Origin of the sequence: Bradyrhizobium sp. I1.14.4, from assembly GCF_050435825.1 — a bacterium.
Classification (GTDB): domain Bacteria; phylum Pseudomonadota; class Alphaproteobacteria; order Rhizobiales; family Xanthobacteraceae; genus Bradyrhizobium.
Map to the genome: position 1 here is coordinate 1 of NZ_JBNDLA010000026.1, position 56,156 is coordinate 56,156.

Below are 56,156 nucleotides of genomic sequence, written 5' to 3' on the forward strand. Positions count from 1 at the left end.
GCCGGACATATGGATGCAAGCGATCCGATCTACTCAAAAAGCTCTTGTGCCACGGGGGCCGTCCACATATGGGTCCCTGCTTTCGCAGGGACGACCCGTTGAGGGAGTTGAGACTAATCCCTATTCGACGGCGTCTGAATAAAGCCGCGGTTGTGCGTCGGGCTGATCAGGATCTCGTTCATGCAGACGCGCGACGGCATGCCGGCGACGAAGGCGATGGTGCGGCCGCAATCCTCGGGCTGCAGCATCTTGGCCTGCTCGGCTTCGCTCGGCACCACCGGCCGCTGCTTCAGGATCGGCGTTGCGACCTCGCCCGGCGACAGGCAGCAGGCGCGCAGGCCGTTGACGCATTCGTCCATGTTGAAGGAATGGGTCAGCGCCAGCACCGCGTGCTTGGTCGTGGTGTAGGCCGGGCCCGGCATCTTCGAGACGTGCCGGCCCGCCCAGGACGCGACATTGATGATACAGCCGTCCTGCTGCTTGCGCATCGTCGGCAGCACCGCGCGCATGCAGTAGAGCACGCCGTTGAGGTTGATTTCGACCAGTCTGTCCCAGCCTTCCAGCTCCATGTCGGCCCAGCTCCGCTTCGGCACATTGATGCCGGCGCTGTTGACCAGCAGGTCGATGCGGCCGTGCCTGGCGACGATCGCCTCGGCAGCCTTGCTGACATCGGCCTTGTTGCTGACGTCGAGCGGGATCGCCTCGGCCTTGCCGCCCTTTTTCGTGATGTTGGCCACCACGCGGTCGAGCTCTTCCTTGCGGCGGCCCGAGACCACCACCGTCCAGCCGTCCGCAGCCAGGAATTCCGCCCCGGATTCGCCAATTCCGGTGCCGCCGCCGGTGACCCAGGCCACGCGTTTCCCATTATTTGTCATGCAAACTGTCTCCGTTGCTTTCCGAAGGGCGTTTTTGCTAATCCAGCCGGAGTTTTCCGGCTCTTTCGCCCCTCACGGGATGTTTGCATGAACACGACCGCCAACGCCAACCTGTTTTCCCGCCTGTTCGACGGCCTCGACGACCCCAATCGGCTCGCGATCGAGCAGCTCGACGGCAGCCGCATCTCCTACGGCGACCTGATCGCGCGCGCCGGCCAGATGGCGAACGTGCTGGTTGAGCGCGGCGTCAAGCCGGGTGACCGCGTCGCGGCGCAGACCGAGAAATCGGTTTCGGCCCTCGTGCTCTATCTTGCGACCGTGCGCGCCGGCGGCGTCTATCTGCCGCTCAACACCGCCTATACGCTGAACGAGCTCGAATACTTCATCACCGACGCCGAGCCGTCGCTCGTGATCTGCGATCCCTCCAGGCTGGAAGGCATCAAGGCGATCGCCGCCAAGGTGGGCGCGAAGGTCGAGACGCTCGATGCCAGCGGCAAGGGCTCGCTGACCGAGGCCGCCGACAAGGCGGCGAAGGAATTCGTCACCGTGCCGCGCGGCAATGACGACCTCGCCGCGATCCTCTACACGTCGGGCACCACCGGCCGCTCCAAGGGCGCGATGCTGTCGCACGACAATCTGGCGTCGAACTCGTACTCGCTGGTCGACTACTGGCGCTTCACCGACAAGGACGTGCTGATCCACGCGCTGCCGATCTATCACACCCACGGCCTGTTCGTGGCGAGCAACGTGACGCTGTTTGCGCGCGCCTCGATGATCTTCCTGCCGAAGTTCGATCCGGACGCGATCCTGAAGCTGATGGCCCGCGCCACCGTGATGATGGGCGTGCCGACCTTCTACACCCGCCTGTTGCAGAATCCCGGCCTGAACAAGGACGCGACAAAACACATGCGGTTGTTCATTTCGGGCTCCGCGCCGCTGCTCGCCGACACCCATCGTGAATGGTCTGATCGCACCGGGCACGCCGTGCTCGAGCGCTACGGCATGACCGAGACCAACATGAACACCTCCAACCCCTATGACGGCCAGCGCGTGCCCGGCGCGGTCGGCTTCGCGCTGCCCGGCGTCTCGGTGCGGGTCACCGATCCCGAGACCGGCAAGGAACTCGCGCGCGGGACCATCGGCATGATCGAGGTCAAGGGCCCGAACGTGTTTAGGGGTTACTGGCGGATGCCGGAGAAGACCAAGGCCGAATTCCGCGCCGACGGTTTCTTCATCACCGGCGACCTCGGCAAGATCGACGACAAGGGTTACGTCCACATCCTCGGCCGCGGCAAGGACCTCGTGATCTCCGGCGGCTTCAACGTCTACCCGAAGGAGATCGAGAGCGAGATCGACGCCATGCCCGGCGTGATCGAATCCGCCGTGATCGGCGTGCCGCATGCCGATTTCGGCGAAGGCGTCACAGCCGTTTTGGTCTGCAGCAAAGGCTCCGATGTCAGCGAGGGCTCGGTGCTGAAGGCGCTCGACGGGCGGCTCGCCAAGTTCAAGATGCCCAAGCGCGTCTTCGTCGTCGACGAACTGCCGCGCAATGCGATGGGCAAGGTGCAGAAGAACATTCTGCGGGATATGTATAGGGATATTTACAAGGCGCGGTGACGAGACCCGGAATGAATCGAGAGCAGGCGGCAGAATTGAAGAAGCGCCTACTGAACGTGGGCGGAGCACTCGATCGTACGGTGATGGCCATGGGGCAAATCGACAAGGTCGAGCGCGACACCTTGTGGGAGCATCTCAACGAACTCTACGAAATCGTCTACCGAAGGCTGTTGGCGGGCATCTATGCCCAGCATCCTGATCTAGAGCCTCCGCCCAAGCCCCCGCATCTGTTCAGCGAACTGACATGGAGCGAGGTGACTCTTCCGTCGTCAGTGACCGAAGATCAACTGGACGAAGTTATTTTCTCGCTTTTGAAGTCTCGCTGGCGGAAAGTTACGGCATTCGTGACCGATGCAGAACAACGCTTCAAGGAGCTCGGCTGGGCTATCAGTCATGAGGCGACGGCGGCCCGACTACAGACTCTCTCTGATTTGGATAGTATCGAGAGCGCAGGCGATCTGCGATACTGGGGTAACAGCGAAGTCCGGTTGAAGGATTGACTGCGGCTAGTGTCCGCCGACGAGGCTGATCACGAACCGCCCGCCGACGATGAAGAGATAGGCCCCGAACGCCACCTCGAGCGCCCGCTTCGAAAGCGCGTGCGCGACCCTCACGCCGAGCGGCGCGGTGACGAGCGTGGTCGGCATCACCAGCAACGCGCCGATCAGCGAGACGTAGCCCAGCGCGAACGGCAGTTGCAGCGCGGCGACGTCGGGAAAGCGCGCGGCGGCGGGCCAGCCGGCATAGACATAGCCGAGCGCGCCGGGAATCGAGATCAGCACCGCAAGCGCCGACGAGGTCGCGACCGCCTGATGTATCGGCCGGCCGTAGAAGGTCATCAAGAGGTTGGCGAACAGGCCGCCGCCGATGCCCATCAGCGTCGACAGCAGGCCGACGAAGAAACCATAGACGCGCATCAGGAAGCCTTTCGGCACGTCGTCGCCGAACTTCCAGGTCTCGCGCGCCAGCAGCAGCCGCGCCGCCGCCGACCAGGCCACCATCACGAACACGATCTTGAACAGCCGCTCCGGGGCAAAGCGCGCGGTGACGCTGCCGGCGACGACGCCGATCACGATCGGCAGCCACCAGCGCTTCAGGATCTCCATGTCGACCGCGCCGCGGCGATAATGGGCGCGAAACGAGCTCAGCGAAGTCGGGATGATGATCGCGAGCGAGGTGCCGATGCACAGCGGCATCCGCACCTCGAGCGGGACGCCGGCGAGGCGAAAGCATTCGTAGAACACCGGCACCAGGATGGCGCCGCCGCCGATGCCGAACAGGCCGGCGAGAAAACCGGACAGCGCGCCGACCGCGATCAGCAGCAGCGCAAGCTCGAGCAACTCCTTGGGATCGAGGCCGGCCATCATGTCCTTCGCATCTTCAGGAGCGGCCCGCCTCGGTGCGGTCGGCCAACCACAACGCGACCAACGCCGCCACCGGAGCAGCGACCGCGATCAAGGCCAAGCGGAGTGGGGTGGAGTGCGCTACGCCCTGCATCAGCAACGCCAGCACGTCGACTAGCAGTCCGGCGCAGGAGAAAACAAGCAGGATGGCCGGATCGTCGGCATTGGCGCGGCCGGCGGTTCGGCGCCATTCGAGCGGATCGGGTTGGATGGAAGTTGAGGCCATGTCGAGCTCCTCAAATCGTGGAGCCGACAGGCTAGACCCTTCTGAAAGACGGGGGTATTGCTGCAAATAGGCAGGCTCTCTTGCAAAATGTGGAAGGATCGAGCTTGGACCAGCTTGCGGCGATGGCGGCCTTTGTCCGCGCGGTGGAGACCGGCAGCCTGTCGGCGGCGGCGCGCTCGCTGCCGAGCTCGCTGACCTCGGTGAGCCGCCAGATCAGTGCCCTCGAGGAGCATTTCGGCGCCCGCCTGCTGCTGCGCACCACTCGTCAGCTCGCGCTGACCGATGACGGCCGCGTTCTCTACGAGCGCGCGAAATCGATTCTCGGCGAGGTCAGGGAAATCGAGGCGGCGCTGTCGCGCGACCCGCACCAACCGTCAGGGCGAATTCGCGTGAGCTCTCCGAGCCTGATCGGGCGGCTCGTCATCGCGCCCTTGCTGGTCGAATTTCTGCGCCGCTATCCGGCGCTGTCCGTCGATCTGCTGTTGATCGACCGCGCCGTCGACATGGTCGAAGAGGATATCCATCTGGCGATTCGGATCGGCCGGCTGCGCGACTCGCAGCTGATCGCGCGCAAGCTCACCGACCTTCAGATGATTGTATGCGCATCGCCAGATTATCTTACCCGGCGCGGCGAGCCGCAGACACCGGACGAGCTTTCGGCGCATGACTGCCTGGTGTTCTCCGATTCGCCTGGCGGCGCGGCGTGGCGGTTTGCCGACGGTTCGAAGACGGGTCGCAAATTCCGCATATCCGGTCGGCTCTGGATGAATAGCCTCGACGCGCTGGTCAACGCGGCGAGGGACGGCGCGGGCATCGTCCGCGTGCCGGCCTGGCAGGTGCAGTCCGATCTCGCGAGCGGCCGCCTACAGCGCCTGCTGATCGACCACGAACCGGCGCCGACGCCGCTGCATCTGATGCTCCAGCCGTCCCGCCTCGCAGCGCCTAAGATCAGGGCATTTGTCGATTATCTGGTGGAACAGTGGGGCAAAATGGACGCCTTCCGCAACCCGATCGCGCCCCGCTAAGCGCGTCAACCAAGTTGGGTGGATTGATATTCACTTCTTGGTTCACTCGACCTTGCATCTGGTATACCACACTGCGGATCAATCAGAATTCGGCAAGTCTAACAATGAACTTCGGTTCGAGCGAAGGCTATTTGACCGTTGCGCGGGCTGATCCGACTCCGTAAATAGAACTCCTCTACCGCGTTCCCCGATGGGCCGGCCGCGGTCCCTCAAAACACAAAGCCCGCCGATGACCGCCAGGATCGAACGACCGCTTTCACCCCATTTGCAGACCTACCGGTGGACGCTGACGATGGCGCTGTCCATCGTCCACCGTGCCACAGGCGTGGCACTCTATTTCGGCACCCTCCTGCTCGCCTGGTGGCTGATTGCGGCCGCCTCCGGCCCCACCGCCTATGCCAGCGTCCAGGCCTTCACCGGCAGCGCGATCGGCAAGCTGATCGTGTTCGGCTACACATGGTCGCTGATGCACCATTTGTGCAGCGGCATCCGGCACTTCGTCTGGGATCTCGGCTACGGCTTCAAGGCCAATGAGCGCGAAGCGCTGACCTGGGGCGCGCTGGTCGCCGGCATCGCGCTGACCGTGCTGCTCTGGATCATTGCCTACGCCGTCGGAGGTGGACGATGAGCGGCCGCTCTTCGATGCGCACGCCGCTGGAGCGCGTCCGCGGCCTCGGCTCCGCGCATACCGGCACGGGCGATTTCTGGCGCCAGCGCCTCACCGCGGTTGCGATGACGCTCCTGATCGTTCCCGTCATCGTCGTGGTAATCATGCTGATCGGCCGCAATCATGCCGGCGCGGCACAGATCCTCGGCTCGATCCCGATCGCCATCATCCTGCTGCTCTTCATCGTCGCCAGCACCTGGCACATGAAGATCGGCATGCAGGTCGTGATCGAAGACTACATCCACAATGAGAAGCTGAAGATCGCCAGCGTGATGGCGAACAACTTCTTCTGCGTCGCGGTCGCATTGGCCTCGATCTACGCAATCCTCAAATTGTCGTCGGGAGTTTAACCCATGGCCGGTGAAGGAAACGGCAAGGCCACCAACGGCAGTGGCCCGGCTACCAACGGCAAGGCCTACCCGATCCAGGACCACACCTACGATGTCGTCGTGGTCGGCGCCGGCGGCGCCGGCCTGCGCGCCGTGGTGGGCTGCTCGGAAGCGGGGCTGCGCACCGCCTGCATCACCAAGGTGTTCCCGACCCGCTCGCACACGGTTGCGGCGCAGGGCGGCATCTCGGCCTCGCTCGGCAACATGCATCCCGACGACTGGCGCTGGCACATGTACGACACCGTGAAGGGGTCGGACTGGCTCGGCGACCAGGACGCGATCGAATACATGGTGCGCAACGCGCCCGACGCGGTCTACGAGCTGGAGCATTGGGGCGTGCCGTTCTCGCGCACCGAAGACGGTAAGATCTATCAGCGCCCGTTCGGCGGCATGACCCTGGACTACGGCAAGGGCCAGGCGCAACGCACCTGCGCCGCCGCCGACCGCACCGGCCACGCCATGCTGCACACGATGTATGGCCAGTCGCTGCGCCATGCGGCCGAGTTCTTCATCGAGTTCTTCGCCATCGACCTGATCATGGACGACCAGGGCGTCTGCCGCGGCGTGATCGCGCTCAAGCTCGATGACGGCACGCTGCATCGCTTCCGGGCCCAGAGCACGATTCTGGCGACCGGCGGCTATGGCCGCGCCTATGCTTCCTGCACCTCGGCCCACACCTGCACCGGCGACGGCGGCGGCATGGTGCTGCGCGCCGGCCTGCCGCTGCAGGACATGGAGTTCGTCCAGTTCCACCCGACCGGCATATACGGTTCGGGCTGTCTCGTCACCGAGGGCGCCCGCGGCGAAGGCGGCTATCTCGTCAACTCCGAGGGCGAACGCTTCATGGAGCGCTACGCGCCGTCGGCTAAGGATCTCGCCTCGCGCGATGTCGTCTCGCGCGCGATGACGATCGAGATCCGCGAAGGCCGCGGCGTAGGCAAGAAGAAGGACCACATCTTCCTGCATCTCGATCACCTCGATCCGAAGGTGCTGCATGAGCGGCTGCCGGGCATCTCCGAATCGGCGAAGATCTTCGCCAATGTCGACGTCACGCGCGAGCCGATCCCGATCGTGCCGACCGTGCACTACAACATGGGCGGCATCGCCACGAACTATCATGCCGAGGTGCTGACCAAGCGCAACGGCGACGACAATTCGGTGGTGCCGGGCCTGATGGCGATCGGCGAGGCGGCCTGCGTCTCGGTGCATGGCGCCAACCGCCTCGGCTCCAACTCGCTGATCGACCTCGTGGTGTTCGGCCGCGCCGCGGCGCTGCGCCTTGCCGACAAGCTGTCCGCGAACGCCAAGCAGCCGGAGCTGCCGAAGGATTCAGCCGACCTCGCGCTCGGCCGGCTCGATCACTTCCGTCACGCCTCCGGCGGCACGCCGACCGCGAAGCTGCGCGACAGCATGCAGCATGTGATGCAGAACAATTGCGCGGTGTTCCGCACCGGCGACGTGCTGCACGAAGGCCAGAACCTGATCCACAAGGTCTATGGCGGCATCAGCGACATCTCGGTCTCCGACCGCTCGCTGGTGTGGAATTCCGACCTGGTCGAGACGCTCGAATTCGACAATCTGATCGTGCAGGCGGTCGTGACGATGGATTCGGCGGCCAACCGCACCGAAAGTCGCGGCGCGCATGCGCGCGAGGATTTCCCGGACCGTGACGACAAGAACTGGATGAAGCACACGCTGACCTGGATCGATCCGGCCGGCAAGACCGCGATCGAATACCGTCCGGTGCACAGCTACACGATGACCAATGACGTGCAGTACATCCCGCCGAAGGCGCGGGTCTACTGAGAACGAAGGCGAGCAAGCATGGTTGAATTCGCACTTCCGAAGAATTCGAAGATCTCCGGCGGCAAGACCTGGCCGAAGCCGGCGGGTGCCACCGAGACGCGCGAATTTCGGGTGTATCGCTGGAACCCGGACGACGGCAAGAATCCGAGCGTCGACACCTACTATGTCGACACCCACGATTGCGGTCCGATGGTGCTGGACGGCCTGATCTGGATCAAGAATCACATCGATCCGACGTTGACCTTCCGCCGCTCCTGCCGCGAAGGCGTCTGCGGCTCCTGCGCGATGAACATCGACGGCCAGAACACGCTCGCCTGCACCAAGTCGATGCACGACGTCGGCGCGGGCGGTGCGGTGAAGGTCAATCCGCTGCCGCACCAGCCGGTCGTCAAGGATCTCGTGCCCGACCTCACCAATTTCTATGCCCAGTATGCCTCGATCGAGCCGTGGCTGAAGACCACGACGCCGACGCCGCAGAAGGAGTGGAGGCAGAGCCACGAGGACCGCGAGAAGCTCGACGGTCTCTACGAGTGCATCCTGTGCGCCTGCTGCTCGACCTCCTGCCCGAGCTACTGGTGGAACAGCGAACGCTTTCTCGGCCCCGCTGCACTGCTGCAGGCGACGCGCTGGGTCACCGACTCCCGCGACGAGGCGACCGGCGAGCGACTCGACAATCTCGAGGATCCGTTCCGCCTCTATCGCTGCCACACCATCATGAACTGCGCCAAGGCGTGCCCGAAGGGCCTCAATCCCTCCGAAGCGATCGCCGAGCTCAAGTTCAAGCTGGTCGAACGCCAGATCTGATCCGCCGCGCCGGAGCCTGGGCTATCGATCGACCAGGCTCCGCTCGATAGTCGGCGTTCCACGCCTTCTCCGGCTGGAGCAGGTTACGTCAGCCGGCAGAACGTCGTTTGACCCGACGCAGCGGTTTCCCGGCGGAGGCAAGAATTGCGGCTGAAGCCGTCGAAGAGCCGATCGATCATCTGCTACAGAAGCGCGAACGGATTGACGTACTGGCGCGGCACGGAGCGCCCGACGTGAACGGGAACTGTAGCTTCGGTCATTCATTCTCTCCTGACTGAACCCAATTCATGGACCATGTCCTTAAGGCGAGGTCCAATATCTCTGCCTTGACCGAGATCAAGGCTCGCGACGATCGCCTGCTCACACTGCGTCCATTACGATTCCGGATGGGTTGCCATGTATGCGATGGTGCTTGCGGCGCGCGGTGCGCCTCTCGTCCTTACGGAGCGTCCTGACCCGGTTCCGGGCGCTGGCGAGGTTCGCGTCAAGGTCAGTGCCTGCGGCGTCTGCCGCACCGATCTCCATCTCGTCGATGGCGAGCTACCCGATTTGTCCTACCCGATCGTCCCCGGCCACGAGGTGGTCGGCCGGATCGATGCGCTAGGAGATGGTGTCACCGAACTCGCGATCGGCATCCGCGTCGGCGTGCCCTGGCTCGGCCGCACATGCGGCGTCTGTCCCTATTGCCGCACGGGTCGGGAAAATCTTTGCGATTGTCCGCAGTTCACCGGCTACACCCGCGACGGCGGCTTCGCCAGCCACCTTGTTGCCGACGCTCGCTATTGCTTCCCGCTCGGAGAGCATGGCGACGACGTGGCGCTTGCCCCGCTCCTTTGTGCCGGATTGATCGGTTGGCGATCGCTGGTGATGGCCGGCGACGGCAGCAACATCGGCATCTATGGCTTCGGCGCGGCTGGACACATCGTGGCGCAGGTCGCGCGGTTGCAAGGCAGGTCAATCTATGCCTTCACCCGCAAGGGCGATGAGGACGCGCGGTCTCTCGCAATCTCCTTGGGAGCGGAATGGGCCGGAGCGTCCGAGGACAAGCCTCCGGTCGAGCTCGACGCTGCAATCATATATGCGCCCGTCGGAGCGTTGGTGCCGGAGGCACTTCGCGCGGTGCGCAAGGGCGGGCGCGTGGTATGCGCCGGAATCCACATGTCCGACATTCCGTCGTTCCCCTACGATATTCTCTGGGGCGAGCGGCAGATCGTCTCCGTCGCCAATCTGACACGGCAGGACGGCATTGATTTTCTCGGCACCTGGGCCGGCGCCGGTATTCGAACGCACACCACGGTTTTTTCGCTCGACCAAGCGAACGCAGCGCTGGCGCAGTTGCGCGACGGCAGGCTGGTGGGCGCGGCAGTGCTGCGACCATGACGAGGCGAAGCCGCACAAACAGCCGCGAGGACAGCCAGCAAGCAGTGCTTGCCTTCATGGACGAGCGCGTTCGTAGCGGCGCGGCGAAACGGGTCGACACCCATATCTCCGCGGTGTTCCTCGAGCCGGATCGGGTCCTGAAGATCAAGCGGGCCGTTCGCCTGTCGTTCCTGGATTATTCGACCCTGGAGAAGCGGAAGCACGCCTGCGAGGCGGAGCTTGCCGTCAACAGACGCTATACTCCTGAGCTTTACCGGCAGGTCATCCCGATCACCAAGGGAATAAGCGGCCCCGAAATCGGCGGTGCCGGACCCGTGCTCGAGTGGGCCGTCGAGATGGCGCGGTTCGACGAACGCTGCACACTCGATCATCTGGCTGCCGCCGGCGAGATCAGGCCGGAGATCGGCGACGCGCTGGCCGATACGATCCAGCGATCTCATGAGAAGGCAGAGATTTCCGGTGGCGCCGCGTGGCTTGCCTCCATTGCCACCATTATCGACCGCAACACGGATAGCCTCCGCAGCCAGCCCTCACTTGAAGGTCGCGCCGTCGAACGGTTGCATGAACGGAGCCATAGCTGTTTGGCAAGCTGCCGGCCCCTGCTCGAGCGGCGGGCCTCAGCAGGATGCGTCCGACGTTGTCATGGCGACGCTCACCTCGGCAATATCGTCCTCGTCAACCAGAAGCCGGTGTTGTTCGACGCCATCGAATTCGATCCCGCAATGGCCACGACGGACGTTCTTTACGACCTTGCCTTCCCGCTGATGGATCTCATTCATTTTCGCTCGCTGCGCGCAGCAAGCCGGCTGTTCAATCGTTACCTCGAGCCAACCTGGCGCGACAACGGCGCCGCGCTGCAATCGCTTTCGCTGCTTCTTTCCATGCGGGCGGCGATTCGCAGCCAGGTGCTCTTCACCAAATGCGAACAATCAGGCGACGTTGCGGGGATGACCGAGGCGAAATCCTATTTCGAGCTGGCGCTGCGGCTGATCACCCCGACAAGACCATCACTGATTGCGATCGGCGGGATGTCCGGAACGGGCAAGAGCGTGCTGGCGCGCGACGCCGCCGGCCTGTTGCAGCCGCCGCCTGGCGCGATCATCCTGCGTTCTGATGTGATCCGCAAGGAGCTGTTCGACGTTGATCCGCTCACGGCGTTGCCGGAGAGCGCCTATGGCGCCGAAGTGAGCGAACGCGTCTATGAGGCGATGTTCGAGCGTGCCGCGCAGATCACAGCGCAGGGATTCTCAGCGATCCTTGATGCAGCCTTCCTGCGCGAGAGCGAGCGGACCGCGATCGAGCAGGAAGCGCGCAAGATAGCGGCCGACTTCCGGCCGATCTTCCTGTACGCGGATTTGTCCACCCGCCTCGACCGCATCGCATCGCGGGATAAAGACGCTTCCGACGCCACGCGCGAAGTTGCCGCGCGACAAGAGCAATACAGCATCGGCCAACTCGACTGGCCTCGGATCGATGCATCCGGCGCGCCTGAAGAAACCCTCAGACGAAGCTCTTCAGCTCTGTTGAAAGCCCCGTAAGCGGCCTCGCGTTGATCAATCACCGTCCTTGCCGCCGCGGCGAATATGCCTTCATCCGCGAGACGGACGGCACATCCCTATCGGGACCATGCCGTCGCACCGCTTTGATCCGAGCCGGACCGAATCAGAATATCCGCCCCGACAGCATCGACGGCCGATCGATCGAGGTCGAGCACGACGTCGACGATGCTGTGATCCTCCAGATCCATCGTGACAGTGAAGCCGAGATCGCGGCACATCCCGATCATCGTGGTGTTCTCGGTTAGCACCTGGCCGGACAGGCGCTTCAATCCCTCCGAGCGCGCATAGTGGATCAGGAGCTGCATCAGCGCCCAGCCAAGTCCTTTGCCCTTGAGATCGGACTGCAGCAGGATCGCATATTCGGCGTTCGCGTACAGCGAGTCCGAGTGCAGCCGGACCGCTCCCATCATCTCGCCCGTCTTGGGATCGAGCGCCACAAACGCCATCGCCCGCGCATAGTCGAGCTGGGTCAGGCGCGCGATGAAGGCGTGCGAGAACTCCTTCATCGCATGGAAGAAGCGCAGCCTGAGGTCTTCGGCGGTGACGCGCCGGAAGAAGGCCTCAACCATCGGCTCATCCTCCGGCCGCATCGGGCGCACCGTGACGCGCGAGCCGTCGCGTAACGCAAGCTCGCCCTCCCATTGCGACGGATAGGGCCTGACGGCGAGCCTGGTGTGACCGGCGAACAGCCGAGTGGGTTTGCGGATCGCCACCCGCGCATCGAGCGCGAGCACGCCGGTCTCGTCCGCCAGCATCGGATTGATGTCGAGCTCGGCGACCTCGGGAATGTCGGCCGCCATCTGCGCCAGCTTGACGAGGGTGAGCGGCACCAATTCGGCCGGGACGGCCGGCACATCGCCATAGCCGCCGAGCAGCCGCGAGACGCGGGTGCGCCCAACCAGTTCTCGCGCGAGATTCATGTCAAGCGGCGGCAGCGCCAGCGCCTTGTCGTTGATCACCTCGACCGCCGGACCGCCGCGCCCGAACACGATCACCGGACCGAAGGTCGGATCGTCGGCGATGCCGAGGATCAGTTCGCGCGCCGCACGCCGCACGATCATCGGCTGGATCGTCACGCCCCGCAGGGTGGCGTCGGGCCGCGCGCTTCGGGCGCGCTCCATGACCGTCCTGGCGGCCTCGATGACACTGTCTTTTGTGCGCAGGTCGAGGATCACCCCGCCGACATCGGACGCGTGCCTGATGTCGCGCGAGAACACCCTGACCACGACCGCATGTCCCGCGGCGAGGAACGGCGCCGCCTTCTCGGCAGCGTCCTTGGCACTGTCCGCGACAACTGTGGTGACGATCGGAATCGCGTAGGCCTCGAACAGCGCGACAATCTCGGCCGGATCGAGCCAGGCGCGTCCCTCAGACAACGCTTTCACGACGACATGCCGCGCCGCTGCCGTCTCCGGCGTGAACACCGATGCGACGCCGGGCGGGGTGGCGGCGAGCGCGGTGGAGGCCTCGCGATAGCGCACCAGATACATGAAGGCGCGGACCGCATCGTCTTCGGTCGGGAAATGCGGAATCCGCGCCGCCTCGAAGATGGCGCCGGTGCGCTCGTCGGCGCCGACCCAGGCCGCGAGCACTAGTGCGGCGACCGCACTCCGCTTCGTCCTGCGATCGCGCACGCATTGCGCCACCGCCTCGGCAATTCCCTCGGCCGGTGCCACTGCCGTCTCGACATTTGCGACCAGGACAGCGTCGCTGTTCGCGTCATCGAGCAGCGCGTTGAGCGCGACCACGTAGCGGGCGGCATCGGCGTCGCCCGCGATGTCGACGGGATTGGCACATGACCAGCCCGGCGGCAGCACCTTGTCGAGCCGCGCGATCGTCTCGTCGGTCAATGTCGCGGGAACGCCACCGAGCTCGGCCAGCCGATCGGTCGCGAGGATGCCGAGCCCGCCGCCATTGGTCAGGATCGCCAGCCGGTTGCCGCGCGGGACAAAGCCGCGGCCAAGCAGCTCTGCGCAATCGAATAGCTGGCGCAGGTCGTAGACGCGCAGCATACCGGCGCGGCGGAACGCAGCATCATAGACCGCATCGGAGCCGGCCAGCGCGCCGGTGTGGGTCGCGGCGGCCTTTGCACCCTGCGCCATCCGTCCCGACCTGACGACGATGACCGGCTTCATACGCGCCGCGGCGCGCGCCGCCGACATGAACTTTCGCGCGTCGTTGATCGCCTCGAGGTAGATCAGTATCGCGCTGGTATGATCGTCCAGCGCGAAGTAATCCAGCAGGTCGGCGACGTCGACATCGAGCTGGTCGCCGATCGATGCGATGCCGGAGAAGCCGAGCCGCCGTTCGGCCGCCCATTCGATCATCGCCGCCGCGACCGCGCCGGACTGCGAGATCAGGGCGACATGTCCGTCGGACGGCTGATGCGCGGCGAAGCTCGCATTGAGCTTCGCCCGCGGCACCATGACGCCGAGGCAGTTCGGCCCGATCAGGCGCATGCCGTATCGGCGCGCCGTCTGTCCGGCGGTTTCCGCGAGCGAGCCCGCGCCGTGGCCGAGACCGGCCGACAGGATCGCCGCACCGGCAACGCCGGCGAGGCCGGCCTCCGCCACGATCTCCGGGACCGCAGCCGCCGGTGCGCTGATGACGACAAGGTCGGGAACGAACGGAAGCGACTTCAGGTCCGGAACGGTCGGCGCGCCGTCGACCACGGCATAGTGCCGATTGACGACGCCCAGCTTTCCGGTGAAGCCGCTCGCCTTGACGTTTCGGAGCACCGCCGCGCCGAGCGACGACGGACGCGGGCTGCCGCCGACCACCGCGATGCTTCGAGGCGAAAATATCCGCTCCAGGCCGTAGATCGACATTGCATGGTCTCGCAGGGGACACGCGGAGGCGCCTGCCGCTTCACGCGCCCTCGATCAACTCTACTGCTTCGTTCGCCTGCCTGCACCCATCGCGGTTTCGGGTCGGGATGACGGAACTCGGCTGCCCAATCAATGCAGGCCCAGCGCCTGCGCCAGGTTGAAGGTCAGCAAGCTCGCGACATAGGCCAGCGCGAGCATGTAGATGAACGTCACCACCATCCACTTCGCGCCGCCGGTTTCGCGGCGGATCACCGCGAGCGTTGAGGCGCATTGCGGGGCGAAGATGTACCAGACCAGCAGCGACAGCGCGGTCGCCAGCGTCCATTTCTGCGCCAGCACCTGGCCGATCTGGTCCGCCGCCTCCTTGCCGCCTTCGATCGAATAGACGGTGCCGAGCGCCGCGACCGCGACTTCGCGCGCCGCCATGCCCGGGATCAGCGCTACCGCGATCTGCCAGTTGAAGCCGATCGGCCGCAGCAGCGGCTCGAGCGCATGGCCAATCATCGCCGCAAAGCTGTAGTTGATTGCCGGCCCCTCGGCGCCGGCGGGCGCGGTCGGGAACGAGGCCAGGAACCAGATCAGCACCATCATCGAGAGAATCGTGGTGCCGGCGCGATACAGGAACATCTTGGCGCGGGTGAACACGCCGATCGCGATGCTGCGCAGCCGCGGCACCTTGTAGTCGGGCAATTCCAGCATGAACGGCGCCGGCGCATGGTCGCGCCACAGGAAGAATTTTGCGATCGCCGAGACCGTCAGCGCGCTGGTGATGCCGGCGGCATAGAGGCCGAACATCACGAGCCCCTGCAGATTGACGAAGCCCCACAGCGTGGTCGCCGGAACGAAGGCCGAGATGATCAGCGTGTAGACCGGAATGCGCGCCGAACAGGTCATCAGCGGCGCGATCAGGATCGTGGTCAGGCGGTCGCGGCGATTGTCGATCACCCGCGTCGCCATGATGCCGGGAATCGCGCAGGCGAAGCTCGACAGCAGCGGAATGAAGGCGCGGCCATGCAGCCCGGCGCCGCCCATGATGCGGTCCATCAGGAACGCCGCGCGCGCCATGTAGCCGAAATCTTCCAGCAGCAGGATGAACAGGAAGATGATGATGATCTGCGGCAGGAACACGATGACGCTGCCGACGCCGGAGATCACGCCGTTCTGCAGGAAGCTTTGCAACAGGCTCCAGCTTTCGGGCAGCAAATCGTGGATCAGCTGCCCAAGCGCCGAGAAGCCGTCCGAGAGCAATTCCATCACCGGCTGCGCCCAGGTGAACACCGCCTGGAACATCACGAACAGGATCGCGGCCAGGATCACGAGACCCCAGACCGGATGCAGCACGACGGAATCGATCCGGTTGGTCAGCGTGTCGGGCTTGGTCGGCAGCGTCACGGCCGCGGCGATGATACGGTCCGCCTCGCGCTGCGCCGCCTTGAGATCTGCAATCGTCGGCGTCGTCCACTCGCTGGCTGCCGCCTCATGCGACTTCGCCAGGAATTCGTCGGTCCGCTTCAAGAGGTCGTCGACGCCGCCCTTGCGGACTGCGACCGAGGTCACGATCGGCAGGCCGAGCTCCTGCGACATGCGATCGAGATCGATCGTGACGCCGCGGCGCCTGGCGATATCGATCATGTTGAGCACGAGCATCATCGGCCGGCCGACACGCTTCAGCTCGAGAACGAGGCGCAGGGTCAGCCGCAGATTGGTGGCATCCGCGACGCAGAGCATGAGATCGGGCACCGCCTCGCCGTCGAAGCGGCCTAGCACGATGTCGCGGGTGATTTCCTCGTCCGGGCTGCGGCCGCGCAGCGAATAGGTGCCGGGCAGGTCCAGCACGGTCACGCTGCGGCCCTCCGGCGTGACGAAGGCGCCGGATTTGCGCTCGACGGTGACGCCGGGGTAATTGGCGACCTTCTGGCGGCTGCCGGTCAGGCTGTTGAACAGCGACGTCTTGCCGGTGTTCGGCGCGCCCACCAGCGCCAGGCGCAGGGATGCAGTTGTCATTCGACGATCACGGCCATGGCTTCGCTCCGGCGCAGCGCGATCGTGATGTTGTCGACGCGCACCGCGATCGGGTCTCGTCGGATCGTGCCCTCATGCAGGATTTCCACGCGCGCGCCTTCGACAAATCCCATCTCGACCAGGCGCTGCTCAAGCTCCTGCGGAGAGAGCGATGAACCCGTCATGAGCGCATCGAGCCTGACGATCTTTCCGACAAAACCGCGATCCGCATGTCCGAGCCGGATGTCCTGCATAATATCCTGGGTGGTGTTTGGATCGCCTGTCATGCGGCCTGTTTTTCAGCAGGTAGTCACAGGGTCAAGCATTTGCCCGTGGGAGGTTTTAGAACTCCTAAAAACAGCACCCGGAAGCGTCATCCGGGTCGATTTTCTGCTTGACTGCCGGCGAGGCGCTAACGAGGCCGTGATGACATCGAGCAACATCCGCCCCGCGCCGGCCCGGACGTGAGCCGGCTCCCAATTGATCGATCCGGGTTGGCTTCCGGTAACCTTGACCGGCCGCAGGATGACGAAGCAGCCCCGCGCCGCACGCCGGGGCGGGGTTTCGCTTTCTCCGGCGCAACGGTTTGCGTTAAGGTCCGCAAGGAGCCGGAGCGCCCGTGCAGACCGCACACCGCAATTCGCTGAGACTGCTGCAATGGATGATGGCCGCCTCGCTGGCCCTTCCGCTGGCACTGTTCATCTTTGCCTCCGCAATGTCCTGGGTTTCGACCAGCGACGCCGCCGACCAGGAGATCCAGCGGACGCTTGACGTCGCCCATGAGCACGCGCTCAAGGTGTTCGAGACCATCGACCGCAGCCTGGCCGAGGTCACCGAGGTCATCCGCGGCATGAGCGACGCCGACATCGTCGCGCGCGAGAAGGATCTGCACCAGCGGCTGCGCCAGGTCGCCGTGGCGCTGCCCCAGGTGAAATCGATCTGGGTGTTTGATGCCAACGGCCGAGCCCTGGTCAACAGCCTGGTGCAGCCGGCCCCCGACGTCGATTTCTCGGATCGGGAATACTTCCGGATCCACGCCGAGGGCGACATCGGCACCTATATCGGCGAGGTACTGACGCCGCGGCCGCCCTATCTTGGCTCGCGGTTCTTCAGCGCCGGCCGGCGCCGCAACAACGAAGACGGCAGTTTTGCCGGCGTGATCCAGGCCTCCGTGCTTCCGGAATATTTCGAGTATTTCTACGCCAAGATCGGTCGCGAGCCCGGCAGCTTCCTGGCGCTGATCCGGGCCGATGGCGCGGTGCTGGCGCACTTCCCTGTCGTCGACCACGACGTCAGGTTCGAGCCGAGCGGGCCGCTCGGGCGTCAGATCGTCGCCAATCCGCAGGCCGGCGCCATGACGATCCAATCCCCGGCCGACGGCATCGAACGGCGCATGCGCTATCAGCGGCTGGCCGAATACCCGATCTATGTCAGCGCCGGCCTCGAAACCTCGGCGATCCGCTCGCGCTGGATCTCGACCATGGCCCAGCACCTGATCTTCGGCGTACCGGCGACCGCGCTGCTGTTCGGCCTGCTCGCGCTCGCCTTCCGGCGGACCCAGCACCTGCAGGAGGAGGCCAGCCGGCGCATCGAAGCCGAGGAGGCGTTGCGGCATGGCCAGCGGCTGGAGGCACTCGGACAACTCACCGGCGGCGTCGCGCACGACTTCAACAATCTGCTCACCGTGATCCGCGCCTCGGTCGACATGTTGCGGCGGCCGGACCTGCCGGAGCCGCGGCGGCAGCGCTACATCGATGCGATCTCCAACACCGTGAACCGCGCCGCCAAGCTGACCAACCAGTTGCTTGCGTTCGCGCGCCGGCAAACCCTCAAGCCCGAGCTGTTCGACGCCTGCCAGAACGTCCGCACCCTGAGCGAGATGATCGCGACCCTGATCGGCTCGCGCATCGAGATCACAGCGCAGGTCCCGGACGAGAGCTGTCTCGTCAACGCCGATGCCGGCCAGTTCGAGACCGCCATCATCAACATGGCGGTGAATGCGCGCGACGCCATGGACGGCGTCGGCCGGCTCACGATCGCGGTCCGTGCCGTGGACAGCCTGCCGCCCGCGGCGATCACTCCACCGAGCCCGCACGGCCATGTCGCGGTGTCGGTGGCCGACACCGGCGTCGGAATTCCGCAGGAGCTGTTCGGCCGCATCTTCGAGCCGTTCTACACCACCAAGGAGGTCGGCCACGGCACCGGCCTCGGCCTGTCGCAGGTGTTCGGCTTCGCCAAACAGTCCGGCGGCGAGGTGACCGTCACCAGCGAAGTCGGCAAGGGTGCGACATTCACACTTTATCTGCCGCGCGTCGTCGGCGAGCACGGCCCGCAATCGCGGCTCACCGAGGATGCACCTTCGGTCGACCGGACCAGCGCATCGGTCCTGATCGTCGAGGACAATGCGGAGGTCGGGAAGTTCGCCGCCGACACGCTGACCCAGCTCGGCTGCACCTGCGTGCTGGTCGAGAACGCCACCCACGCGCTGGAGGAATTGGCCGTCAACCCTGACAGGTTCGACCTGGTGTTCACCGACGTCGTGATGCCCGGCATCAGCGGCATCGAGCTCGCGGAGGAGATCCGCCGCCAGGGGCTCGATCTGCCGATCGTGCTCGCCTCCGGCTACAGCCAGGTGCTGTCGCAGCAGGGCAGCGGTGGCTTCGAGCTGCTGCAGAAGCCCTATTCGGCCGAACAGCTCGCGCGCGTGCTGCACAAGGCCACGCGCTCGCGCAGGCTGAAGCGCGATCAGGCGCCGGCGTCGTCGTGACAATGGAATGCGAGTTTTCGTCGACGCTATCACGCCACCACTGTCGTCGTCCCGGCCTAGTGCGCAATTGCGCACGGGAGCGCGCGCCTCGGTCCGCCGATGGATCAGCTCCGCCTTCAGGACGGAACCGTTTGATTTGCCTGACGTTGTCGTGGCATGGGCAAAGCCGCGGCAAAATCCGGAGCTTCGAGCAAGCAACCTTCCGCCAAGGCGACTTCGTCTCGGCAAACCAACGCAAAGCGAAGTGGCCCTGAAGGCAAGGAGCACGCGGAGACCGAAGCGGACCACGCCAAGTCGGAATTTGTCGAAGTGGTTGCCGAAGGCGGCGATCATCTCGAGCCGCCGCCACCGGACATTCTCGAACCCGATCCCGAATTGTCGCCCGAAGAGACCGAGCAGGCGCGCAAGGACTATTTGCTGACGCGGTTCTGGATCAGCGCGCGCGGCTATTGGGGTCGGAGCGGCGACCGGCTGGCGTGGTTGTTCACGATCGGCCTGCTGCTGCTGATCGTCGCCAATGTCGCCGTCCAGTACGGCATCAATGTCTGGAATCGCGCGATCTTCGATGCGATCGAAAAGCGCGACTCGGTCAGCGTCTTCCACCTGACCGCCATCTTCTTTCCGCTCGCGATCGGCAGCGTGCTGCTGGGCGTCGCCCAGGTATTTGGCCGCATGGGCATCCAGCGGCGCTGGCGCGCCTGGCTGACCAACGCCGTGGTGTCGCGCTGGCTGACGAACGGGCGCTACTACCAACTCAACCTCGTCGACGGCGATCACAAGAATCCGGAATACCGCCTCGCGGAGGATCTGCGGATCGCGACCGACTCCCCGGTCGACTTCATCGCCGGCGTGACGTCGGCGCTGCTCTCCGCCGTCACATTCATCGTCGTGCTCTGGACGATCGGCGGCGCGCTGACGCTGACGCTGGGCGGCTCGTCCATCATCGTCCCGGGCTTTCTGGTCATTGCTGCGATCATCTATGCCGCGATCGCGTCAGGCTCGATCATGGCGATCGGCCGTCGCTTCGCGCAGATTTCCGAGGACAAGAACCAGGCGGAGGCGGAATTCCGCTACGTCCTGACCCGCGTGCGCGAGAACGGCGAAAGCATCGCACTGCTCGGCGGCGAGACCGAGGAGCGCGACGGCATCGACAGGACGTTCTCGAACGTGCTGCGACAATGGGCGCGGCTCGCCGGACAGCACATGCGCACGACGCTGGTGTCGCAGGGATCGAGCTTGATTGCGCCGGTGATCCCGCTGCTGCTATGCGCGCCAAAATTCCTCGACGGCAGCATGACGCTCGGCCAGGTGATGCAGGCGGCGTCGGCCTTCACCATCGTGCAGGCCGCGTTCGGCTGGCTGGTCGACAATTATCCGAGGCTCGCCGACTGGAACGCATGCGCACGCCGCATCGCGTCGCTGATGATGTCGCTCGACGGACTCGAACGCGCCGAGACCGGCGACGGCTTCGGCCGCATCAAGCGCGGCGAGACCAGGGGCGAAGCCATGCTGAGCCTCAACGACCTCTCCGTCACGCTCGACGACGGCACCGCCGTTGTCGGCGAAACCGAGGTCGTGATCGAGCCGGGGGAACGGCTGCTGGTCGCCGGCGAATCCGGGACCGGCAAGAGCACGCTGGTCCGCGCCATTGCCGGACTATGGCCGTGGGGCGGCGGCAGTGTCGGCCTGCACGCCGACCGCCGCCTGTTCATGCTGCCACAGAAGCCCTACGTGCCGTCGGGTACGCTGCGCCGCGCGGTGGCCTATCCCGGAGCGGCGGAGGACTGGAACGTCGATGAGATCGGCGACGCCTTGCACAAGGTCGGCCTCGACCATCTCAAGGACAAGATCGAAGAGGACGCACCGTGGGACCAGACGCTGTCCGGCGGCGAGAAGCAGCGGCTCGCCTTTGCCCGCCTGCTGCTGCACAGTCCCGACATCGTCGTGCTCGACGAAGCGACGTCTGCGCTCGACGAGAAGAGCCAGGACAAGATGATGGAGATGGTGACGACGGAATTGGCGAAGGCGACCATCGTCAGCGTCGCCCATCGCGCCGAGCTGGAAGCATTCCACAGCCGCAAGATCGTGCTGGAGCGACGCAAGGGCGGCGCCAAGCTGGTCAGCGACGTCGACCTGATCCCGCGCAAGGGCAAGCAGAGGCTGCTCGGCCGCTTCCTGCGCCAGCGGCAGGCATCGAGCAAGGCGGCCTAACGGCCGTTGGCGCCCCCGTCAAAACCGGCTATGCATGCGCCGCTTTCGATGAGGCTATGCGTGATCCCCAGCAACGACATATCGCCGGCGCCGTTCGGCGCCTTCGCGCCCAATGCGGCCCAGGCCGCCATCATCCGGCTTGCGCATGGCAGCGGATTGAAGCGCGGCGCGTTCCGGCCCTGGCTGTCGCGGCTGGTCAATCTGTTCGGCTCGGGGCCGCTCGACGTGACCTATCAGGGCGCATCGTTCCGCTTCTATCACCAACAGAGCGCGACCGAGCGCGGCGCGCTGTTCAATCCCGATTACAATCTTGAAGAACTCACCTTCCTGCGCCGTCATGTCGGCGCCGATGGCACCTTCGTCGATCTGGGCGCCAATGTCGGCACCTATGCGCTGGCGCTGGCGCGCGATGTCGGGCCTAATGGCAAGGTGATCGCGATCGAGCCGCATCCGGTGACGCATGCGCGGCTTAAATTCAACACGCAGGCCTCCGGCTATCCGCAGGTGCGCCTGGTCGCGGCGGCCGCCGGCCCTGCCGACGGCGAGCTGATGATCGAGACCGACGGCGACAATCTCGGCGCCAGCCACATCGTCACCGGCACGCCCACGGGCAAGGCATTCAAGGTGCCGTCGCTGCGGCTGCAACGCATACTCGACGAGGCCGGCGTGACCAGCGTCGATGCGTTCAAGATCGACGTCGAAGGTTTTGAGGACCGCGTGCTCACCGGCTTCTTCCGCGACGCGCCGGAACAACTGTGGCCCCGCGCAGTGGTGATCGAGCATCTGTCGAAGGACGAATGGACCGACGACTGCATTGCGGACATGCATGCACGCGGTTACGTCGAGCAGGGCCGGACACGGAGCAACACGCTGCTGGTGCGGGGTTGAAGAGTAGCCACATGCGAGCTTGACTTCCTCTCCCGCTTGCGGGGGAGGGCCGGGGCGGGGGTATGTCCACGAGTCGTATTGTGGACAGAGCCCCCACCCGGATTGCATCTTCGATGCAATCCGCCCACCCCGCAAGCGGGAGAGGTGAAGTGAGCGTGTGGGTACGATAGGAGTCACGACAAGGAGGCACGCGATGATCGACCATATCGGCTTTTCGGTTTCCGACTATCCGCGCGCGAAGGCGTTCTACCAGACAGCGCTGGCGCCGCTCGATTACAGCCTGATCATGGAAGTGCCCGCGGAGGTGACGGGGCACGCGCCTGCGGCAGGCTTCGGCGCCAACGGCAAGCCGGACTTCTGGATCGGCGGCGAAGGCGGGATGAACAAGCCGGTGCATGTCGCCATCACAGCCAAGGACCGCGCCACAGTCGACGCCTTCTACAAGGCTGCAATGGCGGCCGGCGGCCGCGACAACGGTCCACCCGGCGTTCGCGCGCATTATCACCCCAACTATTACGGCGCATTCGTGCTCGATCCCGACGGGCACAATATCGAGGCGGTCTGCCACACGCCGGGATGAGGCGCAGGAACGCTGCGGCGCGCGATCCGTTGTCGCTTCGAACTGCGATGGAGCGATCAATGAGCGCGACGCGACTCGGTAAAGGCAGACCTGGCTTCGGCAGCAACCGCATGGTCTCGATGTGATGCCGATCGAGCCGCCAGAGATTCCGCCGGCGACGCCGGGCACGCCGAACGAACCGCCGCCAGGAATTCCGCCCGGCGGTCCGCGTCCGGAAGTCCCGCCGCCGGCGCGTGAACCCGGCGAGCCGCCGCTGCCGGACGAGTTGCCGGGCAAGACGCCTGACGAATCACCGGTGCGCGGACCGCCTGGTCCATCCGGCCCGCCGCCTGCGACAGATCGACCTGCCGCCCAGTGAGTCACTCGCGCGCCTTAGTTCCATATCGATTGCAAAGATGTCCGAGCGTTTCTTCTGAATGCGTCGTGAACAAACGCGCACGCAACCCGTTACAATGTCGAAATAAACTTCGCCGATGATTCGTGGCCCGCCACAATCCGGCCTAACGGCTGGCGGTTCATCGTCCTGCCGAATTGTTCGGTTCTCACTTTTCTATCCTGCCCAGACTTTCCGCCGGGGACTCCAAGACATGACAAAGCTTCGTCTCGTGCTGCTTGCCACGACTGCGCTGACGGTGATGCAGTACGCCACCTCAGCATCGCATGCACAAACTTCGCCGCTGGTCGTCGCACAAGCGCAGCAAAAGGAAGAAACCGGACCTGACGGAAAGCCGAAGGCACGGCCAGAGCGACCGGCGCCGGGCGCTCCTGCACATCCGGCGCCGCCGGCCGCCGCGCCGCATCCGCAGGCACCGCCTCCCGCTGCCGCGCCGCCTGCGCGTCCGGCTCCGCCGCCGGCCGCAGCGCCCGCGAAGCCGACCCCGCCTGCAGCGCCCGCGCGGCCCGAACCGCCCGCAGCTGCACCTGCAAAGCCGACGCCGCCACCGGCAGCCGCGCCGCATCCGGCGCCGCCTGCGGCACCCACACGGCCTGAACCGCCTGCAGCACGCCCGGCTCCGCCACCGCCGGCAGCTGCGCCTGCACGACCCGAGCCGCCGGCGGCGAAGCCTGCGCCAGCACCGGCACGGCCGGAGCCGCCCGCAGCTGCCCCCGCAAAGCCGACCCCGCCACCGCCAGCAGCAGCGCCGGCACATCCCACGCCGACGCCACCGCCGCCTGCTGCAGCACCGCAGCGGCCGGGCACACCGCCCCCTGGCGCTGGGGCCGCGCATCCGACGCCCACGCCGGGAGCCACTCCTGCAGCGCCGGGTGCCGCAACACGCCCCGGCACGCCGCCCGCGGCCGCAACGCCTACACCTGTACCGGCAACGCCGGGAGCTCCGACACCAGCGCCGGCCGAACGCCGGCCCGGTGATCGTCCGGGTGGCGAACGTCCTGGCAGCGAACGTCCTGGCGGCGCCAAGCAACCGCCAGGCACGCCGCCCGCGGCAGCAACACCCGCCCCCTCTGCAACGACGCCTCCGGCAGCAGGCGGACAGCCGCCGGCACGACCGGGCACACCCGGCGCGACGCCGACGCCTCCAGCAGCCGGACAGCCGACCGCACGACCAGGCACACCCGGCGCCCCGCCCGCCGCGACGTCTCCCGGCGCGACGCCGACGCCACCGGCGCCTGGTCAGCAGGGACGTCCGGCGACGCCGCCCGGAACGCCTGCAACCCCGGGAGCAGCGATGGGCGCTCCCGGCGCGACGCCGGCTCCGGGTCAGCCGGGACGCCCGGGCACTCCGCCGGCTGCCGGTGCTGCGCCCAGCGTATCACCAGCCCAAGGAGCGGCCATGGGCGCCCCCGCGCGTCCGGCCGGCCCCTCGGCGCCGGGTGTCGTGCCCGGCTCGGCGGCCGCAACGCCTCCGCCCGGCAAAGCGCAATACGCCCCGCCGACGGTTTCGTCCGCGTTCCGGGCCGCGCCAACGGTAACGGCGCCGCTGCCGCCGCCTCCGCGGCATGACAACATCAAGCCGCTCGCCATCGGCGCCGCGGTTGGTGCGGGCGTGGTCGCCGGCGCCATCATCGGCGGGACCATCGCCGACCTGCACAACCAGCGCCAGGAAGTCGTCGAAGGCGGCCGCACCATCTACACCGAGCCGGACCGGGTCATCATCCGCGATCCGGGCGGGCAGGCCTATGTCCGCGGCGACGATGTCTATCGCTTCCGCTATGGCGCGCGCGACATCCGCACCGAAACGGTCGGCGGCGAGACCCGCACCGTCGTGGTTCGTCCCGACGGCAGCGAGATCATCACGGTGGTCGGTCCCGATGGCCAGATGCTGCGCCGGATCCGCAGGGATCAGGGCGGCCGCGAGCTCGTCATCATCGACAACTCCTATCGCGATCCGGGCGCGGTCGGCGGCTTCTATGTCGACCTGCCGCCGCCGGTGGTCCGCATCCCCTATGATCGCTACATCGTCGAGTCCGACAGCGCCGCGCCGGACGTGATTTACGACACCATGGAGGCACCGCCAGTGGACCGGATCGCGCGGCGCTATTCGCTCGACGAAATCCGCTACAGCCCGAACGTGCGCATGTTGATGCCGTCGATCGACGTCAACAGCATCAACTTCGACTCGGGGTCCTGGCAGATTCCCCCGGATCAGGCGGCGAAGCTGCAGGCGATCGCCGACGGCCTCAACCGGGCGATCCAGCGCAATCCGCGCGAGGTGTTCCTGATCGAGGGCCACACCGATGCGACCGGCAACGACACCGACAATCTGTCGCTGTCCGACCGCCGTGCGCAATCCGCCGCCGAGTTGCTGACGCAGCAGTTCGGCGTGCCGGCCGAGAACCTGACCTCGCAGGGCTATGGCTCGCAATATCTGAAGGAGCAGACCGACGGACCGAGCCGTATCAACCGGCGCGTCACCGTCCGCCGCATCACCCCGCTGCTCAACGGCGGCACCGCCTCCGCCGCTCCGCCGCGCTAGAGGCGAGACATCGCGACGCGAAATGGCCGGGAGCGATCCCGGCCATTTTTTTCTGCAATCAAATGCGGCGCCGTCGCGGACGTCACCGCGCCATCTGCTGCGGGTCGTAGAAGAAGCGCTCCTCGACCAGCTCCTCGCCGCGCCAGGTCTGCCAGGCAACCTCCTCCATGCTGCGGACCTTGCCGTCCTTGGCCGTGAATTCGAATCGCCAGCAGATCGCCGAATGATCGCCGTCGACGAGCAGCGGCCCGAGCCGCGTGGTCTTCACGCCGGCGGCCGCGGCCAGCACCGCCGCCTCACGCGCCGCCAGCGCCTCGCGGCCGACGCGCCATTCGCCGTCGTTCTCCTGGGTGCGGGCATCGACCGAATAGAAATTCCTGATCGCGCCGACATGGTCGTTGGACTCGACCGTGTCGGCGAAGGCTTGCAGCGTCTTGAGTGAGGGCATCGGGCTCTCCTGTGTCGGAGCACGGTCTCCGCGCAAACGCTTCGGATTTGCCGCGCCGGATCGTGCTCAGTTACCGACTAATGGTCGGTATTTATCGACCAAGAGTCGGTAAGTCAATTGGCTCGAGCATGGAACTGCGCTAGAGATGCACCATGGCAACCCAGGCCGAACGGCGCGAGAAGACCAGAGCCGCCATCGTCAAGGCGGCGCGGCGCATTTTTGGCGAGCGCGGCTTTGCGGCTGCGACGATGGACGACATCGCCGCCGGCGCGCGCGTGGCCAAGGGCGCGGTCTATCATCACTTCGCGACCAAGGAGGCGGTGTTCGAAGCGGTGTTCGAGCAGGTCTCCATCGACCTCGTCTCCGATCTCGACCGCATCTCGCGCGCCGAGAACGATCCGCTCGCGGCGATGGCGGCGGGAACGCAGGGCTATTTCGCGGCGTGCTCAAAAGGCCCGACCGGCCAGATCATCTTGCGCGACGGCCCGGCCGTGCTCGGCTGGGAACGCTGGCGCGAGATCGACGCCAAACATTTCGGCGGCAAGTTTCCACGCGCGCTGGCGGCCGCGATGGACGCCGGCGTGATCGCGAAGCAGCCGATCGAGCCCCTGGCGCGGCTGTTGCTCGGCGCGGTGACGGAAGCGGCGGTCGCGGTCTCCGCCGGCCCCGACATCGGCAAGACCGGCACGGATTACGCGCGCGCGTTCCGCTCGCTGCTTGATGCGCTCAGGGTGAAGAGGGCCGAATTCTCTCCGCTTGGTCGCCCCTGCGAAAGCAGGGACCCATAACCACCACTGTTCGTTGGTGCGCACTATTGTGGCTCCAGCGTCCGCCGAACAAAGTTCGGTGGTTATGGATCCCGGGTCGCGCTGCGCTTGCCCGGGACGACGAGGTGAGAGAGCGTAGCCTCAGTCCTTGTCGTTCTCGAGCTGGAAGATCTGCGAGCCTTCGCCGCCCGAAAGCAGGCCGGTCTTGTTGTAGAGACCGAGCTTGGCGCGGGTGTCGGCTATGTCCAGGTTGCGCATCGTCAGTTGGCCGATGCGGTCGGCCGGGGTGAAGGCGGCGTCGTCGACCTTCTCCATGCTGAGCCGCTCCGGCGCATAGGTCAGGTTCGGGCTCTCGGTGTTGAGAATCGAATAGTCGTTCCCGCGGCGCAGCTCGAGCGTCACCTCGCCGGTGACGGCGCGTGCCACCCAGCGCTGCGCGGTCTCGCGCAGCATCAGCGCCTGTGAATCGAACCAGCGGCCCTGATAGAGCAGGCGGCCGAGCCGCATGCCGCTGATGCGGTACTGCTCGATCGTATCCTCGTTGTGGATGCCGGTGACCAGCCGCTCATAGGCGATGTGCAGCAGCGCCATGCCGGGCGCCTCGTAGATGCCGCGGCTCTTGGCCTCGATGATCCGGTTCTCGATCTGGTCGCTCATGCCGAGGCCGTGGCGGCCGCCGATCACGTTGGCTTCCAGAAACAGCGCGACCGGATCGGCAAACGTCTTGCCGTTCAGCGCGACCGGCTGGCCCTCCTCGAAGCGCACCACGACCTTCTCAGGCCTCACGTCGCAGTCGGCGCGCCAGAACGGCACGCCCATGATCGGGTTGACGATGGTGATGCCGCTCGAAAGGCTCTCGAGATCCTTGGCCTCATGCGTGGCGCCGAGCAGATTGCTGTCGGTCGAATACGCCTTCTCCGCGCTCATCTTGTAGGCGAAGCCCTGCGCGGTCATGAACGCCGACATCTCGGCGCGACCGCCGAGCTCGTCGATGAACTGCTGGTCGAGCCAAGGCTTGTAGATCCGCAGGCTCGGATTGGTCAGCAGGCCGTAGCGATAGAAGCGCTCGATGTCGTTGCCCTTGAAGGTCGAGCCGTCGCCCCAGATGTTGACACCGTCCTCCTGCATGGCCGCGACCAGCATCGTGCCGGTCACCGCGCGGCCGAGCGGCGTGGTGTTGAAATAGGTGATGCCACCGGTCGAGATATGGAACGCGCCGGACTGGATCGCGGCGATGCCCTCATGGACCAGCTGGGTGCGGCAATCGACCAGGCGGGCCTTCTCGGCGCCGAAATCCATCGCCTTGCGCGGGATCGCGTCGTAGTCGGCTTCGTCGGGCTGGCCGAGATTGGCGGTATAGGCGAAGACACGCGCGCCCTTCTGCTTCATCCAGAGCAGCGCCGCTGACGTGTCGAGACCGCCCGAGAACGCGATGCCGACTTTTTCGCCAGTGGGCAGGCTTTTCAGAATCGTACTCATGTGACGGTCCAATCGGTCGAAATCGAAGAGGTTTTCAGGCTTGGCGAATATCAAATTTCCGAAGGCGGGGCACGCCTTTAATCAGGCATCGGGCCGGCTGGCCTCTGCCCTTCCGCCCCGGCGCCAGCGCTGCATCAGCCGGTAGCCGGGCATCGCAAGCCGCGTCAGCGCCGCATCAACCTGTTCGTCGGTCAGCCGGGTCGCGGCCCAGCGGTAGATCAGCGCATAGAACAGCCAGACCACCAGAAAGGACACCAGACCCGCGATCGCCACATCGGTGAAGAAGTGACCGCCAAAGGCCATTCGAAGCCCGCTGGTGACGAGGCCGAACACGGTGGCCCCGACAAAGGCAAGCGGCCGCCAGGCGGGCGGTGTCAGCGCCGCCGGCGCATAGGTCCAGAACGCGGTGGCGCCCTCGCCGGAGAAGAACGAGCAGTTGCGCGGGCAGCCGCCACGCGGGTCCCACCACGGCATGAATTGCAGGTCGCCGCCGAATTGCGTCACGAAGACCGGCCGTGGCCGGCCCCAATAGTTCTTGAAGGTGAAGTTGGTGAGCACGCCGGCCGAGAGCAGCATCGTGGTGAGCAGAAACACCGCGGCGCGGCCGGACATCAGCATCGGCCGCTCCGGCCGGACGAATTTCACCACGATGGTGGCGATCGCCGGCAGCACCAGCGCCCAGGCGATCCACATCGCCGCGTCGCGCGCGAACGACGCCACCACGTCGAGCTTCATTGGGAAGGTTTTCTGCGCGGCATCGTAGAACAGCGCCGCCAGCTTCAGGTCGAGTTCGGGATAGATCCCGAACAGGATGCCGATGATGAGCGCCAGCGCCAGCGCGATGACAAGTCCGGTCCGGTTCATGGCGCGCGGTTTAACCGAGGCAGCGGGGCATGGGAAGCATCAGGGCGACGGCAATGGCGGAGGCGGCGGCAGCGGGCGCCGCGGCTCGCGCCAGGCGCCGGCGGTGCGGCCGGCGATCAACCAGTAGACCAGGCCGGCGACGATGCCGGCGCCGGTCATGATTTCCATGTGCCGCCGCACGATGCCGTGGAACTGCATCATGTCGGGGTCGAACGGAACCAGGCCGAGATAGCAGGCCGCGCCGACGATGGCGCCGCCGACGGCGTAGGCCAGCACGCTCCTGATGAAGAATGCCTCGGTGATCAGAACCACGATCAGCGCGGGCAGCAACGCAAAGCCGGAGATGAAGATGAAGCCGAAGCCGAGCACGATGTTAACAGCGCTCTGGTCGATCTGCCCGCCGAAATCGCTGATCTCGGGATACAGCACCGCGACGACCACGATGATCCCGGCCACGAAGCAGGCCATCAGGAAGCCGAAGGCGACGACGAACAGGCGGCCGATCAAGGCCATTAGGTCATTCCATTATCGGAAAACAAGCTGGGCACTCGTCTCTCCTCGTCATGCCCGGGCTTGTCCCGGGCATCCACGTCTTCTTTCGCGAAACCGACCCAAGAAAACCGACCCAATACATGGATGGCCGGGACAAGCCCGGCCATTACGAATTCTGCTGACAAGTCTCAATCCGTCATCGCCATCGCGCGCAGCGCCTGGCGCTCGCGGGCCGAGAGCTTCTCGGTCTCCGACTTGAGCTGGCCGCAGGCCGCGAGGATGTCGCGGCCGCGCGGCGTGCGAACCGGCGAGGAATAGCCGGCGTTGAAGATGTATTCGGAGAATTTTTCGATCTGCTCCCAGTCCGAGCACTCGTAGGCGGTGCCCGGCCACGGATTGAACGGGATCAGGTTGATCTTGGCCGGAATGCCCTTGAGCAGCTTCACCAGCAGCTTGGCGTCATCGAGCGAATCGTTGATGCCCTTGAGCATCACATATTCGAAGGTGATGCGACGCGCGTTCGAGGCACCGGGATAGTCGCGGCAGGCCTGCAGCAGTTCGGCGATCGGATATTTGCGGTTCAGCGGCACCAGCTCGTTGCGCAGCTCGTCGCGTACCGCATGCAGCGAAATCGCGAGCATCACGCCGATCTCCTCGCCGGTGCGCTTGATGTTCGGCACCACGCCCGAGGTCGACAGCGTGATGCGGCGGCGGGAAATGCCGATGCCTTCATTGTCGCCGACGATCAACAGCGCATCACGCACCGCGTCGAAATTGTACAGCGGCTCGCCCATCCCCATCATCACGATGTTGGTGACGCGGCGCGTGCCGTCCTCGCGATCGGCCCAGTCGTTCAACCGGTCGCGCGCCACCATCACCTGGCCGACGATCTCGCCGGCGGTGAGGTTGCGCACCAGCCGCTGCGTGCCGGTGTGGCAGAACGAGCAGTTCAGCGTGCAGCCGACCTGCGAGGAAACGCACAGCGTGCCGCGATCGGTCTCGGGAATGTAGACGCACTCGACCTCGTGCGGCCGCTCGAGATTGTTGCCGCTCGGCAGCCGCAGCAGCCATTTGCGGGTGCCGTCATTGGAGATCTGCTCGGCGACCACCTCGGGACGGTCGACGGTAAAATGCTGCTCGAGCTCGGCGCGCATGTCCTTCGAGACGTTAGTCATCTCGGCGAAGTTCTTGGCGCCGCGGAAATACATCCAGTTCCAGAGCTGCTGGGTGCGCATCTTGCGCTGCGAGGCCTGTACGCCGATCTCGCCCAGGCGATCGGCGATCTCGGCGCGCGACAGCCCGATCAGCGACGGCTTGGCCGGCGGCACATAGGTCTCGAGCGGAACCTTCTCGAGCGGCGCGCTGGCGCCGGGCACGGCATTGGTGGTCACGGTGTCGGTCATGAAACCTCAAATAGGCCTTCCAGCCGGTGCTGGAAAGCCACCAAATACCTCGATTTTACGTCTTTGAGCGGTCTTTGCTGGAGCATAGTCCCTTCGGACGGCCGCTCCACACACTTCCGGACCATGCTTTAGCGCCGGCAGTCCTGCCCCAGCCGGTCGAGCGCCTGCGCCAGTCCCTTCAGCGAGAAGCTGTCGATCGTCTCGGTGCCCTTCGCCGAGACGGCTTTTACCGTCAGCTCGGCCGATTTGCGCATGGCTTCCACCATCCGCTCCTCCTCGGCCGCATTCTTGATCCAGAGGCCGTCGCCCTGCGTGTACATCGCATACGTGCCGCCACCGACCTGGAGCGTCGATTCCGAGCCCGGTTTCACGGTGTAGCCGATCATGACCGAGACTTCGTTGACGACCTTCTCCGCCGGACGGGTCGAGATGAAGGCATAGGCCGGGTCGCGCGGCCGGTTCGGCGGGATGGTCCTCGACGACGACGGCTTGGCGAGCGCAAAGCACACCTTCTTGCCGTTGGGCGCCGCCGAGTACGCGCCCCAGGTGCCGAATTGGCCGATCAGCGTCGGCTCGGCGCCGCCGGCCGCAGCCGCCGCGGCCGAAGGCGCCGGCTTGGCTGCTTCCTTGGCCGCATCTTTCTTGGGCGCAGCCTGCACCGGCGCAAGGGAGATGATCCCGCACAGGACACAAGCAGCCAGTGATGTCAGAATTTGCCGCACGGCCAACTGGTTCCCCCATCATTGTGACTGGAAGATGGCCCGGCGATTCCCCTCCGCCGGCTCGGATGGATAACCGGGAAACGTTTTTTTGGGAAGGCAGTTACGCCTGGACGCGCGCGCCAGCCCAGCCGCATCGCGCGTCCATTCCTTCACAGTGCATGCTCGGTGCTTGTTACCGCTCATCAGCCCTTTGGTTCAGCCCTTGGCGCGCGCCGCGCGCTGGCTCTCCCATTGCGCGTCGGTCCATTGCAGCAGGTCCTCGGCACCGGAACTGCGCAGATGCGCGCCGCCATCCTGCACCACCATCTCACCGTTGATGTAGCCGGCCTGATCCGAGATCAGGAAGGTTGCGAGATTGGCCAACTCCGAGTGCTCGCCGGCGCGGCCGAGCGGATTGCGATGCGACCAGCTCTCGCCACGCCCTTCGGGACGCAACTGCCCGGTCGCACCTGCGGTCGGGAACGCGCCCGGCGCGATCGCGACGGTGCGGATACCTTTCGGACCCCATTCGACCGCGAGGCTCTTGGTCATCGCCAGCACCGCGGTCTTGGCCATCGACGACGGCACGGTGAAGGCGCGGCCGGTGATGGTCGAGGTCGAGAGGATCGAGAGCACCACGCCCTTGCGCTTGCTTTCGATCCAGCGGCGGCCGGCGGCGAGCGTGCAGTACATCGTGCCATGCAGCGTCGGCGCGAGGATCGCGTCCGCCGCACGGAATGACAAATGTTCGCTCTGCGCAATAAAGGTTGCGGCAGCATTGTTGACCAGCACGTCGATCGGCGCGTCCTGCCAGATCTGATCCATCATCGCCTCGACCGCCGCGCCGTCGCGAATATCGCAGCGCGCGGTGGAGACCTTGGCGCCGAGCTCGCTGCGGAGTTTCGCTGCGGTTTCCTCTAGCAATTCCTGCCGCCGCCCGCAGATGATCAGTTCGGCACCGAGTTCGGCAAAGCGCCGGCCCATCGCCGCGCCCAGGCCGGAGCCGCCGCCGGTGATCAGGATGCGCTTTTTCGCTAGCAGGCCTTTTTCAAACATAGTTTGATCCCTCCGCTTTGTATTGTCGCTCCGCCGCAAATCCGGCATGAAGCTTTCAGCTCTTTCTGCGTCCGAAAATCAGGTGTGTCCATGAAAGCCATCCTCTGCTCGCAATACTGTCAACCTGACGATCTCGTGCTGGCTGATGTGCCCGATCCGGTGGCCGGCCCGGGTGAGGCCGTGATCGCGATCAAGGCGGCGGCGCTGAACTTCTTCGACATCTTGATGATTCAGGGCAAGTACCAGATCAAGCCGCCGTTCCCGTTCTCGCCGGCCGCCGAAGTCGCGGGCGTGATCGAGAGCGTCGGCGCCGATGTCACTGACCTGAGGGTGGGCGACCGCGTCGTTGCCTCATGCGGCCACAACGGTGCGCGCGACAAGATCGCTCTGCCGGCGAATTCGATCGTGAAGATCCCCGACAATCTCGATTACGACCGCGCCGCCGGCATCATCATCATCTACGGCACCGCGCTGCATGCGCTGGAAGATCGCGCGAGCCCGAAGCCAGGCGAGACGCTCGCGGTGCTCGGCGCCGCCGGCGGCACCGGCCTTGCCGCGTGCGAGCTCGGCAGGCTGATGGGCCTGAAGGTGATCGCCTGTGCGTCGTCCGACGAGAAGCTCGCATTCGCCAAGCAGCACGGCGCCGAGCTGACGCTGAACTACGCCAAGGAAGATCTCAAGGAAGGGCTGCGCAAGCTGACGGACGGCAAGGGCGCCGACATCGTGTTCGATCCGGTCGGCGGCTCCTATGCCGAGGCTGCGCTGCGCTCGACCGCGTGGGAAGGCCGCTTCCTGGTGATCGGCTTTGCCGCCGGCGACATCCCGAAGATTCCGCTCAACCTCGCGCTGCTGAAGGGCTGCGACATCCGCGGCGTGTTCTGGGGCGCCTGGGCGCGGCAGAATCCGGAGAAGAACCGCAAGAACCTCGAGAAGCTCGTGCAGTGGACCGCGGAGGGCAAGATCTCCTCGCATGTCGACCGCACCTTCCCGCTGTCGCAGACATCAGAAGCCCTGAAGGTGCTCGCCGGCCGCAAGGCGATGGGCAAGGTGATCCTGCATCCGGGAAGCTGAAGACAGGCGGGTAGCTTCGTCCGGGCTACTTCCTATTCCGCGCTCTCAGGCACCCCACGCTTCAGTGCGGCGCGCGCGGCTTCGCGATGCTCCGGCGTGATGTGGCTTGCCACCATGCGCAGCGCGGTTGCGAGCACCGCGGCATCGTCGGTGAAGCCGAGGACCGGCAGCATGTCGGGAATGAAGTCGAACGGCAGAATGAAATAGGCGATCGCGCCGAGCAGCGCCGCCTGGACATGGCGCGGTGTCTGCCGGTCGAAGGCGCAGTAATAGGCGGCCAGCAAATCCTCGGCGAAGGGCAAGCGCGCCACCACCTTCTTGAACTTGATCCAGAAGCGGTGGCGCACGCTTTCGGGGTCCTGCGCCAGCCGGTCGGCAGGCCCAAATCCCATACCGTGTTCGCTCGATGCCATCGCAAGGTTCCTCGACGCCGCAACAGTTCGACGGCGGACGCTGCCAATCTGGGGATCTCGGCCAACCGGCGCAAGGTTGCGGGCGGCTGGCTCAATTCACCCCGAGCTGCCTTGCGATCGCGTTCATGGCCTTGGCTAGGTCGATGTCGCGCTTGGTGACCCCGCCGACATCGTGGGTCGCCAGCACGACCTCGACCGTCTTGTAGATGTTCTTCCACTCGGGGTGATGGTCGCTCTTCTCGGCGACCAGGGCGGCGCGCGCCATGAAGCCGAACGCCTCGTTGAAGTCCTTGAACACGAAGGTCTTTGCAATCGCCTCGCGTCCGGCCAGCTCCGACCAGCCGGCCAGTTCCCAAAGCGCCGCCTTCCTTGCTTCCGCTGACAGCTTTTCGACCATGGTAACCCTCCCGTTTGGCGCCGACCTTAGCCCAACAACCGGCCTCCAGATGAGATCCACGCCCAAATTAAGGCCGAAATCGCGTCCTATCGCCGCTGGTAACCATGACGGAGATGTAACATCTGTGGGTTCAGGAATTTGCTACAAATGCAAGATGTGTGCGCGTTGGTAGTTTTGCGAGATTGAGCCCAGACGATTGTTTGCGAGATCGATGACCCAAGATCGATGACAGACGGCTCCGCCAGCATATCGCCCAAGCCGTTGCGTTCGGCAAAGCAGCGGCTGATGTTCGTTTTGATCGCGGGCGCGCTCGCCATCGTCGGCGCGATGGCCGCCGGCTACTATTTCGCGGTGCGTCCGGTGACGCTGCGGATCGCGGTCGGCCCCGCGAACAGTGACGACCTCAAAGTCGTTCAGGCGCTGGCGCAGGCCTTCAACAACCAGCAGCATAGCCAGGTCAAGCTGAGACCAGTGCAGACTGACGGCGCCACCGCCAGCGCGCAGACGCTGGCCGACGGCAAGGCCGATCTTGCCATCATCCGCGGTGACCTCGAGGTGCCGAAGAATGCGCAAGCGGTCGCGACGCTGCGCAAGAACGTCGTGGTGATGTGGGTCCCGCCTGCGAAGGGCAAGGTCCGGAAGTCGGCGCGGATCACCAAGATCGGGCAACTCGCCGGCCGCAAGATCGGCGTCGTCGGCCGCACGCCGGCCAATGTCAATTTGCTGAAGCTGATCCTGCAGCAATACGGCGTCGACCCGATGAAGGTCGAGATCGTTCAATTCCCGGCCAATGAGGCGGCGGAGGCTATCAAGAACCTCAAGGCCGACGCCTATCTCGCCGTCGGTCCGGCCAACAGCAAGATCACGATCGATGCGATCACGGCGTCGGTTCGCGACGGCGGCGAGCCCACCTTCCTGGCGATCGACGCCTCGGAGGCGATCGCGCAAAACCATCCGGCCTATGAGGCGGCGGAAATCCCCGCCGGCTCGCTCGGCTCGGCCGACCGGCCCGACGATGAGGTGAAGACGATCAGCTTCTCGCACCACATCGTTGCGCGAAAGGGCCTGTCGGACTCGACGGTCGCGGCATTCACGCGACAATTGTTTGCGATCCGGCAGTCGCTCAAGAACGACTTCCCGCTCGCCGCCAAGATCGAGACGCCCGACACCGACAAGGACGCCACCATTCCGGTGCATCCGGGCGCGGCCGCCTTCGTCGACGGCGAGGAAAAGACCTTCCTCGACCGCTACAGCGACTACATCTGGTGGAGCCTGATGGCGTTCTCGGCGATGGGCTCGGCCGGTGCGTGGTTCGCCGGCTATCTCAAGCGGGACGAGCGCAACACCAACACTTCGCAGCGCGATCGCCTGCTGGAGATGCTGAAGGCCGCGCGGCAGAGCGATTCGACCGAAGAGCTCGACCAGATGCAGGCCGAGGCCGACGACATCCTGCGCCACACGCTGGACTGCTTCGAGCATGGCGCAATCGAGGAAGGCACGCTGACCGCGTTCAACATCGCGCTGGAGCAGTTCCACAACGCCGTTGCCGACCGCAAGGCGCTGCTGCTCAGTATGCCGCAGAATTTGCAGCGGACTGCGAGCCAGTTCAGGGCCGCGGGGACGGCGTAGAAGCGTCGCCGCTCTCTATCCGCCAAAATCTAGTGAGGGAGTCACCGGCGGCAGGGTTCCCTCCCCCCCTTGCGGGGGAGGGTTAGGGAGAGGGGTGCCACACGATGTGCTCTCTGAATGCAGTTCGACAACAATGACCGAGCTGCGAAGGCGCCGCTCTCCACAAGCATGTCGCCCGGGGCTTACCCCTCTCCCCTACCCTCCCCCGCAAGGGGGGGAGGGAGCCTGACGTGCGTGCTCACCTTACGAAGCGCGCTGTCTCTAACGTCTCGCACATACCCCGCCCTGTAATCTCTCCGTCATGGAATTTTTCTAGGTCTGTGCTCGCCCGCGGCGCATCGTCGCTGCGACCTGAGGAGGCTGCCCATGACGATCCGGTTCTCGCGAAATCTGACCCGCCGACGCTTTCTCTCGACGGCGGCTGCGGCCGGCGCCGGCGTGATCGCGATGCCTTATCTGTCGCGCGCCGCCGACCGCCCCGTGATCACCCATGGCGTGCAGTCCGGCGATGTCGGCGTCGACGGCGGCGTGGTGTGGGCGCGTGCGGACCGGCCGTCGCAGATGATGGTCGAGGTCGCGACGTCAGAATCGTTCAAGGACGCCCGCACGCTGCCGCCGATCACTGCGCTGCCGGAGAGCGACTTCACCGCAAAAATGCTGCTGGAGAACCTGCCCTCCGGCCAGGACATCTTCTATCGCGTCCGCTTCCGCGACCTCGCCCATATCGACATTGTCGGCGAGCCCGTGGTCGGCCGCTTCCGCACCGCGCCGAGCGACCGCCGCGACGTCTCCTTCGTGTGGGGCGGCGACGTCGCCGGCCAGGGCTGGGGCATCAACCCCGACGATGGCGGCATGATCACCTTCTCCGCGATGAAGAAGCACGCCCCCGACTTCTTCCTGCACTCGGGCGATACCATCTATGCCGACGGCGTCATCACCGCCGAGCAGAAGCAGCCCGACGGCAAGATCTGGAAGAACATCACGATCCCGGAGAAGGCCAAGGTCGCCGAGACGCTCGATGAATACCGCGCCGCGCACAAGTACAATTTCCTCGACGCGAACCTGCGCGCGTTCAATGCCGAGGTGCCGATCTTCGTGCAGTGGGACGACCACGAGGTGACCAACAACTGGTCGCTGTCGAAACAGCTGCCGGCGGCCTACAAGGAGCGCGACATCACCGTGCTCGCCGCGCGCGCGGCAAAAGCGTTCCACGAGATGTATCCGATGCGCGAGAGCATCGTCGAGCCGGGCCGGGTCTATCGCACGCTGAGCTACGGTCCGCATCTCGACGTCTTCATGCTCGACGAGCGCAGCTATCGCGGCCCCAACGGCCCGAACCTGCAGGAGCAATACGGCCCCGACGCGTATTTCATCGGGCCGGACCAGATGGCTTGGCTGAAGCGCGCGCTACTCAACTCGCGCGCCACCTGGAAGGTGATCGCCTCCGACATGCCGCTGTCCCTGATCGTCTATGACGATGCAGCCAACAAGAAGGGCTCGGAAGCCTTCGCGCAGGGCGACGGCCCGGCGCGCGGCCGCGAGCTCGAGATCGTCGACATCCTGCGCTTCATCAAGACCGCTGGTATCGCCAACACGGTGTGGCTGACCGCGGACGTGCACTATGCGGCCGCGCACTACTACAACCCGAACAAGGCCCAGTTCCAGGAGTTCGACCCGTTCTGGGAATTCGTCTCCGGCCCGCTGCATGCCGGCACGTTCGGTCCGAACGAGCTCGACAACACGTTTGGACCCGAGGTGAAGTTCGTCAAGGCGCCGGGCGAAGCGAACCAGAACCTGCCGCCGTCGGCCGGAATGCAGTTCTTCGGCCACGTCAAGATCGACGGCAAGAGCGGCCAGATGATTGTGAGCCTGCGCGACCGCGTCGACGCCGAGCTGTGGGCGATCACGCTCGATCCGAAGCCGGTATAGTTCGGCCGCCCCCACGGGGGAACCGCGCTCCCCTTCACAGACGCCCATGATAGACGGCCTTGGCCCAACGCCCAGGCCAAGGCGACGCGATCGACGGGGGATGGACGTCCCCGGCCCCTTCCGGTATCGATATCAGAGCCGTTATGCTGGGGGCCCGGAGGGGCGGAGCATGAGGCGCTGCGAGTTGATTCGCGTGCTCGGTGGCATCGTCGCGGGGTTTCGGCCTCGCCGCCTGATTGTCGTCGGGATAGCGCTGTTCGCGCTACTGCCGATCGAAGTCAGCAATGCCGGCTGGCTGCCTGATCTCTTCAAGAGCTCATCCAGGCACGCCAAATCGCCAAGGCACGCGAAGTCGGCAAGGCCGACCAGATTGGCAAGGCACCACGCGCCATCAAAGCCCCGCGCCACACGGCTTGCCGCACTTGGGCCGGTCGCCCTGCCGCCTTCCGTTCCCAAGCCGACCGCGACGAAATGCGATCCCGCGACATTGCGGATCGTTCTCGATGTGGGACATACCGCTGAATCGGAAGGCGCGATCAGCGCCCGCAATGTCGCCGAGTTCGCCTTCAACCTGCGTCTTGCGCGGTTGATCGAGGAGAAATTGAAGGCCGAAGGCTTTACCGAAACCAGGCTGCTGCTGACTGAAGGCAAGGCGAGACCCAGCCTCTTCAAGCGGGTCGCCGCCGCCAACAATCTGCACGCGGATCTCCTGCTGTCGGTCCACCATGACTCCGTGCCCAACAAGATGCTCGAGGACTGGGAGTTCGAGGGCAGGAAAAGCCACTTCAGCGACCGCTTCAGCGGCTACTCCGTCTTCGTCTCCCGGAACAATCCGGACTTCCAGACGAGCCTCCGGTTCGCCGAGCTGGTCGCCGGGGAAATGAAGGCGCAGGGGCTGCATTATGCCGAGCAGTACAGCCGGCCCGTCATGGGTCGCTACCAACACCCGCTGCTGAACAAGGACACCGGCGTCTACAGCTATGATGAGCTCATCGTGCTGAGAAAGACCGCGATGCCCGCGATCCTGCTGGAGGCGGGCTCGATCATCAACCGGGACGAAGAACGCGAGATGGACTCGCCCGAGCGCCAGAACCTCATCAGCAGCGGCGTCGCTTCTGCCGTAAAGGAGTTCTGCGAGCCGCGATGGGCCCTCCTCGGTCCGCTCTGATCGTTCCTACGGCACCCCACAAGGGCACTTCGGCGAAACGCAGTCCGATTGGACGGCGCAGATTTCAACCCGGTTTGCCCGCCTTGATCTCCTTGAACTTGGCGAGCGCCTGCTCGAACTTGGCATTGAACAGCCACATCGCATCGAGGATCTCGCGGAAGGTTGCAGACGTCCTTGCCCTGTCGGCTCGACCGAACGCGAAGACGCTGTTGTTGCGCAGATATCGCATGATCCTGGGGTCGGAGATTCTGTAGCCGACGAGGTTGCCCGATCTGAGTGCCGCCCTGGTCGGCGTGGGAATGATCTGGATCAGCTCAAAGACCTTCATTTGATCGATCGGATCCGGCAGCGCTTTCAAGATCGCGGGGACGTCCGGGAAAATATCCGCGTGTGCGTTCATGAGGGCATCTCGCACCGCGGTCCAATGATTGAACCGATGATCAAGATTGCCGACCCGTGCCTCTTCCCTGTCGTCGCGACGGCTCAGTGCGGGATCGACGGCAGCGATTGATCCCTTGATGGCTGCCCACTTCTTTCGACCGTTGCGATCTTCGGACGGGCCGGTCTGCAGGCTTCCTTTGTAGGTGTTCGACCGCGCATTTCCCGCATTTTGCTTGCCGCCCGTCTCGGCAAAGAAGAGGCCTAGGCTGATACGGCCCGCGACAGCAGCGTCCGCGGCGTCGAGACCCCTGGCTCGCGCGATCGCAATCGCCAGATCAACCACGTCCTTGAATGGCGTATCCGAGCTTTGCGCGCTGGCGGGCGGCGCCTCCATGATGTCGAAGAGCTTCCTGTACTCATCGAGCAGCGGCTCATTGTCGGCGTCGAAATAGGCCGGAGGGATTCCGAATCGGCTAGGTCGCCCAATCCTGGACGGAAGCGCATCGGTGAGATCCTTGTATGCGCTCATCATGTCGACACGGGCAAGGTAGAGGGCCTGGCCCGGCAGGTTCGGCAGCGGCTGATTGGAATCGATCTGCGCGCGTCGCTGGCGCAGGATCGATTCGAAATTCTCCAGGGCATTGTCGTAGGTCTTGAGCGCGGCGGATTGCTCGCTCGTGAGTGCGGCCGGCGCAGCGATGGCTGGCCGCACGAAACCACCGATGAGGGCCGAGGCCCGCGGCAGGACCACACCGAGCATCGGATGCTTTGCTGCCGGCGGTGCGAGAAGCAGTCCGAGAGATAGCGCTGCTGCGGGCGCAGCGGCAGATGCTTTGATCGCCATGACGGCTTCCCGATGCCTGTGCGTCGCCGAATCCGGTACCTTGGATGGTAGACGACGAACGCGCCGGCTGCGAGGCCGAAGCCCGGCAATCCGTCAAAGTCCGTTTCGCAGCGCGGCTTCGAGCGCCTCGCTCGAACAAGGCTTGGTCAGCCGGGGCTTGCCGGCGAGCGATTCCGGCAGCCTGATATCAGCGCCATAACCCGTGACGAAGGCGAAGGGCACCTTCAGCGCATCGAGCCGCTCGGCGATCGCGAAGGTCTTCTCGCCCCTGACGAGGCCGACGTCGAGCAGCGCGAAATCCGGCGCGCGTTCGGCGATCAGTTCGAGCGCGCGCGCGACATTCGCCGCGGTGCGCACCGTCCGGGCGCCGAAGCCAAGGATGGTGTCCTCGAAATAGAGCGAGATGATCGGATCGTCCTCGACCACGAGGACGTCACCGGGCATGCCGGCATCGGGTGCGGATTCCATGGCTCGGTGTCCATTGCTTAGACGACGGATGAGAGACCGGATCAGTCCGGCCGGATGGCCCGCGACCAGCGCCTGAAAGCACGCCGGCTGTTCCCGAGGTGAAACCCATCACATCACGAGCGGCCGCGTCTGTTCACTAGTGAACATAAAGGCGGGAACTTTCTCAAGATGATCCGCGTTGGGTTTTCAGGATTTCCAATGATTGCGAAACAGACCAATTTGGTCGGGACGAACGACCGGCCGTTCAATAATCTCTTGCGCCGGCTAAACGCCGCCGATTACGAACTGATCGCGCCGCATCTTGCGACGGTCGAGGCCGCGGCCGGCGACCTGCTCTACAATCCCGGCGACGACGTCCAGATCGTGCATTTCCCATGCGGACCGAGCCTTGCATCCTACTTGGTGGCGAACGAGGAGGGGCGCGATGTCGAGACCATCCTGGTCGGACGCGAGGGCGCAGTCGGCGGCATCGTCAGCCAGGGATTCCTGCCGGCCTATACCCGCATCACCGTCAAGTTCGGCGGCCCGTTCGTGCGGCTGCCGATCAGCAAGCTCGACGCCGCCAAGCTGAAATCGATCTCGGTGCGCAACATCTTCGCGCGCTATGCCGACTGCATGCTGGCCCAGATCTTCCAGTCCACCGCCTGCAATGCGATCCACTCGATCGAGCAGCGCGCCGCGAAATGGATCATCTCGGCGATGGAGCGCACCAATGGCAACGGCGTGGTGCCGCTCACCCACGAGCAGCTCTCGACCTTGCTCGGCGTCGGCCGCAGCTATACCAGCCGCGTGATCCAGAACTTCAAGGCGGAAGGCGTGCTGGACACCCGCCGCGGCGCGATCGTGATCCGCGACCCGGACAAGCTGCGGCTGCGCTCCTGCCTGTGCAACGACGCGGTCAAGTATCACTTCGAGGAAGTGCTACGCGGGGTGTATCCAAGCGAGGATAACCCGGCGAACTGACGGGACGCTTTGTAGCGACTGACTTCATATCACAAGCTCGGACCGCGCTCTGTGACTCGTCATGCCCGAGCCTGTCCCGGGCATGACGATACGGAGAACGTCGGGGCCTAGCGCCGACCAAGCTCCCCCACGAGCGAGAAAGCGCCCGACTATCGCGGACCGCGAAATCCGCGCGACACTCGCCCCATGAGCAGGGCTGAACTTCACGCCGTTTTCGACATTGCAGCATGGCTGGTCTCGCTCATCGCGGCACGGTCTCGCTCGGCCTCACCTCGCGATAGGTCTCCCGGCCAGCGCGGCGCGGATTCCGTCGATCTTGCCGTCACGATAGAGCAGATTGTAGGTGTCGAACGGGATGATCGCGCCGCTCTCGGTGACGAAGTGGATGCAGCTTCGCTTGACGTTGCCGACGCAGAAATTGAAGCGATCGAGAAACTCCTGCTGCTGCCCGGCGTCCTGTGCGCGATCCTGCTGAGCACGATGGGTGGATCGGGCAACGACCCGGTTACGCCGATCGTGATGCTCGTGGCACTTTGCGGGGTTGGGCTGATCATATGGACGTTGACCCGGAAATAGCGCCGGATTGGCCCTCGAACCCGTCAAAACCCGGGCTCCCGGCCGGAAATTTGGCCGCCCAAACCGCCAATAAACCGTTGTTTTTTGGCGATTTCTGACTATATTGCGCCGCAACGCGCAAGGTGCCCGGTCCTCTGACCGGGTTTCCTTTTTGGGGTGATGCGTCCCCGTCAAATTTCTTGGGTATGAGCGTGATCCGGGCCCCGATTGGGCCACGTGAGCGAGCGGCCGGCCAAACTGGTCCGGCGAGATCGCGCATCTGACCATTGCACGACCAGAAGAAGAGCCATGAACCTTCGCAACGTCGCCATTATCGCCCACGTCGACCACGGCAAGACCACCCTCGTCGACCGCCTGCTACAGCAATCCGGCACCTATCGCGAGAACCAGAAGGTGACCGAGCGCGCCATGGACTCCAACGATCTGGAGCGTGAGCGCGGCATCACCATCCTGGCCAAGGCGGCCTCGGTGCAGTGGAAGGATACCCGCATCAACATCGTCGACACCCCCGGCCACGCCGATTTCGGCGGCGAGGTCGAGCGCATCCTCAACATGGTGGACGGCGCCCTGGTGCTGGTCGATGCCGCCGAAGGCCCGCTGCCGCAGACCAAGTTCGTGGTGTCGAAGGCGCTCAAGGTCGGGCTGAAGCCGATCGTCGTCATCAACAAGGTCGACCGCCCCGACGCGCGCCCGACCGAAGTCATCAACGAGGTGTTCGACCTGTTCGCGGCGCTCGATGCCAGCGAGGAGCAGCTCGACTTCCCGATTTTGTACGGGTCGGCCAAGCAGGGCTGGATGGGCGACAGCCCGGAGGCGTCGCATGACGCCGGCATGCAGCCGCTGTTCGACCTGATCGTGCGCCACGTCGCGCCGCCGAAGGTCGAAGAGGGACCGTTCCGCATGATCGGCACCATCCTCGAAGCCAACCCCTATCTCGGCCGCATCATCACCGGCCGCATCACATCGGGCTCCATCAAACCGAACCAGGCCGTGAAGGTGCTCGGCGCCGACGGCAAGACCATCGAACAGGGGCGCATCACCAAAATCCTGGCCTTCCGTGGCATCGAGCGCACGCCGCTGGATGAGGCCGACGCCGGCGACATCGTCGCGATCGCGGGCCTCACCAAGGGCACCGTCGCCGACACCTTCTGCGATCCCACCGTCGAGACCCCGCTGCCGGCGCAGCCGATCGATCCGCCGACGGTGTCGATGTCGTTCATCGTCAACAACTCGCCGCTCGCCGGCACCGAAGGCGACAAGGTGACCTCGCGCATGATCCGCGACCGCCTGCTGCGCGAGGCTGAGGGCAATGTCGCGCTGCGCGTCGTCGAGGCCTCCGACAAGGATTCGATGGAAGTCTCGGGCCGCGGCGAATTGCAGCTCGCGATCCTGATCGAGACCATGCGCCGCGAGGGCTTTGAGCTCTCGGTGTCGCGCCCGCGCGTCGTGCTGCAGAAGGACGAGGCGACCGGCGCCTGGCAGGAGCCGATCGAGGAGGTCGTGATCGACGTCGACGAGGAACATTCCGGCGTCGTCGTGCAGAAGATGAGCGAGCGCAAGGCCGAGATGATCGAGATGCGCCCGTCCGGCGGCAACCGCCTGCGGCTGGTGTTCTACGCGCCGACCCGCGGCCTGATCGGCTACCAGGGCGAACTGCTCACCGACACCCGCGGCACCGCGATCATGAACCGCATCTTCCACGGCTATGCCGCCTACAAGGGCGAGATCCAGGGCCGCCGCAACGGCGTCCTGATCTCCAACGACCAGGGCGAAGCGGTGGCCTACGCGATGTTCAAGCTGGAAGATCGCGGCCCGATGATGATCGAGCCGGGCTGGAAGGTCTACAAGGGCATGATCGTCGGCGAGCACACCCGCGACAACGACCTCGAGATCAACGTGCTGAAGGGCAAGCAGCTCACCAACATCCGCACCACCTCGAAGGACGAAGCGGTGCGCCTGACGCCGCCGATCCGGATGACCTTGGAAAAGGCGCTCGCCTATATCGAGGACGACGAGCTCGTCGAGGTGACGCCGAAGTCGATCCGGCTGCGCAAGAAGCATCTCGACCCGAACGAGCGCAAGCGCGCCGAAAAGGCCAAGGAAGCCGTAGCGTAAGCGGGTGGCGTAAGCCAGCCTGTCATGCCCCGGCTTGCCGCCTACGCTAAAGCTTCAGCGCGCCAAGGATGCATGGCCTCGTCGAAGCCTTGGCGGAGACGGGACCGGGGCATCCGGTACGCCGCGGCCTATCCACTCGATTAAAGCTGTCTGGAATGCTGGATCACCCGCATGCGCGGGTGATGACAGTTATGCGCGTGATGACTTCAGGCGTCTCTCCGGACGTGCTAGAGCCGGGACATGAGTTCCCTTCCCTCCACGGTTGACGTTGCCGTCATCGGCGCCGGCGCCGCAGGCCTCGGCGCCGCGCATGCGCTGAAGGTCTCCGGCCTTTCCACCATCGTTCTGGAAGCCCGCGACCGCCTCGGCGGCCGCGCCCATACGATTCAGGCCGCGCCTGACGTGGTGTTCGACGTCGGCTGCGGCTGGCTGCATTCAGCCGACCAGAACAGCTTCGTCGGCATCGCCCAGCAACTCAACTTCGAGCTCAACAAGGACCTGCCGCCGTGGCGCGAGCGCGCCTACGGCAAGGCGTTCCCGCAGGCCGACCGCGACGCATTCACGCTTGCGCTCGACCAATTCTACGACCGCATCGAAGAGGCCGCGCAGCAGGACAAGGACTGCCCGGCCAACCTGTACCTCGAACCCGGCAATCGCTGGAACCCGATGATCGATGCGATCTCGACTTATGTAAACGGCTGCGAACTCGACCAGGTCTCGATCCTCGATGTCGATGCCTATGAGGACACTGACATCAATTGGCGGGTGCGGCGCGGCTATGGCGCGCTGGTCGCAGCCTATGGCGCGCAGGTGCCGGTCGCGCTGGACTGCGAAGTCAGGCTGATCGATCACGCCGGCAAGCGGATCCGCATCGAGACCTCGCGCGGCACGCTGGACGCGGACAAGGTGATCGTCACCGTGCCGACCAACCTGATCGCCGATGAGGCGATCCGCTTTTCGCCGGCGCTGCCGGACAAGCTCGATGCCGCGCGCGGCCTGCCGCTCGGCCTCGCCGACAAGGTGACACTGGCGCTCGCCGAGCCCGAGGCGCTGCCAAAAGAAAGCAATCTGCGCGGCGCCACCATGCGCACCGAGATGGGCACCTATCACATCCGTCCGTTCGGCCAGCCCTGCATCGAGGGCTTCTTCGGCGGCCGTTTTGCGCGACAGCTGGAAGATGCCGGCGCCGGCGCCATCGCCGCGCACAGCATCGACGAGATCGTCTCCTTCCTCGGCAACGATTTCCGCCGCAAGCTGCGGCCGCTCAGCGAATCCCGCTGGGCCCACGACCCATTCGCCCGCGGCTCCTACTCGCACGCATTGCCCGGCCACGCCGACAAGCGCGCCGTGCTGGCCGCGCCGGTCGATGGACGGCTGTTCTTCGCAGGCGAAGCTACGTCACCGCATTTCTTCTCGACCGCGCACGGCGCACGAGACTCGGGCGAGCGGGCGGCGAAGGAAGTGGTGGCGGAGTTGGCGCGCAAATGACCCCATCGTCATTGCGAGCGGAAACTATTCGAGCACTCTCGCCCGCATGTCGGCGTCGGGCACAAAACACGTCTCGTACTTGCCGAAGATGCGATAGCGGTTGCGGGCGATGAGGCTGTAGACCGCGTCGCGCAGCGGTTTGGGGACCCTGAACAGCGCGCGGGTCCATCCCCAGCCGGGCAGATGGGTCAGCACCGTCAGCGCTGCGTCCGACTTCATGTGGATAGTGCCGGCATGGACGACGGCGTTGGTATCCGGGTCGTCGGGATCGATGCCAAAGGTCTTTGCCAGCCGCGTGCCGTAGTCGGACTGGATCGGCGTGAAGCTGAAGCGTTTGTCGACGTCGCGGGCGATAACGAAGCGGACCCAGCGCGAGCAGAAGATGCAGACGCCGTCATAGAGGATCACGTGGTCGTCGGGCCAGCTCGTCATCGATTATCCTGTATCAACAGCGCCACCAGCATCAGCACGATCGCGGGTCCGGTCTTCACCAGCGCGCCGAGCGGCTCGATCCAGAGATCCGGCGTCAGGATCGCCGATCCCGCCATGTAGCCGAGCGAAGCGACGATGCCTGCAACAAGACCGAACGCCGCGGTGCGGCGGAAGGCGATCAGCACGCCGATGCTCATGTCCATCAGGCTGGTCAACACCGTCACCGGCCCGACCAAAGCGGGCGGGAAATGGTGCGCGCTCAGGATGCCGGCGGCGGCGTCATAGGAGACGACCAGCGCGATGAAGCCGGACGCGACCCAGAACAGCACGAGGCTTGCGAAGATCAGCGCCTTGATCAGGAACAGCCGCGCGAACCATTTGTCTTGAATCGACGCGGGGCGGCCGTCGACCACTTGCGCGATCGTCTTCGGCACGATGCCGGTCGCTTCCATCCAGGCCAAGGGATCGCCGGTGACGCCGCGGCGCAGCTCGGCGATTGCGTTGGAGCGCAGCGGCGGCGTCCATCCGAGCCGGCTTGCGAGATCGCCGAGATAGGCGCCGAGATCGATCAGGAACGACGGCGTCGAAATGCGGAAAAGTTTTGCCGTGCCGAACGACCAGCGGAACTGGGCGATGACGCCGCCAAGCGAGATTGGCTGGGGCTGCATCAAATCCCATGTCACCGATCGCACCGCTTGATCGGCCACATCGCGCGTCGCGAGCCAGGCGATGGTCGCCGCGACGTCCTCGACGGCAACCGGCTGGAACGGTGTCGCCGCCTCATCGGCGGGCAGATCGACCGGCAGCGCCGCCAGCGCGCGCAGCATGGCGCTGCCGCCATAGGCCGAAGGCGCGATCGCGTGCGCGGTCCCTGACGCCGCGATCAGCCGTTCGGCCTCGCGCTTGGTGGTGCTGAAGGCCGTGCGGTCCTCATCGGCCGTGCCGGGGATCGAGATGTGCACGAAACGGACGGCACGGTGGCTGTCGCGGATCGCCGCCAGCAGCCGCGCGACGAAGTCGTGATGTACCGCGCGCGTGTCGCTGCCCGGACCGTCCTGCAGCACGCCGAGGCAATTCACGACGACGTCGGCCTCGTGCGCGCGAATCAGCTCCGCCAGCGCCGCCGCATCCATCGACATCACGGGAAGCTCGAGGTCGGCCGCGCTCACCTTTTGCGCAGGCGTAAAATGCCGCGCGATCCCGATCACGTGAAAACCGCGCGCCCTCAGATCGTCGGTGACGTAGCGCCCTATCAGGCCGGACGCGCCGAGCACGAGGATGTTGTGTGATGCGTCATCACTCATGGGAGTCGGGTCATGCTCTAAAATGGCTTCGCGATCATCAGCCAGAGGATGATCATCACCGAGCCGAAGCCGGGAATGCCGAACAGGAACCAGCGGCGAAACAGCGCGAAGTAACGCGGCGGCAACGGAAGACCTTTTTCAACGGCGGCTTGCGCGAGGTCGCGCATCTCCATCTGCATGAAGATGACGGGAACCCAGACCACGCCGGCCAAGGCATAGAGCGCAAGTGAAACCAATAGCCAGCGCTCGGTCAGGCTCGTTGCCGACAGCATCATCAGCAGCCCGCCGCTCACCGGCTGCAGCAGCACGGCGCTCAGCGTGAAGATCATGTCCGCGATCACGACGGTCGCCGCCGTGCGCGCGATGAAAGCCGCATCGTGCGTACGATGCGCCGCCAGCATGAAAAAGGCGATGCCGGTCCCGGTGCCGAGGATCACGATGGCGCCGAGCACGTGCAGATATTTGATCAGGAAGTAGAGCGTCATCGCAATCCGCTCGTGATCAGGCCGGCTTCGGCTCGCACAAATACCGCCGCTGCCTCAGGCCGGGCGTTCGCGAAAATCCACCGCCGCGGCGCAGACGCCGAGCGCCCGATGCACCCACGTCGCGACCGGATTCGCCCGCGGAATTCCTTCGGCGAATCAGGTCGGGCGAACCTTTTCCCGAACTGCGGCATTGTCATACTGCGCTCGCGATCGACGCTTTGCACAGGCCCGGATCAGCGATTGGTTGCGCGAGCCCGGCGAGTGTCCTCTTTCGGTACAAGTTTTCATGACACTGATGCAAAAAATCCACAGGTTAACTGATAATTAACGATGGACCTTGAAGGCGGCCCTCCGACTTGCTTTGATCACGTGCATGAGCACAACGCTAATCGAGGTCCGGCCGGCCAAAGCTGCAGACGCGGCTGCGGTGGCGTCTACCCATGACGAAGCCTGGCGCTCGGCGTATCAGGGCATCATCCCCGGCGCCGAACTCGAAAAGCTGATCAATCGCCGCGGCCCGCAGTGGTGGGACAGCGCCATCCGCAAGGGCAGCCGCGTCAGCGTGCTGGTGTTCGGCGACCGGATCGCGGGCTACGCCAATTACGGCCGCAACCGCGCCCGCAGCCTGCATTTCGAAGGCGAGATCTACGAGCTCTATCTGCGGCCGGAATTCCAGGGCCTCGGCTTCGGCCGGCGTCTGTTCGCCGCGGCCCGCCGCGACCTCCTTCAGAGCGGTTTGAAGAGCATGGTGATCTGGGCGCTCTCGGACAACGAGCCGGCGACCGAGTTTTACCGCGCGCTGGGCGGCCGGATGGTGGCGCGCTCATCGGAACGGTTCGGGCCCAAGTCGCTCGACAAGGTCGCTTTCGCCTGGGCCAACTGAAAATCCTGCTTCTCTCGCAGCTGCAGCAAGGCTAAACCAGCCTGAGCGCTGCGTGCGACGGCCAGCCCGGCCCCCCAAGGCCGGGCCTGATGCTGTTTTGCGGCCTGGCGGCGCCAACCAAAAAATCACATCGTTCTCAACTTCCAAAGGCCACGCGGAGCAATCCATGCGTATCGACGCCATATCGATCGGAAAAAATCCGCCCCACGACGTCAACGTCATCATCGAGGTTGCCGTCGGCGGCGAGCCCATCAAGTACGAAATGGACAAGGAGGCCGGCACGCTCGTGGTGGACCGCTTCCTCTACACGCCGATGCGCTATCCCGGCAATTACGGCTTCATCCCGCACACGCTGTCGGGCGACGGCGATCCCTGCGACGTGCTGATCGTCAACACCCGCGCGATCGTGCCGGGCGCCGTGATGAGCGTCCGCGTGGTCGGCGTGCTGCTGATGGAAGACGAGGCCGGCGGCGACGAAAAGATCATCGCGGTGCCGTCGTCGAAGCTGACCCAGCGCTACGACAAGGTGCAGAACTACAGCGACCTGCCCGACATCACGCTGCAGCAGATCCGGCACTTCTTCGAGCACTACAAGGACCTCGAGAAGGGCAAGTGGGTAAAGGTGCTGCGCTGGGGCGACGCCGACGAAGCCCGCAAGCTGATCCTCGAAGGCATCGAGCGGGCCGGGAAGAAGTAGGCACGCTGCCTAGGCTCCCTCGCCCCGCTCTTGCGGGGTCGAGACGAGCGAAGCTCGCTCTTAGAGGGTTGGGGGTGAGGGGCTTCCCTCCACGAGTTGCGAACGTCGAGAGACCTGTACCCCCGTCACCCGGATTGCATCTGACGATGCAATCCGACCTCTCCCCGCAAGCGGGGCGAGGTAAGAACTACACCGCCGGCGCCGGCAGGCCGTGAATCGCGCAGGCGGCGCGCAGCGTATTGACCAAGAGGCACGCCACCGTCATCTGCCCGACACCGCCCGGCACCGGCGTGATTGCGCCGGCAACGTTCAGCGCCTCCGGGAATGCGACGTCGCCGACCAGCTTCGGCTTGCCGCCGGGAACCGAAATGCGGTTGATGCCGACATCGATCACGGTCGCACCCGGCTTCAGCCAGTCGCCACGCACCATCTCCGGACGGCCGACCGCGGCATAGACCAGATCGGCCTGGGCGCAGAGCTTCGGCAGATCGCGCGAGCGCGAATGCGCGATCGTCACCGTCGCGTTCTCGTTCAGCAGCAATTGCACCAACGGTCGGCCGACCAGATTGGAGCGGCCGATCACGATCGCGTTCAGCCCCTCGATCGAGGCATGCACGCTCTTGGTCAGGATGACGCAGCCGAGCGGCGTGCAGGGCGACAATGCAGCTAAGCCCCCGGCGAGCCGGCCGGCATTGTTCGGGTGCAGGCCATCGACGTCCTTGGCTGGGTCGATCGCGTTGATGATGGTCTCGGTGTGCAGCGATTTCGGCAGCGGCAGCTGCACCAGGATGCCGTGCACCAGCGGATCGCGGTTGAGCCGCGCGATCAGCGTCAAGAGATCGGCCTGCGACACATCCTCGGGCAGCTTGTGCTCGAACGAGGCCATGCCGGCGGCCTGGGTCTGGGTGTGCTTGCTGCGGACATAGACCTCGCTCGCCGGATCATGGCCGACCAGCACGACGGCGAGCCCCGGCGTGAGCTGGTGGTCGCGCTTGACGCGGGCGACCTCGGCGGCGACACGGGCACGAAGCTCGGCGGCGATGGCCTTTCCGTCGATGATGCGGGCAGTCATGTCAGTCCTTCGTTTCCTGGTTCGGCCCGGCCGCGGTCAGCTTCCTCAACGTTTCGCCAAGCCCTTTCGGGTCGCCGTCGACAGCCACCTGCTTCAGCCGCGAGGTGGCGCCGGACAACAGCTTCACCCTGGCCTTCGGTACGCCGAGCGCCTTGGCCAGCAACTCGGTCACGGCGCGATTGGCCTCGCCGCCCTCGGCAATGGCGCGGACCCGCACCTTCACCACGGAACGGCCGTTGGCCAGCGTTTCGATCCCGTCGATGTCGTCGCGGCCGCCGCGCGGCGTCACGCGCAAAGCGATGCTGATGCCCTCGGTGGAATAGCGCCAGGGCTCCATCGATCAGGCTCCATCAGCTGGGTCCATCGCGAAGGATCAGATCACGTTGGGATAGACGTAATAGGCGATCACCCGCTGGATGAACATGATGATCAAAATCACGATGATCGGCGAGATATCGAGCCCGCCCAGATTCGGCATCACGTTGCGAATCGGCCGCAGCACCGGCTCGGTGATCCGGTAGAGGAACTCGGCCACCGCGGAGACGAACTGGTTGCGCGTGTTGACGACGTTGAAAGCTACCAGCCAGGACAGGATGGCGGAGGCGATCAGCAGCCAGACATAGAGGTCGAGGACGATGATGACGATGTCGAGTACAGCGCGCATATGATGGGGGCTCGCGGGTGGGACGACCAATTGAAGCACAACGAGACCGGACTGAACCGCCATCGCGCTTCTTGTTTGAGCAGGATCTTTTCGGAAAACCGCTACGCGCTTTGCGCTAACGCGGCCCGCCGGGTCCGGATCATGCTCTAAATATCGGTTCATCCCCCCGCAAACAAGGGAAGTTCCCGGCGGGAAAGGCCGAAAACCGCTGTTTCAGCGTTCTTGACTTGACCTTGGGCGGGACTGTAAATGGCGCCCGACTGACGGCCGGGATACTCAGCAACACCCGGCCGCGATGGGGCCATAGCTCAGCTGGGAGAGCGCGTCGTTCGCAATGACGAGGTCGGCGGTTCGATCCCGCCTGGCTCCACCAGCCTTCGCTGGCTTCGCGAGCTTCGGCTAGGCAAGCCCGGAAAGTCCTCGTAGCGAAGTGAGCGAAGGCTGCCCCGCCATAGCCCGAAGGGCGACGGCGGGCTGGTACCCAATCCCCCTCACGTCCCCGTAAACCGTGGCGGCCGCTTTTCGACGAAGCTCGCGACGCCTTCCCTGAAGTCATTGCCCTTGAGCGCGATCTGCATCTCGCGGTTGGCGTCGATGGTGGCTTCGGCGAGCGTCTGGAACGGCACGTCGTAGACCTGACGCTTGATCACCGCGATCGCGCTCGGCGAGACGAAATCGGCGAGGTCGCGGGCATAGGCATAGGTTTCCTCGCGCAGCTTCTCCGGCGCGCAAAGCCGGTTGACGAGGCCGATGCGCAACGCCTCCTCGGCCGACACGCGCCGCGCCGACATCAACAGATCGAGCGCGTTGGCGTGACCGACGATGCGCGGCAGCATCCAGCTGATGCCATGCTCGGCGATCAGGCCGCGCCGCGCGAAGGCGGTGGTGAACACCGCGCTGTCGGCGGCGAAGCGCAGGTCGCAATAGAGCGCGTGGACCAGGCCGATGCCGGCCGTGGCGCCGTTGAGCATTGCGATCACGGGCTTCTTGATTGCGGGGTAATAGGCGTAGCGCGTCTGCCAGTCGGCGCGGCGGTTCATGTCGAACGGAATGTTCTCGCCACGCCTGACCTCGTTGGGATCGATCCCCTTCAACGCTTCCATGTCGGCGCCGGCGCAGAAGCCGCGGCCCGCGCCGGTCAAAATGACGACGCGAACATTGTCGTCGTTTGATGCAGCCTCCATCGCGTGGCGCACGTCGCGCTCCATGATCGCGGTCCACGCATTCATGCGGTCAGGGCGGTTGAGCGTGATGGTCGCGATCCTGTCGCTGACCTCATAGAGGATGTGTTCGTAGCTCACGGCGATCTCCCTGTGCCTTGTTGTTCTGAATTCGCGCGGCGATGCGGCCCGCGCGCGGCAGCCGACAGTAGCACATCCATCAGAATGAAAAGCCGGCGCGAAATTCCGCGCGGCGGCTATTCCGCGGCCTGCAGCATCACCGGCTGCGGCACACGCGTGATCCAGCCATCGATGAAATGCTTCAGCCAGGCGCGTTCGGCGGCATCGTGCACGGCGCGTTCGGCGAAGTGCAGATGACGCGGCTGCGCGCCAGGCGAATCCATCCGCGCGCAACCGCGCGCGGTCCAGCGATGCATCATCGCGTAGGTCACGTCGGGATGGAATTGCAGGCCGAAGGCGTTGCCGAACTGGAACGCCTGCACCGGGAAATCATCGCCCGCTGCGAGCAGCTCCGCGCCGGCGGGCAATTGAAATCCCTCGCCATGCCAATGATAGACGCGCGCCGGCCAGTCCGGGCACAACGCGCGGCCTGCTTCCGTCGGCCTGACCGGGTAATAGCCGACCTCGACACGGCCTTCCGGATGCGGCGCGACGTTGGCGCCGAGTTGCCGCGCCAGCATCTGCGCGCCGAGGCAGATGCCGAGGAAGGGGCGCTGCTCGCGCAGCGGAACGGCGATCCAGTCGATCTCACGCCGCACATAATCGTCGGCATCGTTGGCGCTCATCGGACCGCCGAAGATCACCGCGCCGGCATGCGCGTCGAGCGTTCCGGGCAGCGTGTCGCCGAAGCGCGGACGGCGGATGTCGAGCAGGTATCCCAGCGCGCGCAGGGCATTGCCGATTCGTCCGGGAGTCGAGGTCTCCTGATGCAGCACGATCAGCACCGGCCGCGGCGGCGTCTGAACCGAGATCTGATCCCTAGGCGTGACCGCGGCCGGCCTTCGGCTCGCGAAGGGCACCACGACACGGGTTTGGTCAGACCGGAACGACATTGCCTCTGCTGAAATATTCGGCACGTAAGGCGAGATCATAGCTAAGTGGTCGTTAACATCGTGTGAGTTTGCGCACACCCCCGTGCGAAGCAAATCGCGGGCCAGAAACAGCCCAAGGGCGATCAATAGGAGCGTTTAGAGCAAGGCGGACGACCGCTAGCGCTTGCGGAGCTGAAAACCGCCGACCGCCGTCAGGATGAAGGAGCGCGGGAACAGCCGGAGCAGGAACGGCACCAGCTTGATGAAGGCGCCGGGCAACACGGCGCGCTTGTTGGCCATCAGGCCGCGATAGGCCTGGCGAGCGACCTCATCAGGCGCCACGTTGAGGACGTCGGAATCGAACCCGGGGGCAAAGCCCGCGCGATCCTGGAACTCGGAGGGTACGGGACCGGGGCAGACGACGGTGACGCGAACGCCCTGCGGCGCCAGCTCACAGCGCAATGCCTCGGAGAACGAGAGCACATAGGCCTTGCTGGCGTAGTACACAGCCATGCCGGGGCCCGGCAGGAATCCGGCGATCGAGCCGAGATTGAGGATCCCGCCGCGGTTGCGGATCAGCTGGTCGGCAAAGCGCAGCGTCAGGTCGGTCAGCGCGCGGATGTTGAGGTTGATGATGTTGAGCTGTTCGGCACGGTCGCGCTCTATGGCGCGGCCGAACAGGCCGAAGCCGGCATTATTGACGAGATATTCGACCTCGACCCCGGCCTCGGTCAGGGCTTGCGCGATCCGGTCGCCTGCATCGGTCTGCTGGAGATCGCAGGGGATCACGATCGGGGCCGCGCCGCCCTTGCCCCCGAGTTCGTCGGCGAGCGCCTTCAGGCGATCGGCGCGCCGCGCCACCAGAGCCACGCGGTGACCATTCGATGCAAACACGCGCGCCAGTTCGGTGCCTATGCCCGCCGATGCCCCGGTTATCAGCGTCACACGCTCGGTCACGTTTCAAACTCTTATTGCAAATTCTAGTGAGATCCCCAACGGGGCGACGAGAGCATAGGCATGCGGTGGGACGCAAGACGCGTATGGGCTTGTGGACAGTGGCGGCCCGCTGATTTGGCGATGAAACGCCAGATTTTCAGTCGGATCGCCCACAATCGCGGCGGACATTAAAGTTTCGTCATCCGCGACACCGGCGACGATGCTCCATTTGCGCAGGCGACCGTGTCAGATTGCCGCGTCTGCGGTGCCCCAGGGGCCCTTTGGGAGCGCCGCCTGCTTCTCGGCGACGCGGTGCTTGAGATCGATGCGGTCGCGCGAGGAAATGCCGAGCAGGTCGGCGGCGCGCCAGACCACATTGTCCTCGAACTCGCTGACCTCGCCGTCGGCATAGACCAGCTCCCACATCATCTCGACGATGCGCAGCCGGCCCTCCTCATTCACCGAGCGCATGATCACGCTGGTAAAGTGATAGAGATCCACGGCCTCGCCCTCGACGCGCATGGCGGAGGCGATCAGCTTGTCGGCGGTGCCGGGATCGAGCTGGAAACGGCTCTCGATCAGGCTGTGCAGCTTGCGCGTCTCGGCCGGCGTCGGCTCGCCGTCCAGCGAGACGACATGCACCAGCAGCGCCGTCGCCGCGAGGCGATAGCCGCCGTCATCGAGGGTGCGGTCGGCCTGGGCATCGGGGGAGACGATATCGGCAATGAATTGGCGGAGTCCGTCGAGCATCGCTCTCTCTGTGGAATGAAGGCTGGAAGCCTCTAATCTGAGCACGATCTATCCGGAAAAACCGCTGCGCACTTTTCCAGATCATGCTCTGTTGAAATCTATATGGC

Annotated in this window: 52 protein-coding genes, 1 tRNA gene and 1 pseudogene; 26 read left to right on the forward strand and 28 right to left on the reverse strand. The window is 65.2% G+C overall.

The window, feature by feature from the left end:
• Positions 1–113: 113 nt before the first annotated feature.
• Positions 114–875 (reverse strand): SDR family oxidoreductase, encoded by a 762-nt coding sequence (locus ABIB78_RS32075; protein ID WP_429032002.1) that lies wholly within the window; start codon positions 873–875, stop codon positions 114–116.
• Positions 876–962: 87 nt separating this feature from the next.
• Here ABIB78_RS32075 and ABIB78_RS32080 point away from each other — a divergent pair, with 87 nt between their 5' ends.
• On the forward strand, positions 963–2,492 hold the full coding sequence (locus tag ABIB78_RS32080) for a malonate--CoA ligase (RefSeq protein WP_429032005.1): 1,530 nt from the start codon (positions 963–965) through the stop codon (positions 2,490–2,492).
• An 11-nt stretch (positions 2,493–2,503) separates the two neighbouring features.
• Complete coding sequence (locus ABIB78_RS32085) at positions 2,504–2,992, forward strand: hypothetical protein (protein ID WP_429032008.1); 489 nt, start codon at positions 2,504–2,506, stop codon at positions 2,990–2,992.
• A 6-nt stretch (positions 2,993–2,998) separates the two neighbouring features.
• On the opposite strand, the gene ABIB78_RS32090 is transcribed toward ABIB78_RS32085, so the two are convergent.
• Positions 2,999–3,859: a sulfite exporter TauE/SafE family protein gene (locus ABIB78_RS32090; protein ID WP_429032010.1), complete on the reverse strand. Its 861-nt coding sequence runs from the start codon at positions 3,857–3,859 to the stop codon at positions 2,999–3,001.
• Between the two features lie 13 nt (positions 3,860–3,872).
• Entirely contained in the window at positions 3,873–4,121 is a 249-nt protein-coding gene (locus ABIB78_RS32095; RefSeq protein WP_429032013.1) for a hypothetical protein, read from the reverse strand.
• Between the two features lie 104 nt (positions 4,122–4,225).
• Between ABIB78_RS32095 and ABIB78_RS32100 the strand changes: the two genes are divergently transcribed.
• The 7 genes from ABIB78_RS32100 to ABIB78_RS32130 all read left to right on the forward strand — a co-directional run bounded on the left by ABIB78_RS32100 (position 4,226) and on the right by ABIB78_RS32130 (position 11,730).
• Positions 4,226–5,146 carry a LysR family transcriptional regulator gene (locus ABIB78_RS32100; RefSeq protein WP_429032015.1) on the forward strand — a complete coding sequence of 307 codons (921 nt, stop codon included), beginning with the start codon at positions 4,226–4,228 and terminating at the stop codon, positions 5,144–5,146.
• Between the two features lie 229 nt (positions 5,147–5,375).
• A complete protein-coding gene (sdhC, locus tag ABIB78_RS32105) occupies positions 5,376–5,774 on the forward strand; it encodes a succinate dehydrogenase, cytochrome b556 subunit (protein WP_429032018.1) in 399 nt (132 codons plus the stop codon).
• 14 nt (positions 5,775–5,788) lie between these two features.
• Entirely contained in the window at positions 5,789–6,163 is a 375-nt protein-coding gene (sdhD, locus tag ABIB78_RS32110) for a succinate dehydrogenase, hydrophobic membrane anchor protein (RefSeq protein ID WP_083992366.1), read from the forward strand.
• Between the two features lie 3 nt (positions 6,164–6,166).
• A complete protein-coding gene (gene sdhA, locus ABIB78_RS32115) occupies positions 6,167–8,008 on the forward strand; it encodes a succinate dehydrogenase flavoprotein subunit (protein ID WP_429032021.1) in 1,842 nt (613 codons plus the stop codon).
• Between the two features lie 18 nt (positions 8,009–8,026).
• Positions 8,027–8,812 (forward strand): succinate dehydrogenase iron-sulfur subunit, encoded by a 786-nt coding sequence (locus tag ABIB78_RS32120; protein WP_166300497.1) that lies wholly within the window; start codon positions 8,027–8,029, stop codon positions 8,810–8,812.
• Positions 8,813–9,208: 396 nt separating this feature from the next.
• Positions 9,209–10,192 carry a zinc-dependent alcohol dehydrogenase family protein gene (locus ABIB78_RS32125; protein ID WP_429032024.1) on the forward strand — a complete coding sequence of 328 codons (984 nt, stop codon included), beginning with the start codon at positions 9,209–9,211 and terminating at the stop codon, positions 10,190–10,192.
• A 56-nt stretch (positions 10,193–10,248) separates the two neighbouring features.
• On the forward strand, positions 10,249–11,730 hold the full coding sequence (locus ABIB78_RS32130) for an AAA family ATPase (RefSeq protein WP_429032025.1): 1,482 nt from the start codon (positions 10,249–10,251) through the stop codon (positions 11,728–11,730).
• A 77-nt stretch (positions 11,731–11,807) separates the two neighbouring features.
• Here the strand turns inward: ABIB78_RS32130 and ABIB78_RS32135 are convergent, their stop codons facing one another.
• From ABIB78_RS32135 to ABIB78_RS32145, 3 genes are all read right to left on the reverse strand, one after another.
• The gene (locus ABIB78_RS32135; protein ID WP_429032028.1) at positions 11,808–14,579 is read right to left on the reverse strand and encodes a bifunctional acetate--CoA ligase family protein/GNAT family N-acetyltransferase; all 2,772 of its coding nucleotides are present in this window, start codon (positions 14,577–14,579) and stop codon (positions 11,808–11,810) included.
• Positions 14,580–14,708: 129 nt separating this feature from the next.
• A complete protein-coding gene (gene feoB / locus ABIB78_RS32140) occupies positions 14,709–16,583 on the reverse strand; it encodes a ferrous iron transporter B (RefSeq protein ID WP_429032029.1) in 1,875 nt (624 codons plus the stop codon).
• A complete protein-coding gene (locus ABIB78_RS32145; protein WP_429032032.1) occupies positions 16,580–16,867 on the reverse strand; it encodes a FeoA family protein in 288 nt (95 codons plus the stop codon). The genes feoB and ABIB78_RS32145 overlap by 4 nt, the downstream gene beginning before the upstream one ends.
• 332 nt (positions 16,868–17,199) lie before the next feature.
• Between ABIB78_RS32145 and ABIB78_RS32150 the strand changes: the two genes are divergently transcribed.
• The 6 genes from ABIB78_RS32150 (at position 17,200) to ABIB78_RS32175 (ending at position 25,962) form a co-directional block, all read left to right on the forward strand.
• Complete coding sequence (locus ABIB78_RS32150) at positions 17,200–19,347, forward strand: ATP-binding protein (protein WP_429032034.1); 2,148 nt, start codon at positions 17,200–17,202, stop codon at positions 19,345–19,347.
• A gap of 156 nt (positions 19,348–19,503) precedes the next feature.
• Positions 19,504–21,558: an ABC transporter ATP-binding protein/permease gene (locus tag ABIB78_RS32155; protein WP_429032037.1), complete on the forward strand. Its 2,055-nt coding sequence runs from the start codon at positions 19,504–19,506 to the stop codon at positions 21,556–21,558.
• Positions 21,559–21,588: 30 nt separating this feature from the next.
• Entirely contained in the window at positions 21,589–22,446 is an 858-nt protein-coding gene (locus tag ABIB78_RS32160) for an FkbM family methyltransferase (protein WP_429032039.1), read from the forward strand.
• A gap of 193 nt (positions 22,447–22,639) precedes the next feature.
• A complete protein-coding gene (locus tag ABIB78_RS32165; RefSeq protein WP_429032042.1) occupies positions 22,640–23,026 on the forward strand; it encodes a VOC family protein in 387 nt (128 codons plus the stop codon).
• A gap of 124 nt (positions 23,027–23,150) precedes the next feature.
• On the forward strand, positions 23,151–23,384 hold the full coding sequence (locus ABIB78_RS32170; RefSeq protein ID WP_429032044.1) for a hypothetical protein: 234 nt from the start codon (positions 23,151–23,153) through the stop codon (positions 23,382–23,384).
• A gap of 229 nt (positions 23,385–23,613) precedes the next feature.
• On the forward strand, positions 23,614–25,962 hold the full coding sequence (locus ABIB78_RS32175) for an OmpA family protein (RefSeq protein WP_429032046.1): 2,349 nt from the start codon (positions 23,614–23,616) through the stop codon (positions 25,960–25,962).
• 82 nt (positions 25,963–26,044) lie between these two features.
• On the opposite strand, the gene ABIB78_RS32180 is transcribed toward ABIB78_RS32175, so the two are convergent.
• On the reverse strand, positions 26,045–26,410 hold the full coding sequence (locus ABIB78_RS32180) for a nuclear transport factor 2 family protein (protein WP_429032048.1): 366 nt from the start codon (positions 26,408–26,410) through the stop codon (positions 26,045–26,047).
• 152 nt (positions 26,411–26,562) lie between these two features.
• Here ABIB78_RS32180 and ABIB78_RS32185 point away from each other — a divergent pair, with 152 nt between their 5' ends.
• Positions 26,563–27,198 (forward strand): TetR/AcrR family transcriptional regulator, encoded by a 636-nt coding sequence (locus tag ABIB78_RS32185; RefSeq protein ID WP_429032051.1) that lies wholly within the window; start codon positions 26,563–26,565, stop codon positions 27,196–27,198.
• 120 nt (positions 27,199–27,318) lie between these two features.
• Here the strand turns inward: ABIB78_RS32185 and argG are convergent, their stop codons facing one another.
• From argG to ABIB78_RS32215, 6 genes are all read right to left on the reverse strand, one after another.
• Positions 27,319–28,656: an argininosuccinate synthase gene (gene argG / locus ABIB78_RS32190; protein ID WP_429032054.1), complete on the reverse strand. Its 1,338-nt coding sequence runs from the start codon at positions 28,654–28,656 to the stop codon at positions 27,319–27,321.
• Positions 28,657–28,737: 81 nt separating this feature from the next.
• On the reverse strand, positions 28,738–29,520 hold the full coding sequence (locus ABIB78_RS32195; RefSeq protein ID WP_429032056.1) for a phosphatase PAP2 family protein: 783 nt from the start codon (positions 29,518–29,520) through the stop codon (positions 28,738–28,740).
• A gap of 39 nt (positions 29,521–29,559) precedes the next feature.
• Positions 29,560–30,033: a hypothetical protein gene (locus ABIB78_RS32200; RefSeq protein ID WP_429032059.1), complete on the reverse strand. Its 474-nt coding sequence runs from the start codon at positions 30,031–30,033 to the stop codon at positions 29,560–29,562.
• A gap of 167 nt (positions 30,034–30,200) precedes the next feature.
• Complete coding sequence (gene rlmN / locus ABIB78_RS32205; RefSeq protein WP_429032061.1) at positions 30,201–31,415, reverse strand: 23S rRNA (adenine(2503)-C(2))-methyltransferase RlmN; 1,215 nt, start codon at positions 31,413–31,415, stop codon at positions 30,201–30,203.
• Positions 31,416–31,543: 128 nt separating this feature from the next.
• Positions 31,544–32,116, reverse strand: coding sequence for an invasion associated locus B family protein (locus ABIB78_RS32210; RefSeq protein ID WP_429032195.1), 573 nt, complete (start codon positions 32,114–32,116; stop codon positions 31,544–31,546).
• A 216-nt stretch (positions 32,117–32,332) separates the two neighbouring features.
• A complete protein-coding gene (locus tag ABIB78_RS32215) occupies positions 32,333–33,172 on the reverse strand; it encodes an SDR family oxidoreductase (protein ID WP_429032063.1) in 840 nt (279 codons plus the stop codon).
• 90 nt (positions 33,173–33,262) lie between these two features.
• Here ABIB78_RS32215 and ABIB78_RS32220 point away from each other — a divergent pair, with 90 nt between their 5' ends.
• Positions 33,263–34,243 (forward strand): NADPH:quinone oxidoreductase family protein, encoded by a 981-nt coding sequence (locus ABIB78_RS32220; protein ID WP_429032066.1) that lies wholly within the window; start codon positions 33,263–33,265, stop codon positions 34,241–34,243.
• 32 nt (positions 34,244–34,275) lie between these two features.
• Here ABIB78_RS32220 and ABIB78_RS32225 read toward each other — a convergent pair whose 3' ends face one another.
• Positions 34,276–34,656: a YkvA family protein gene (locus ABIB78_RS32225; protein WP_429032069.1), complete on the reverse strand. Its 381-nt coding sequence runs from the start codon at positions 34,654–34,656 to the stop codon at positions 34,276–34,278.
• Positions 34,657–34,747: 91 nt separating this feature from the next.
• Positions 34,748–35,053 (reverse strand): 4a-hydroxytetrahydrobiopterin dehydratase, encoded by a 306-nt coding sequence (locus ABIB78_RS32230; protein ID WP_429032071.1) that lies wholly within the window; start codon positions 35,051–35,053, stop codon positions 34,748–34,750.
• 285 nt (positions 35,054–35,338) lie between these two features.
• Here ABIB78_RS32230 and ABIB78_RS32235 point away from each other — a divergent pair, with 285 nt between their 5' ends.
• The 3 genes from ABIB78_RS32235 (at position 35,339) to ABIB78_RS32245 (ending at position 39,779) form a co-directional block, all read left to right on the forward strand.
• Positions 35,339–36,682 carry a TAXI family TRAP transporter solute-binding subunit gene (locus ABIB78_RS32235; RefSeq protein ID WP_429032074.1) on the forward strand — a complete coding sequence of 448 codons (1,344 nt, stop codon included), beginning with the start codon at positions 35,339–35,341 and terminating at the stop codon, positions 36,680–36,682.
• A gap of 366 nt (positions 36,683–37,048) precedes the next feature.
• Positions 37,049–38,611 (forward strand): alkaline phosphatase D family protein, encoded by a 1,563-nt coding sequence (locus tag ABIB78_RS32240; RefSeq protein ID WP_429032077.1) that lies wholly within the window; start codon positions 37,049–37,051, stop codon positions 38,609–38,611.
• A 100-nt stretch (positions 38,612–38,711) separates the two neighbouring features.
• Positions 38,712–39,779: an N-acetylmuramoyl-L-alanine amidase family protein gene (locus ABIB78_RS32245; RefSeq protein WP_429032079.1), complete on the forward strand. Its 1,068-nt coding sequence runs from the start codon at positions 38,712–38,714 to the stop codon at positions 39,777–39,779.
• Positions 39,780–39,843: 64 nt separating this feature from the next.
• Here the strand turns inward: ABIB78_RS32245 and ABIB78_RS32250 are convergent, their stop codons facing one another.
• Positions 39,844–41,004, reverse strand: a complete 1,161-nt coding sequence (locus ABIB78_RS32250) for a hypothetical protein (RefSeq protein WP_429032081.1) — start codon at positions 41,002–41,004, stop codon at positions 39,844–39,846.
• A gap of 93 nt (positions 41,005–41,097) precedes the next feature.
• Positions 41,098–41,472: a response regulator gene (locus ABIB78_RS32255; protein WP_429032084.1), complete on the reverse strand. Its 375-nt coding sequence runs from the start codon at positions 41,470–41,472 to the stop codon at positions 41,098–41,100.
• Positions 41,473–41,670: 198 nt separating this feature from the next.
• On the opposite strand from ABIB78_RS32255, the gene ABIB78_RS32260 reads away from it, so the two are divergent.
• Positions 41,671–42,435 carry a Crp/Fnr family transcriptional regulator gene (locus tag ABIB78_RS32260; RefSeq protein WP_429032086.1) on the forward strand — a complete coding sequence of 255 codons (765 nt, stop codon included), beginning with the start codon at positions 41,671–41,673 and terminating at the stop codon, positions 42,433–42,435.
• A gap of 241 nt (positions 42,436–42,676) precedes the next feature.
• On the opposite strand, the pseudogene ABIB78_RS32265 reads toward ABIB78_RS32260, so the two are convergent.
• Positions 42,677–42,873: pseudogene (locus tag ABIB78_RS32265) on the reverse strand (radical SAM protein); the annotation flags it as partial.
• Between the two features lie 426 nt (positions 42,874–43,299).
• Between ABIB78_RS32265 and typA the strand changes: the two are divergent.
• Together typA and ABIB78_RS32275 are read left to right on the forward strand one after the other, a co-directional pair.
• A complete protein-coding gene (gene typA, locus ABIB78_RS32270) occupies positions 43,300–45,126 on the forward strand; it encodes a translational GTPase TypA (RefSeq protein ID WP_429032088.1) in 1,827 nt (608 codons plus the stop codon).
• 240 nt (positions 45,127–45,366) lie between these two features.
• The gene (locus ABIB78_RS32275) at positions 45,367–46,614 is read left to right on the forward strand and encodes a flavin monoamine oxidase family protein (protein WP_429032090.1); all 1,248 of its coding nucleotides are present in this window, start codon (positions 45,367–45,369) and stop codon (positions 46,612–46,614) included.
• A gap of 24 nt (positions 46,615–46,638) precedes the next feature.
• Here ABIB78_RS32275 and ABIB78_RS32280 read toward each other — a convergent pair whose 3' ends face one another.
• The 3 genes from ABIB78_RS32280 to ABIB78_RS32290 are packed head-to-tail and all read right to left on the reverse strand — an operon-like array spanning position 46,639 to position 48,835.
• Entirely contained in the window at positions 46,639–47,046 is a 408-nt protein-coding gene (locus ABIB78_RS32280; RefSeq protein WP_429032093.1) for a thiol-disulfide oxidoreductase DCC family protein, read from the reverse strand.
• Positions 47,043–48,350: an SDR family oxidoreductase gene (locus ABIB78_RS32285; protein ID WP_429032095.1), complete on the reverse strand. Its 1,308-nt coding sequence runs from the start codon at positions 48,348–48,350 to the stop codon at positions 47,043–47,045. The genes ABIB78_RS32280 and ABIB78_RS32285 overlap by 4 nt, the downstream gene beginning before the upstream one ends.
• Before the next feature lie 17 nt (positions 48,351–48,367).
• A complete protein-coding gene (locus ABIB78_RS32290) occupies positions 48,368–48,835 on the reverse strand; it encodes a DUF2269 family protein (protein WP_429032096.1) in 468 nt (155 codons plus the stop codon).
• Between the two features lie 373 nt (positions 48,836–49,208).
• On the opposite strand from ABIB78_RS32290, the gene ABIB78_RS32295 reads away from it, so the two are divergent.
• Positions 49,209–49,718, forward strand: coding sequence for an N-acetyltransferase family protein (locus ABIB78_RS32295; protein WP_429032098.1), 510 nt, complete (start codon positions 49,209–49,211; stop codon positions 49,716–49,718).
• A gap of 166 nt (positions 49,719–49,884) precedes the next feature.
• Positions 49,885–50,415 carry an inorganic diphosphatase gene (ppa, locus tag ABIB78_RS32300; protein WP_429032100.1) on the forward strand — a complete coding sequence of 177 codons (531 nt, stop codon included), beginning with the start codon at positions 49,885–49,887 and terminating at the stop codon, positions 50,413–50,415.
• A gap of 187 nt (positions 50,416–50,602) precedes the next feature.
• Here ppa and ABIB78_RS32305 read toward each other — a convergent pair whose 3' ends face one another.
• The 3 genes from ABIB78_RS32305 to ABIB78_RS32315 are packed head-to-tail and all read right to left on the reverse strand — an operon-like array spanning position 50,603 to position 52,151.
• Positions 50,603–51,487: a bifunctional methylenetetrahydrofolate dehydrogenase/methenyltetrahydrofolate cyclohydrolase gene (locus tag ABIB78_RS32305; protein WP_429032102.1), complete on the reverse strand. Its 885-nt coding sequence runs from the start codon at positions 51,485–51,487 to the stop codon at positions 50,603–50,605.
• 1 nt (position 51,488) lies between these two features.
• A complete protein-coding gene (locus ABIB78_RS32310) occupies positions 51,489–51,824 on the reverse strand; it encodes a DUF167 domain-containing protein (protein ID WP_175619423.1) in 336 nt (111 codons plus the stop codon).
• A 36-nt stretch (positions 51,825–51,860) separates the two neighbouring features.
• Positions 51,861–52,151 carry a YggT family protein gene (locus ABIB78_RS32315; RefSeq protein WP_429032104.1) on the reverse strand — a complete coding sequence of 97 codons (291 nt, stop codon included), beginning with the start codon at positions 52,149–52,151 and terminating at the stop codon, positions 51,861–51,863.
• Positions 52,152–52,448: 297 nt separating this feature from the next.
• Between ABIB78_RS32315 and ABIB78_RS32320 the strand changes: the two genes are divergently transcribed.
• Positions 52,449–52,524 (forward strand) — tRNA-Ala (locus tag ABIB78_RS32320).
• A gap of 118 nt (positions 52,525–52,642) precedes the next feature.
• Here ABIB78_RS32320 and ABIB78_RS32325 read toward each other — a convergent pair.
• The 4 genes from ABIB78_RS32325 to ABIB78_RS32340 form a co-directional block, all read right to left on the reverse strand.
• Positions 52,643–53,452 carry an enoyl-CoA hydratase gene (locus ABIB78_RS32325; RefSeq protein WP_429032106.1) on the reverse strand — a complete coding sequence of 270 codons (810 nt, stop codon included), beginning with the start codon at positions 53,450–53,452 and terminating at the stop codon, positions 52,643–52,645.
• Between the two features lie 116 nt (positions 53,453–53,568).
• Complete coding sequence (locus tag ABIB78_RS32330) at positions 53,569–54,384, reverse strand: glutamine amidotransferase (RefSeq protein ID WP_429032108.1); 816 nt, start codon at positions 54,382–54,384, stop codon at positions 53,569–53,571.
• Positions 54,385–54,540: 156 nt separating this feature from the next.
• Positions 54,541–55,320 carry an SDR family NAD(P)-dependent oxidoreductase gene (locus ABIB78_RS32335; RefSeq protein ID WP_429032110.1) on the reverse strand — a complete coding sequence of 260 codons (780 nt, stop codon included), beginning with the start codon at positions 55,318–55,320 and terminating at the stop codon, positions 54,541–54,543.
• A 225-nt stretch (positions 55,321–55,545) separates the two neighbouring features.
• On the reverse strand, positions 55,546–56,049 hold the full coding sequence (locus ABIB78_RS32340) for a TerB family tellurite resistance protein (RefSeq protein WP_429032113.1): 504 nt from the start codon (positions 56,047–56,049) through the stop codon (positions 55,546–55,548).
• Positions 56,050–56,156 lie beyond the last annotated feature (107 nt).

Excerpts from the sequence above, each read along its gene's own strand:
- ABIB78_RS32340 (WP_429032113.1), bottom strand. The coding sequence starts at position 56,049 with ATGCTCGACGGACTCCGCCAATTCATTGCCGATATCGTCTCCCCCGAT.
- typA (WP_429032088.1), top strand. The coding sequence starts at position 43,300 with ATGAACCTTCGCAACGTCGCCATTATCGCCCACGTCGACCACGGCAAG.
- ABIB78_RS32220 (WP_429032066.1), top strand. The coding sequence starts at position 33,263 with ATGAAAGCCATCCTCTGCTCGCAATACTGTCAACCTGACGATCTCGTG.
- rlmN (WP_429032061.1), bottom strand. The coding sequence starts at position 31,415 with ATGACCGACACCGTGACCACCAATGCCGTGCCCGGCGCCAGCGCGCCG.
- sdhD (WP_083992366.1), top strand. The coding sequence starts at position 5,789 with ATGCGCACGCCGCTGGAGCGCGTCCGCGGCCTCGGCTCCGCGCATACC.
- ABIB78_RS32240 (WP_429032077.1), top strand. The coding sequence starts at position 37,049 with ATGACGATCCGGTTCTCGCGAAATCTGACCCGCCGACGCTTTCTCTCG.
- ABIB78_RS32245 (WP_429032079.1), top strand. The coding sequence starts at position 38,712 with ATGGACGTCCCCGGCCCCTTCCGGTATCGATATCAGAGCCGTTATGCT.
- ABIB78_RS32200 (WP_429032059.1), bottom strand. The coding sequence starts at position 30,033 with ATGGCCTTGATCGGCCGCCTGTTCGTCGTCGCCTTCGGCTTCCTGATG.
- ABIB78_RS32280 (WP_429032093.1), bottom strand. The coding sequence starts at position 47,046 with ATGACGAGCTGGCCCGACGACCACGTGATCCTCTATGACGGCGTCTGC.
- ppa (WP_429032100.1), top strand. The coding sequence starts at position 49,885 with ATGCGTATCGACGCCATATCGATCGGAAAAAATCCGCCCCACGACGTC.
- ABIB78_RS32090 (WP_429032010.1), bottom strand. The coding sequence starts at position 3,859 with ATGATGGCCGGCCTCGATCCCAAGGAGTTGCTCGAGCTTGCGCTGCTG.
- ABIB78_RS32230 (WP_429032071.1), bottom strand. The coding sequence starts at position 35,053 with ATGGTCGAAAAGCTGTCAGCGGAAGCAAGGAAGGCGGCGCTTTGGGAA.
- ABIB78_RS32130 (WP_429032025.1), top strand. The coding sequence starts at position 10,249 with ATGGACGAGCGCGTTCGTAGCGGCGCGGCGAAACGGGTCGACACCCAT.
- sdhA (WP_429032021.1), top strand. The coding sequence starts at position 6,167 with ATGGCCGGTGAAGGAAACGGCAAGGCCACCAACGGCAGTGGCCCGGCT.
- ABIB78_RS32295 (WP_429032098.1), top strand. The coding sequence starts at position 49,209 with ATGAGCACAACGCTAATCGAGGTCCGGCCGGCCAAAGCTGCAGACGCG.
- ABIB78_RS32075 (WP_429032002.1), bottom strand. The coding sequence starts at position 875 with ATGACAAATAATGGGAAACGCGTGGCCTGGGTCACCGGCGGCGGCACC.
- ABIB78_RS32180 (WP_429032048.1), bottom strand. The coding sequence starts at position 26,410 with ATGCCCTCACTCAAGACGCTGCAAGCCTTCGCCGACACGGTCGAGTCC.
- ABIB78_RS32080 (WP_429032005.1), top strand. The coding sequence starts at position 963 with ATGAACACGACCGCCAACGCCAACCTGTTTTCCCGCCTGTTCGACGGC.
- ABIB78_RS32305 (WP_429032102.1), bottom strand. The coding sequence starts at position 51,487 with ATGACTGCCCGCATCATCGACGGAAAGGCCATCGCCGCCGAGCTTCGT.
- ABIB78_RS32120 (WP_166300497.1), top strand. The coding sequence starts at position 8,027 with ATGGTTGAATTCGCACTTCCGAAGAATTCGAAGATCTCCGGCGGCAAG.
- ABIB78_RS32225 (WP_429032069.1), bottom strand. The coding sequence starts at position 34,656 with ATGGCATCGAGCGAACACGGTATGGGATTTGGGCCTGCCGACCGGCTG.
- ABIB78_RS32195 (WP_429032056.1), bottom strand. The coding sequence starts at position 29,520 with ATGAACCGGACCGGACTTGTCATCGCGCTGGCGCTGGCGCTCATCATC.
- ABIB78_RS32275 (WP_429032090.1), top strand. The coding sequence starts at position 45,367 with ATGAGTTCCCTTCCCTCCACGGTTGACGTTGCCGTCATCGGCGCCGGC.
- argG (WP_429032054.1), bottom strand. The coding sequence starts at position 28,656 with ATGAGTACGATTCTGAAAAGCCTGCCCACTGGCGAAAAAGTCGGCATC.
- ABIB78_RS32145 (WP_429032032.1), bottom strand. The coding sequence starts at position 16,867 with ATGACAGGCGATCCAAACACCACCCAGGATATTATGCAGGACATCCGG.
- sdhC (WP_429032018.1), top strand. The coding sequence starts at position 5,376 with ATGACCGCCAGGATCGAACGACCGCTTTCACCCCATTTGCAGACCTAC.
- ABIB78_RS32175 (WP_429032046.1), top strand. The coding sequence starts at position 23,614 with ATGACAAAGCTTCGTCTCGTGCTGCTTGCCACGACTGCGCTGACGGTG.
- ABIB78_RS32160 (WP_429032039.1), top strand. The coding sequence starts at position 21,589 with ATGCATGCGCCGCTTTCGATGAGGCTATGCGTGATCCCCAGCAACGAC.
- ABIB78_RS32125 (WP_429032024.1), top strand. The coding sequence starts at position 9,209 with ATGTATGCGATGGTGCTTGCGGCGCGCGGTGCGCCTCTCGTCCTTACG.
- ABIB78_RS32185 (WP_429032051.1), top strand. The coding sequence starts at position 26,563 with ATGGCAACCCAGGCCGAACGGCGCGAGAAGACCAGAGCCGCCATCGTC.
- ABIB78_RS32255 (WP_429032084.1), bottom strand. The coding sequence starts at position 41,472 with ATGGAATCCGCACCCGATGCCGGCATGCCCGGTGACGTCCTCGTGGTC.
- ABIB78_RS32170 (WP_429032044.1), top strand. The coding sequence starts at position 23,151 with ATGCCGATCGAGCCGCCAGAGATTCCGCCGGCGACGCCGGGCACGCCG.
- ABIB78_RS32135 (WP_429032028.1), bottom strand. The coding sequence starts at position 14,579 with ATGTCGATCTACGGCCTGGAGCGGATATTTTCGCCTCGAAGCATCGCG.
- ABIB78_RS32330 (WP_429032108.1), bottom strand. The coding sequence starts at position 54,384 with ATGTCGTTCCGGTCTGACCAAACCCGTGTCGTGGTGCCCTTCGCGAGC.
- ABIB78_RS32290 (WP_429032096.1), bottom strand. The coding sequence starts at position 48,835 with ATGACGCTCTACTTCCTGATCAAATATCTGCACGTGCTCGGCGCCATC.
- ABIB78_RS32095 (WP_429032013.1), bottom strand. The coding sequence starts at position 4,121 with ATGGCCTCAACTTCCATCCAACCCGATCCGCTCGAATGGCGCCGAACC.
- feoB (WP_429032029.1), bottom strand. The coding sequence starts at position 16,583 with ATGACAACTGCATCCCTGCGCCTGGCGCTGGTGGGCGCGCCGAACACC.
- ABIB78_RS32250 (WP_429032081.1), bottom strand. The coding sequence starts at position 41,004 with ATGGCGATCAAAGCATCTGCCGCTGCGCCCGCAGCAGCGCTATCTCTC.
- ABIB78_RS32285 (WP_429032095.1), bottom strand. The coding sequence starts at position 48,350 with ATGAGTGATGACGCATCACACAACATCCTCGTGCTCGGCGCGTCCGGC.
- ABIB78_RS32310 (WP_175619423.1), bottom strand. The coding sequence starts at position 51,824 with ATGGAGCCCTGGCGCTATTCCACCGAGGGCATCAGCATCGCTTTGCGC.
- ABIB78_RS32155 (WP_429032037.1), top strand. The coding sequence starts at position 19,504 with ATGGGCAAAGCCGCGGCAAAATCCGGAGCTTCGAGCAAGCAACCTTCC.
- ABIB78_RS32215 (WP_429032063.1), bottom strand. The coding sequence starts at position 33,172 with ATGTTTGAAAAAGGCCTGCTAGCGAAAAAGCGCATCCTGATCACCGGC.
- ABIB78_RS32315 (WP_429032104.1), bottom strand. The coding sequence starts at position 52,151 with ATGCGCGCTGTACTCGACATCGTCATCATCGTCCTCGACCTCTATGTC.
- ABIB78_RS32165 (WP_429032042.1), top strand. The coding sequence starts at position 22,640 with ATGATCGACCATATCGGCTTTTCGGTTTCCGACTATCCGCGCGCGAAG.
- ABIB78_RS32235 (WP_429032074.1), top strand. The coding sequence starts at position 35,339 with ATGTTCGTTTTGATCGCGGGCGCGCTCGCCATCGTCGGCGCGATGGCC.
- ABIB78_RS32085 (WP_429032008.1), top strand. The coding sequence starts at position 2,504 with ATGAATCGAGAGCAGGCGGCAGAATTGAAGAAGCGCCTACTGAACGTG.
- ABIB78_RS32260 (WP_429032086.1), top strand. The coding sequence starts at position 41,671 with ATGATTGCGAAACAGACCAATTTGGTCGGGACGAACGACCGGCCGTTC.